The sequence below is a fragment of the Oleidesulfovibrio vietnamensis genome (genome assembly GCF_055388115.1).
The window spans coordinates 1,971,354-2,029,024 of the sequence record NZ_AP042419.1 but is presented as its reverse complement, the minus strand read 5'-3'; the positions used below and the strand labels follow the sequence as shown (position 1 = coordinate 2,029,024).

Below are 57,671 nucleotides of genomic sequence, written 5' to 3'. Positions count from 1 at the left end.
GCTCGTGAGTGCTGTTTTCCCTGTTACGGGCATACCCGATAAACTGTACGCCCAGATCCACATCACGTGTTTCAAAATCGATAAAAGGCGTCTGAGTGCGGCAGAGCAGCCAATATCTGTCCCGTTTGCCCAGTTCAGGTTCCCAGAGATCAAGCAGCAGCATGAAACGTTCGGCAATGGTGAACGTAAGTCCGCATTTTTTAGCCCGCTCGCGGCGGACCTTCAGTCTGGCGCCGCCTGCAGAGATATTAACCAGCTCAATATCAGAGGTTTTATTAGGAATAAATACCAAAGCAGGCTTTCCCCAGTCCTTGATATTCATTTTCATGCTGCCGGTGGTATCCAGCGGTTCAGCCCAAAGAGCCATACCCAGAACATACTGCTCCGGAGGTTCCACCCGCAGAAAAGCTCTTTTCTGCCGCTGTTCCAGCACTTCGGGCAGGCGCACGTTCATCATGCAGATGCCTTCCCCCTCCATGCGTATGCCGGCAATTGTGGTCACAAACGTGTAATAGACAGGATGTGTTCCTGACTTCAGACAAAAAAAGCATTCCACACTTCTGCCTATCCAGCCCGGCGAAAGCTTTTCCAGACCGGAGCATTCAAGCAGCAGAGTGTCATGTTCCAGCGCCACAGGCAGGCAGGTTGTGGCGTGGCGGCGTGCGCCCGGTGTGTGAAACTGCAGCTCGACTTTTCCCCGCTGGTCAATGGCTGTCTGCAGCTGCTGTGCAATTTCTGCGGGACGCAGAATCCAGCCCGCGGGCACATAACTGCCGTGCTTGCGCTTGAGATATGACAGAACGACAATGACACCCAGCAGCACGACAATGACACCGCACAGTACGGCTATGACCGTCAGCGACGCAGTGGATGAAAACGATGTGGCACCGAAGCTGTTACCGATTTCCGTAAAGTAGTTGGTCGTACGGTCCAGTGAAGAAAACCGGACAGCTGCGGAAGACGTCTGGATGTTCATTGCAATCTGATCCATTCTGAAAAGCTGCTCCAAAGGCTGAAAACAGCCTTGTGTATTTCAAGGGCATTGTACCAACGGCAGTATCCGCTGAACAATGCAAAAAAAACACCATAATAATGTTACAGCCAGCCGTTTTTTTTCAGATAGACCTCTATGCACGATAATGCAGCGGGTGTGATTCCGGAAATACGCGCAGCCTGACCAAGGGTCCGTGGACGGACTTTACTCAGTTTTTCAACAGCTTCCCGAGTCAATCCGTGAACAGCGGCATAATCCGCCGCTTCGGGAATGACCACAGATTCATGTCGCGCAGTACGCAGCACCAACTCTTCCTGCCGCTTCAGATACCCGGAATATTTTACAATGGTCTGGGCCTCTTCAAGAACATCCGCGGCAAAACCGGCCGTTTCAAGGCCGAACGCCTGCAGGTCCGTGATGCCCAGTGCCGGTCTGCGCAAAAGGTCTGCCAGACTCACCGATCTGGTGGGCACCGCCTCATTCATATGCACAAAAATATCCCGGGTTGCGGCATCGGGCCTGACCTGTCTTGCGTCAAGCTCCGCAAGCAGTTGCTCCAGCGCCGTTTTTTTGGCGGTGTACAGCTGCCATTGGGCGTCATCAACCAACCCCAGACTGCGACCCGCGGGTGTCAGTCTGCTGTCGGCATTATTTTCCCGCAGCAGAAGCCTGTGCTCTGCGCGCGACGTAAACATGCGGTACGGCTCCAGCGTTCCCTTGGTCACAAGGTCATCCACCAGCACTGCCATATACGCCTCATCACGGCCCGGAATAAAAGCAGGCAGACCGCGCAGACCGCAGAAAATGTTCAGAGCGGCCCACAGCCCCTGAGCGGCGGCTTCCTCATAGCCGGAGGTGCCGTTGACCTGTCCGGCCATCCACAATCCCGGCAGAACTTTTGTTTCAAGTGTGGGCTTAAGCTGCGTGGGATTGGCATAATCATATTCTATGGCATAGCCGGGCCGCACAATCTGGGCCTTTTCCAGACCGGGAATGGTGGCTATCATGGCTTTCTGCACGTCCAGCGGCAGGCTGGTAGGAATTCCACCGGGGTAAACTTCCGGACTGTGCAGGCCTTCCGGCTCGATAAAAATCTGATGCCTGTCCTTGTCGGGAAAACGCGCGATCTTGTCTTCTATGGAAGGGCAGTAGCGCGCTCCGGTACCGGAAATGATGCCGGTGAACATGGGGGAACGATCAAAACCTGCCCGTATAGTCTCATGCGTCGCCTCGTTGGTCCACGTAAGATAGCACGGCACCTGCGGCATGCGTGCATGCCGAGACCGGAAGCTGAAAGGGCGCGGCGGATTATCGCCGGGCTGCTCCACCATGACATCAAAATTGATGCTGTCACGTAGCAGGCGGGGGGTGGTGCCGGTTTTCAGACGGCCCAGTTCCAGTCCGACGGCACGCAGGCTTGCGGAAAGTCCCTGTGCGGCAGGGTCACCCAGCCGGCCACCGGAAAAGTGGGTCAACCCCACGTGGATAAGCCCGCTCATGAATGTTCCGGCGGTGACGCAGACCGCCCGCGACCTGAACTCCTGACCGAGCAGAGTGGACACCCCGGCGGCGCGGCCGTTTTCCACCAGCACGTTTTCCGCGGTATCCTGCCACACCCACAAATTATCCTGCCGGAAAACATCCCGCTGCACGGCTTTCATGTAAGCATCGCGGTCTATCTGGGCCCGTGTGGAATGGACGGCAGGCCCCTTGCTTGTATTCAGCAGACGAAACTGAATGCCGGCTTCGTCGGCCCACAGTCCCAACATGCCGCCCAGGGCGTCAATTTCCTTGACCATATGCCCTTTTGCCAGCCCGCCTATGGCAGGATTGCATGACAAATGGCCGATTCTGTCCGCGTTGATGGTCAGCAGCAGCGTTTTGAGCCCCAGACGGGCAGAAGCCATGGCGGCTTCACATCCGGCATGGCCGGCACCCACCACCACAAGATCGAACAGTTCGGGAAAAAAAGCTTTTTTTACTGACATAGCTAAAAAAGGCGCGTCATTTCGACGCGCCGGGCTGACTTTTATCGGGCCGGAGCAAGGGCGACATGAAGCATCACTTTTGCGTCGCCTATATTGGCCGAAATGAGCGAGCGCTCATTGGGCGTGTGCGCATTGGAGATAATCTTGCTCCAGACAACTGCGGGCAGCCCTTTGCGGCGCAAGGCAGCAGCCACGGTACCGCCACCTATACCCATGGGACGGGCATCTGCTCCGTATACGGACTTTACGGCATGCTGCAAAGCAAGAACCACAGGGGCACCCGTATCCGTAGGCGCTGTGGCCTGCTCGCGCTGCACCGGCTCCAGCGCAATGGTCACTCCGTATTGCGTCTCCACCTCTGCGGCCATGGCCTGCAGCTGCTGCATGACATCATCAAGGGCGTATTCAGGCAGTACACGGCAGTCGATATAAAATACGTCATTACCGGGTACAGTGTTCACGTTGGGCACGTTGGCCTCTTTTTTGGTGGGCACAAACGTGGAAACCGGCGGAACAAAAAGATCATTACGCAGATCAAAACTGGTGTGCAGGTCCTGAACTTTCAGTATCATGGCAGCCGCACCCACCAGCGAATTGATCCCCTCTTCCGGCCGCGAGCCGTGGCACTGCCTGCCGGTAACGGTTACTTTTACCCACAGGACACTCTTCTCGGCCACTTCAAGCATGGTGCCGTCCGCATTGCCGCAGTCAGGAACAAGAATCAGGTCTGCACTGCGGAAAAGTTCCGGACGGACGGCCAGCACATGGTCAAGCCCGAACGTGTTCCCTGTTTCCTCGTCCGCCACAAACAGAAGGCCAATGTTTATTTCCGGCGTGATATCATGACGACACAATGCCCGGGCCATCAGCAGGCTGGAAACAATGGCCTGCTGGTTATCTTCCACACCCCGCCCTATAAGGACATCACCCTCGGTACGCAAGGTATAGGGGTCGGCATCCCACAGATCCAGATCTCCGGGAGGGACCACATCCATGTGCGAAATGATCCAGAAAGTTCTGGAGGTATCGCGTCCGGCGATGCGGGCGATGACGTTGGGACGATATCCGCACGGAACACGGATATCCGGAGCATTGACGGTTTCAATATCCGTCACCCCGAATTCCCGCAGTCTGGCGATGATATATTCAGCCTTGGCTTCTTCGCCGATTCCTTCACTTTGAGGATCCAGCGCAGGAATGGCGGTCAGCTCGCGCTGCAGTTCCACCACGGTGTCGCGCTGGGTGTCGAGATAGGCAAAAAGAGTCTGTAACATTGTTTGCTCCTGACATGCATGGCACGGTTATGCGGTAATGCCGGGGCAGAATGCAGCCTGACACGGTGAAAGTAAAGTAAAAACGCCTGTGCAAAAAAACGAAAGGGCTGCCGAGGGCAGCCCTTTCGAAAGCTCGCGACAAGAGAGCAGTTACCCGCGGGCAGCACGCTTGGATGCTTTAAGGGGGTTAACCTTTTTGCCGCTGGCGGTCACTCTGGCTACGTGGGTAGCAAAGTTGCAGTTGCCCTGTGCCCACTTTTTGGCGGGGAAGGGGTAGCTGCTGCAGAACTTTTCACCTTCAAAAGAGCGTACACGGTCGCAACCGTCACACTGCTCAACAACAGGCGCCATCACCATGCCGTTAAGCTCAACGCCTTCGGCAGTCTTCACCGCGCCTTCGAGCATTCTTTCATCACTCATGATATAAACCTCCCAGTCGCGCAGGCTGCGCGGTATTGTTGTCTTGAAAGCAGGAATCCATGATACGGATTGCGGCAAATGTCAACATAAAAGCGTTTCAACAGGCCAGAAAGCCGGATCATCCCGTGATTTTTTTCTGCACCCACCTGCGGATAGAGGCCACTTCCCGCAGCAAGGCCGGATAATCAAATCTGGTGTGTCGTCCGTTTTCATATACAAATTCGCCGCCGACCATGGTGTGGGTAACTTCGTGCCCTGTGGCGGCATAAACAATATGAGAAACCGCAGAATACAGAGGCTGCAGATTCGGGGCTGACAAATCCAGTGCAATGAGATCTGCCTTGGCTCCCGGCACCAGCGCACCGGTTTCCGGCCAGCCGGCGCACTTCGCCCCCCCCGTGGTTGCCATGTCCAGCACCGTTGCCGCAGGCACGCAGGTCGGATCGGCATAGCGCAACTTGTGCAGCAGGGCGCATGTTTTCATTTCCGTAAACATATTAAGCCCGTTGTTACTGGCCGCACCGTCAGTACCAATGCCTACGCAGATACCTGCGGCAAGCATTTCCGGAACACGTGCGGCACCTGATGCAAGCTTCATATTGCTTACCGGGTTGTGTGCCACGCAAATCCCGGATTCGCGCAGTATCTCCAGCTCGTCATCGGTTACATCCACCGCATGCGCCACAGTGGTACGCGGCGAAAGTACGCCCAGATCACGGCAGTAAGGGATGGGGCGTTTGCCGAAGCTCGCAAGACACTGCGCGGTTTCGGCTGCGGTTTCGGCCAGATGGATATGCAGCCCGCAACCGAGTTCTCCGGCCAGCGCGGCGCAGCGGGCCAGCATTTCAGGGTTGCTGGTGTATACGGCGTGAGGCATGACCGCATGACGTATGCGGCTGTGAGAGGAATACCTGTCATGCTGCCGGCGTACTAGTTCAAAGGCATCTTCAATGCAGGCATATGCCGGCGAAGGAAAGGCGAAAAGGCCTTCTCCGCCCTGCATGCGCAGCCCCGCACGGTCAACGGCCTTGAATGTGGCATCTTCGATAAGGTACATGTCGCACAGGGTGGTAGTGCCCGTGGCAGCCATTTCGGCGCAGCCCAGCAGAGCGCTGACTTCGACTATCTCGGCACTCAGGTGCTTTTCAACCGGAAAAATATGCTCGGTGAGCCACTGCATTAGCGGCAAATCGTCGGCAAGCCCGCGCAGAAAAGTCATCGCCACATGGGTGTGGGCATTGACCAGCCCCGGCATGACGAGCATGCCCGAAAGGTCGCTTACAGCGTCGGTGCTCCATTCCGCGGCTATCACATCAGCATGGTCGACGGCGGTTATGGTGTCTCCGGTCACGGCCACAGCCGCATCACCAAGCACACGGCGCTGCTCGTCCTGAGTGACAAGAACACCGGCTCTGATAATCCGGTCACAATGTTGCTTCATTCAGGTCTCCTTTGCGACAGGCGTAATCACATATGGTATAAAGACATCGTCTGTCAGGCAATAACTAACAACTCAGGAGTGAAAAATGAGATGGGGATGTCTTCTGATTCACGGCTTCGGCGGAGCATCTTTCGAGATGCAACCGCTGGCTGAAGCTGTGAAGAGAGCCGGCGGAACGGCAAAATGCATAACCCTTCCGGGACATGACTCAAGCGTGACCCGCTTCCGCGAAACTTTTTTCAACGACTGGGCATCTTATGCCGAGGAGCAGTTTGTGACTTTTTCTCGCGAGGTTGACCACGCGGCAGTGGCAGGATTGTCCATGGGTGGCACTCTATCATTATATATCGCGGCGCGGCATTCACCTGCGGCTGTTGTCAGCATTGCCGCTCCCATCCATGTTTACCGGATCATCCCGTGGGAAATGAAAGACTGGCGCCTGCCTCTTGTGCGCTTTCTGCGGTTTGTCCGCCCCGTGTGGCCTTCAGCACCGCGTTCGTCCGCCTCACAGGAGATTGCGCCGTGGCGCGGTTATGACGGTGTAAATCTGCTGCCGCAGCTTTGGAGCCTTATAGAAGGTTGCCGAAGTGTCGGGCGCATGCTCGGAAACGTCACCTGTCCGGCGATGGTCCTCCATGCTCCCACAGACAGAACATCCCCTCCCAGCAACGCATGGCGGATCATCACTTCCATCAGCTCTGCGGTAAGGCAGATGCACCTGCTGCCGGTTACTGAGAAGATAACCGCCCATCATCTGCTTACCACACACAGAGAAACCTCCGGCAAAGTAGGGCAGCTTGTCACTGGATTCATCAAAGATAATATTACAAAATTGTAATTATCTTGCAGAAAATCATATGGATGGTTTTTTCTCAAAAATATAAAAAATGGACTAATATACTAAAAATAAAGAGTAAAGAATCAAACTGCCTGATAGCACCGCCCTGTGAATTGACATTTTTTATACTTTTACGTTAATTTCTAACATCAAGAGCGCATCTTCCTGCTGTTTATTTGTGCAATACGCAAAATAAACATTTTTGTCACAGATGCGCCATCCAGCAAAGGAGGCACGCTTTGCCTTTCAAGCCGATAAGTCAAAAATTCACAGACTTTGTCATTGTCCGCGATGATTCGCGCTGTATCAACTGCGAGGTCTGTGTGCGACAGTGCTCCTATGAGGCACATTACTGGGACGACACCAGACAGCGTGTCAGCTTCGACAGTTCAAAATGCACCGGCTGCCACAGATGCGCGGCGCAGTGCCCCACAAGCTGCCTGACCATACGCAGAAATCCTTCGGAATTCCGTGAAAACGCTTTCTGGACACCTGCGTTCATCAAACACATATACAAGCAGAGCGATACAGGCGGCATTCTGCTTTCCGGATCAGGCAGTCCGGCGGACAAACCCGTCTACTGGGACAACCTGCAGCTTGACGCAAGCCAGGTCACCAATCCGTCGATTGATCCGCTGCGTGAACCGATGGAGCTGCGCACCTATCTGGGAGCCAAACCGGATATCGCGGCTTTTGAAGAAACAGCCGGCACATTCAGGCTGAAGGGAGAAATGCCTCCGCAGATCCGGCTGGAGTATCCGCTGATGTTTGCAGCCATGTCGTTCGGATCCATCAATTTCAACCTGCACAAAGCCATGGCTCAGGCCGCCACGGAACTGGGCATAGTCTACAATACGGGAGAGGGCGGGCTCCATCCTTCGCTGTACGGCTACGGGGCCAATACCATTGTACAGGTAGCCTCCGGCCGTTTCGGGGTGCATAAAGACTACCTGAACGCAGGTGCGGCAGTGGAAATAAAGGTTGGTCAGGGGGCAAAGCCGGGTATCGGCGGACACCTGCCGGGTGAAAAGATTGACGAAGAAGTGTCACGCACCCGCATGGTACCTCTCGGTTCGGACGCCATATCTCCGGCTCCGCACCACGACATCTACTCCATTGAAGATCTGCTGCAGCTTATCTATGCCATCAAGGAAGCCACCCGATACCGTGTTCCCGTTTCCGTCAAGATTGCAGCCGTTCACAATGCTCCGGCCATTGCCTCGGGCATAGTCCGGGCCGGTGCCGACATTGTGGTGATTGACGGATTCAGAGGTGGCACAGGTGCTGCGCCCACCATGATCCGCGACAACGTGGGCATACCCATCGAACTGGCCCTTGCCGCGGTAGACAACCGCCTGCGCGATGAGGGTATCCGCAACCATGCCTCGCTTGTGGTTTCGGGAGGAATGCGCTGCAGCGCGGACGTTGTGAAGGCCATAGCGCTGGGTGCGGACGCTGTTTACATAGGAACTGCGGCTCTTGTGGCTGTAGGATGCACCCTGTGCGGCCGCTGTTATACCGGCAAATGTCCGTGGGGTATCGCCACCAATGAAGCACGCCTGAAAAAACGCCAGAATCCCGATGTGGCAGCCAGACGCCTTGCCAACCTTATCCGCGCATGGGGGCACGAAATACAGGAAATGCTGGGCGGCATGGGCCTGAACTCCATTGAAAGCCTGCGGGGCAACCGCGACAAGCTGCGCGGCATCGGCCTCAATCAGGTGGAACTGGACATACTGGGCGTTAAACACGCGGGCAGATAGCCCGAAAATGCTCGGGCGGCTCTTTTTGCCGTCAGGCCGGACTAATCCGGCGACAGGAGAACGACATGAAAGCTCCGGATACATTCTGGCAGTTTGATAAAGACATTTCCGGATGTGGTGTCTTCGGTGTCATTGACAGGAAGAAAAATCTCATTTCCGGTTCCATGCCCATAAGCGCCATGTGCACCATGCATGACAGGGGCAACGGACTGGGCGGTGGTTTTGCCGCTTACGGCATTTATCCTCACCACGCCGACAAGTATGCCTTCCACCTGATGTGTGACGACCAGACATCTCTGGACAAGGCGGAAAAGGTTATCAAAGAATTCTTCGACATTGCGGAGTCTCAGCCCATTCCCACCAGAAAAACTCCGGCCATCAAAAATCCGCCCATTGTATGGCGTTTTTTTGTCACGCCCAGACAGGTGCGCCCCCGATGGGAACATCTGGACGAGGCCGACTATGTGGTCAGCGTGGTCATGCATATCAATAAAACAGTGGCCGGAGCGTTTGTTTTTTCGTCAGGAAAAAATATGGGGGCGTTCAAAGGGGTTGGTTTTCCGGAAGACATAGCCGATTTTTTCAGGCTGGACGAATACAACGCGTATATATGGACGGGACACAACCGTTTTCCGACCAATACGCCCGGATGGTGGGGCGGCGCGCACCCGTTCACCATTCTGGACTGGGCCATTGTGCACAACGGCGAAATATCTTCATACGGCATCAACAAGCGGTATCTGTGTCAGCATGATTATGAGTGCACATTGATGACAGATACTGAAGTTGTTGCGTATCTGCTTGATCTTCTTATCCGCAAGCACGGCCTGAGCAAACGCATGGCAAGCAGAGTTTTCGCCCCGCCTTTCTGGGATGAGATAGACAGAATGCCCGAAGACGAGCGCAGGGCGTGCGAGGCTTTGCGCATGGTGTACGGTTCGGCCATGCTCAACGGTCCGTTTGCCATTCTGGTCACCGACGGCAAAAGCATGATGGGCCTGAATGACCGTGTAAAGCTCCGTCCTCTTATTGTGGCGGAAAAAGATGACATGGTGTTCATGTCCAGCGAAGAAAGCTCCATCCGTGAAGTGTGTCCCGAACTTGACAGAGTATGGGCGCCCAAAGCCGGTGAACCTGTCATTGTTGAAGTGGAGGCGTGACATGGGCAAAAAAGTGGAAATAGATGCCGCCGGAGTATACTACCGGCAACTTAATGAGCAGATTCACACCGCGCTGGAAAACGGTGCCGACACGGTGGAAATATTCAATATCCGTGGACAGCGGTATATCGGTAACGCCGTCGAAGGAGATGTCCGCTTTATTCTGCACGGCGTGCCGGGACAGGATCTGGGCGCTTTTATGCGCGGGCCGGCCATACGGGTGGAAGGCAACGCGCAGGACGGCGTGGGCAACACCATGGATGACGGCACCATTGTTATCAACGGCATGGCAGGAGACGTTCTGGGCTATGCCATGCGCGGCGGCAGAATACTTGTCCGGTCAGACGTGGGATACCGCGTGGGAATTCATATGAAAGCCTATATGGACAAATCCCCTGTGATTGTTGCCGGCGGTAAGGCAGGAGACTTTCTGGGAGAATACATGGCCGGCGGAGCCATCATCCTGCTGGGCATGGATACTTCCAAGCCCGAAGCCCCCATTACCGGCAGAAGTCTGGGAACGGGCATGCACGGCGGCGTAATATACATCCGCGGCACCGTACCCCGATACCAGTTGGGGCCGGGGCTGCATTTTGAACCGCTCACGCCCGAAGACACGGCATTCATAACAAAGCATGTCCGCGACTTCTGCACCGAATTCGGAATGGACGCGGCCATGGTGCTGGACGCTGACTTTGCCAAGGTGAAGCCTTTTTCGCACAGGCCTTACGGTAACATGTACGTGGGTACCAACTAGTCCAGAAAAGCGTTGAAAGTTTCTGTTCAAGCAGGTAGGTAGATTGCGTTTTCCCGCATCTGCGGGCTGCAACGCAAGAAACCTGACTGGCAAGGAGGATATATGTTCTCGACTAGTGTGGCCTATGCCATGGGTGCCGGCGCGGAAGCCGGAGCACAGGGTGGCAACCCGATCATGAGCTTTGTGCCCCTGATTCTGATGTTCGCGATTTTCTACTTCATGCTCATCCGGCCTCAGCAGAAAAAGGCAAAAGAGCATCGCGAAATGCTTGGTAACCTGAAAAAAGGTGACCGTGTGATCACCGGCGGCGGCCTGTATGGACGTATCGTCGAAGTGAGTGATGAATGGCTGTCCGTTGACCTCGGGCAGACTGTCGTCAAAGTCGGCCGCGGCTTCATTTCCGGTCTTGCCGATCCCAAAAACGGCAAAAAAGAAGAACCCGCCAAGGACAGCAAGAAATAACGACGCTCCGGCGTCTTTTTATGCAAGCATACAGAAAAGACCGCCTCCCGCGGTCTTTTCTGCCTGAATGCTTGCTTTTTTGTTGTAAAGAAGCCTGATGCCCCGCATCGGGCGACAAGGCACGCCTGCCTGCAGCAGCAGGTACACAACGGCGTGTTTTTCAGCCCACTGAATAGAGGAGTTGCAATGAAAGAGGGCCTGCGATGGAGAATCGCGCTCACACTCGTTGTGGCAGTGATGGGGCTGGCCTATACACTGCCTAGCATTCCCGCCTTCAAATCCTCCCCGTTGCAGAAAATCCTGCCCGACAACAAAGTCAGCCTCGGCCTTGACCTTATGGGCGGTATTCATCTGACACTGGGTGTAGATGTGGACAAAGCGCTGGAAAACGCATTGTCCCAGACGGGAAATGATCTGCGTGAGATCGCGCGTGACGAAGGAATTTTTCTTATGCGGCCCCGCGTGGTCGCAGGAGACCGGCTGGAGTTCATTCTGCTGAAAAAAGAGCAGCGGGGTGAACTGGATAGCCTGCTGAAAAAACAGTTCGAAAGACTTACTGTTTCGCCCCCTCAGGTGCTGAACGACGGCAGGGTGAAATATTCTCTGGCCTTCAGCTCTGAGTACAAAAAGTATCTTTCTAATCTGGCACTTGATCAGGCCGTTAAAACCATTCGCAACCGTATTGACCAGTTCGGCGTGGCCGAACCCGACATACGCAAGCAGCAGGACAACCGCATTCAGGTGCAGCTGCCCGGCCTTAACGATCCGGAAAGGGCCATCCAGATCATCGGCAAAACCGCCCACCTTGAGTTCAAGATGGTGCGCGACGATGTGGATCCCGCCAATGTGGCCAGAGGCATTGTTCCGCCCGGAACTGAAATCCGCGAGATGCAGGAACGGGGCGCCTCGGGTGCCTCGATACCCGTTGTAGTCAACCGCGAAGCGGTAATGACCGGCGAAAATATTGTGGACGCCCGCGCCAGCTTCGACCAGTTCAACCAGCCCTACGTCATCATGACCTTCAACGACCGCGGGGCACGGATGTTTGAACTGGTGACCGGTGAAAACAAAGGTAAGCGGATGGCCATTGTGCTGGACGGCAAAGTGTACTCCGCGCCTGTTATTCAGGAAAAAATCAGAGGCGGGCGGGCCAGCATCACAGGCCGCTTCAGCGATGCCGAAGCACACGACCTTGCGCTTGTGCTGCGTGCCGGCGCATTGCCCGCACCGGTACATATTCTTGAAGAACGGTCTGTCGGCCCTTCGCTGGGCCAGCAGTCCATTGACCAGGGTGTCACCGCGGCTCTGGCCGGCGGTGTGCTGGTGGTCATATTCATGGTTGTCTACTACGGTTTCGCCGGTCTGGTTGCCAACGTGGCACTCAGTTTCACTCTGGTGCTCATCCTTGCCGGCCTTGCCGGATTCGGGGCAACCCTGACGCTGCCGGGCATTGCCGGCATCATCCTGACACTGGGGATGGCCGTAGACGCCAACGTACTGATCTTCGAACGAATCCGGGAAGAACTGCGTAAGGGGCTAACCCCCCGGGCAGCCATTCAGGAAGGGTACAGCAGGGCCACTCTGACCATTGTGGATGCCAACATCACCACCATCATAGCGGCTGTCATTCTGTATCAGTTCGGAACCGGCCCGATACGCGGTTTTGCCGTCACGCTGAGTCTCGGCATTCTGGCCTCCATGTTCACCGCTATCTTTGTATCGCGCGTGCTTATGGATATCTGGAGCCTGAAACGCCAGGGCCGAAAGCTCAGCATCTAAGGAGAGGAATTCATGGGATTGTCCATAATAAAGCCCGATATCAATATTGATTTTGTCGGTCTGCGCAAAATATCTCTGTGCCTTTCCGGAGTGGTTCTCCTTGTCGGGCTGCTTTCGCTTTTCATCAAAGGCGGCCCGAGCTACGGAATTGACTTTGCCGGCGGGGTGGTGGTGCAGGTGCAGTTTGACCGCTCCGTCGAGCCGGCCGCCATCAAGAGCAGTCTGGAAGACCTTAACCTTCCTGGACTGAGCGTGCAGCGTTTCGGAGACAGCGCAGACAATGAATACCTCGTGCGCGTTTCGCAGGCGGGAGAAAATCCCGAAGATCTGCGCAGTGACATTGCACAGGCTTTTACCGGAAAACTTCCGGGGGCCAGCTATGAAATCAAACGGCTGGAAATGGTAGGCCCGAAAGTAGGGGCCGATCTGCGCTCGAAAGCGGTTGAAGCTCTTTACTTCGCCGTGCTGCTCATTGCCATTTACATCTCAGGCCGTTTTGAACAACGCTGGTTCACCGCGGGTATCATGGCCGCGGCCCTTGCCACCGGCATGTATCTGCTGGGCCAGCTGGGTATAAGCAAAGCAGGTCTGGTGTTTGCCGCCTTGCTGCTTACGCTTGCGCTCTGCTGGAAGCTGAAGCTCAACTTCGCACTGGGGGCGCTTGTGGCGCTCATACACGACGTAACCATTACGGTGGGGCTTTTTTCCTTGCTGGACAAGGAGTTTGACCTGACCATCGTGGCAGCGCTGCTGACCATTATCGGGTACTCGCTGAACGACACCATCATTGTCTACGACCGTATCCGCGAATACCGGCTGTCGCACCAGAACGAATCGCTCGGTTCGGTAATCAACCTGGCCATCAACCAGACGTTGAGCCGGACCATCCTGACATCCGGCACCACGCTGCTTGTCATCATCACGCTGTACTTCCTCGGAGGCGGCGTTATCCACGACTTCGCGCTGGCCATGCTGATAGGTGTGGGCGTAGGTACCTATTCGTCCATCTTCGTCGCAAGCCCCATCCTGCTCATGCTCGGGGTGGATGTGCCTGCAGAAGAACCTGCTCAGGATACCCCCTGAGCCTTTCCGGTCATTCATTGACAAACAAGAGAGCGCCTGCGGGCGCTCTTTTTTTTGGGCATAACAAAATAAATGCATGAAGACGTTGCGTTTATTATACATGCACTGTTAGTATTGTTTGCAATATGGACTGCATGTCCCATGTTCCAATACCCATAAATACGGAGGATGTAATGAAAAAACTGATCGCAATCATGAGCCTGTGCCTTGTTCTCGGAACCGGAGCAGCCATTGCCACGGCAGCTGAAGACGGAGCCTCACTGTACAGAATGTGTGCAGGGTGCCACGGCGCCGACGGCAGCAAACTGGCCATGGGGGTCGGCGAACCAATCAAGGGGCAGAGCGCCGAACAGCTGTATAAAAACATGAAAGGCTACCTCGACGGTTCTTTCGGCGGATCTAAAAAAAGTGTCATGATCAATATCATGAAGCGCCTCAACGACGAGCAGATCAAGACTCTGGCCGACCACATCGCAAAGTTCTAAGCATCCGTCATCTTTCGGAGGGTCCCCATGAAGATGCCTGCCTTGCTGTCAATAGCAGCTGTTGTGATCTTCTGCCTGCTTGCCATTACCGGCATACCCGCTGCAGCCGAAGAGCATACAGCTCATACCATGCAGAATCCGGAAGCCCGGCCGGCAGCAGTGCCACATGCCGAGACAGGGCACGGGCACGAAGATACCGGCCACGAAGCCCATACGGCAGCGGAGGGGATGCCTCAGAAAGAGGACGCCCATGTTCATCCATCCGCTTCTGCCGCCCCCCAGGCGGCAGAAGTGGATGAAAAGCTCGGGCAGTATGTGCCCGAAGGACTTAGCTTCACAGACTCACAGGGGCGCGTGGTCGATATTCGATCCGTTATGGACAAACCGACCATTGTCGCCCCTGTTTATTATTCCTGCCCCACGGTATGCAATATTCTGATGAGTTCCATAGCCAGCGTACTGCCCGGTGTCACCCTTACCCCCGGCAAAGATTATAAGGTGCTCAGCGTCAGTTTTGACGAACTGGATACCCCCGAGCTGGCAGCCCGCAAAAAAGCCAATTACATGCAGGCCCTTGATAACGCTTTTCCACCCGAAGCATGGCTGTTTCTCACCGGTGACAAACATAACATCGATGCATTTATGGACAGCATCGGTTTCCGCTTTCAAAGACAGGGCAGAGACTTCATCCACCCTGTAGTTCTTGTGGCGGTGTCACCTGAGGGGAAAATAGTCCGCTACCTGTATGGCAGCGGTTTCCTGCCTTTTGACATCACCATGGCTGCAACGGAAGCGGCAGAAGGAAAAGTGGGACTGTCTGTAAAACGAGTGCTGGCATATTGTTTTACATACGACCCGGAAGGAAAACGCTATGTATTCGACTTTATGCGTATTGCAGGAATTGTGGTTCTTTCCGGCATAGCTTTGTTCCTCTTTCTTCTTTTGCGCGGCGGAAAAAAAAGAAACTGACTTAGCGGCACAACAATAAGCTAAACGTCCCAAGTGAGAGGTGGTTATGGCTACGGCTGACGCGGTTCAGACTTCCCGGGGCTTCTGGGGACCGTTGCAGGGCACAAAAAACAGCATCGGTTCATGGATTTTTTCAACAGACCACAAACGTATCGGCATACTGTATTTCTATGGTATAATCGGATTTTTCCTCGTGGGGCTGCTTCTTGGCTTTCTTGTACGCCTTGAGCTTATCGCCCCCGGAAAAACCATCATGGACGCGCAGACATACAATGCCATATTCACGCTGCATGGCGTGGTCATGATTTTTCTGGTGGTCATCCCCAGCATTCCGGCCGCATTCGGCAATATCTTTCTTCCCATTCAGATAGGGGCCGAGGATGTCTCCTTTCCCCGCCTGAACAATTTTTCATGGTGGCTTTATGTCACCGGTGCCGTGCTCGCGCTCAGCTCTCTCTTTACGGGTGACGGTCCGCCGGACACGGGCTGGACGTTTTACGTCCCCTTCAGCAACGTGACCACCACAAACGTCAACGTGGCTCTTGCAGCCGTATTTGTTCTGGGTTTTTCTTCCATACTCACCGGCCTCAATTTCATCACCACCATCCACAGATTACGGGCCGAGGGCATGACATGGACCCGGCTGCCTCTTTTTGTCTGGTCGCTGTATGCCACCGGCTGGATTCAGGTACTCGCCACTCCGGTGCTTGGTATCACCGTGCTGCTGGTTGTGGTTGAAAGGGTAATGGGGGTGGGGCTGTTTGACGCCACCAAAGGCGGCGACCCGCTGCTGTATCAGCACCTTTTCTGGATATATTCACACCCGGCCGTGTACATAATGATTCTGCCCGCCATGGGTGTAATTTCCGAAATAATTCCGGTATTTTCCCGCAAGAAAATCTTCGGCTACAAGATGATCGCTTTTTCCAGCCTTGCCATAGCCTTTGCGGGTTCACTGGTATGGGCGCATCATATGTTCACCAGCGGCATGAGCGATACCGCAGTGCTGGTTTTTTCGTTTCTCACATTTGTCGTCGCCATTCCTTCTGCCATCAAGGTGTTCAACTGGGTTTCCACCATGTTCAAGGGGTCCATCTATCTTGAACCGCCCATGTACTACGCCATGGCGTTCATCTTTCTCTTTTCCATAGGTGGGCTTACCGGACTGGTGCTGGGCGGGGCCGGAACTGATATCCATGTGCATGATACATATTTTGTTGTCGCGCACTTCCATTATGTCATTTTCGGCGGGCTCGGGTTTGGTCTGTTCGGAGCCATGCATTACTGGTTCCCCAAAATATACGGAAAGATGTATAACAAAAGAGTGGCCAACATCTCCTGTCTGGTTACTTTCATCGGTTTCAACGTTCTGTACTTTCCGCTTTTCGTCATCGGCCTGCAGGGCATGCCGCGCAGATATTACGACTATCTGCCGCAGTACACCACGGGGCATTTCATTTCCACAGTAGGATCCTGGATTCTGGCCGCAGGGCTTCTGCTCATGCTGTGGAATCTGTTCAAGGGAGCACGCAGCGGCCCCCGGGCCGGTGACAATCCTTGGAACGCCGTGACATTGGAATGGCAGGTTCCTTCTCCTCCCCCGCATCACAACTTTGTTGAAGAACCTGTAGTCACACACGGGCCGTACGACTTCAGGGAGGTGACTTCCGATGAGTAACGTCCATAACGACTATCTGGGCGCCAAAATAGGCATGTGGCTGTTCCTGTTTACAGAAGTCCTTCTCTTCGGCGGATTGTTCCTGCTGTATGCCATCTACCTGCATCAGCACCCTGCAGAGTTCCATAAGGCCAGCAAGGAACTGGACGTATTGCTGGGCACGGTAAACACCGTGGTGCTTATCACTAGCAGCTTTTTTGTGGCTCTTTCCATCAGCGCATTGCAGCAGGGCAAAGTTGTGCTTTGTAAACGTCTGCTCACCGCCACCGTAGGGTGTGCGCTTATCTTTCTGGTTATCAAGTACTTTGAGTGGAGTGCCAAAATTCATCACGGGATATACCCCGATTCAGACCAGCTTTTGCTGCGTCCCGCCGGCGAGATTGTCTATTTCGGCCTTTACTATGTGATGACGGGGCTGCATGGCATACACGTCATCATAGGCGGAGCCGTACTGCTTTATGCATTACGGTTGATCAACGCGGGCAGGGTAACCGCTGACAATTTCATCTTTCTCGAAAACAGCGGCCTGTACTGGCATCTTGTTGATCTGGTATGGATTTACCTTTTTCCGCTTTTTTACCTCATTGTGTAGGAGAGATCATGAGCGCCGAACACCACCATATTGTCAGTTTCAGGCAAAACACCATCATCTGGCTTGTCCTGCTCGTTTTCACTGCCATCACGGTTGCCGCGTCCCGCTTTGATTTCGGATTCCTGAACATCGTCGTTGCCCTTGGCATAGCCACCTGCAAAGCCGGTCTGGTGACGCTTTATTTCATGCACCTGCGGTATGAGGGCAATCTTATCCGCCTGATGGTTTTCATTGCCTTTGCAATTCTTGCCATCGCCATAGGATTCACATTTTTTGACGTAGCCTACAGGTGAGGTGCCTATGTTTCCGCAATCACTCAGCCCTGTGCAACAGGTTGATCTGGCTTTCTATGTCATCTTCGGCATTTCAATAGCAATTCTGGTATGCATAACCGCCTGTATGCTGTGGTTCGCATGGCGCTATCACCACACGCGCAACCCCAAACCGGCGCGCTTCGACGGCAACGTGACAGCAGAAGTGCTGTGGACCGTTATTCCATCCCTGCTTGTGATGGGCATGTTCTATTACGGCTGGATAGGCTTCAAGGCACTTCGCTCTGTTCCTGCCAATGCCATGGAAGTCAAAGTGACTGCACGCATGTGGTCATGGGTTTTTGAATACCCCAACGGCAAACGGGCAAACACCCTCTATGTGCCGGTCAACAAGGCAATACGGCTTGATATGACCTCAGCAGATGTTTTGCACAGCTTTTATGTACCTGCCTTCCGCATCAAGATGGACACAGTTCCGGGTATGGACACCTACGCTTGGTTCAAGGCGGAACGGACAGGAGAATATGACATCCTGTGTGCGGAATACTGCGGGTTAAAGCACGCCAACATGCTTTCTACGGTGGCCGTAATGCCGGAAAAAGACTTCGAAGACTGGCTGAATGCCACCGAACAGACCGATGACGAGGCCAAGGCGCTGGCACTGCTGGAAACTCACGGCTGCATTTCATGCCACTCGCTGGACGGCAGCCCCGGTCTGGGACCGACGCTTAAAGATATCTACGGTGCCGAGCGCCTGATTATTATGCCCGACGGTACAAAGACAACCATGGTGGCCGACGAACAGTACCTGCGCCGCGCACTGCTGCAGCCCAACGCCGAGGTGGTGGAAGGCTATGACCCCATGATGCCCTCGTATCAGGACAGTGTTCCCCCCGGCGAAATAGACTTGATGGTGGGCTGGATGCTTAACCGCAACCAGTCTGCGATAAGTGCAGGCCGCAAGCTGATGCAGGAAGAAGGCTGCATTTCCTGTCACTCTACGGACGGTTCCGAAATTATGGGCCCCAGTGTTAAAAACCTGTACGGCTATCAGCGTCTGGTCATAGAAGATGGTACAGAAAGGACTGTCACGGCAGACGAGAGCTATCTTATTGAAAGCATACTCAATCCTTCTGAAAAGCTGACCAAGGGATATGATCCCGTTATGCCGCCGTACGAGATGGACGAAGAGAGGCTAAACGCTCTTGTGGAATATATGAAGAGCCTGTCCGACAAAAACGGGAAGGCGCAATAGTGCTGCGGGCAGCATCCAGCCTGTTCAGGTTCCGCGTGGCGGGCATGGTGGCACTGTCCTGTGTCTTCGGCTATCTGCTGGCAGCAGGCGCAGCGGGGCCGGACATGGTCACGTCCGCAGCCGGCACCTTTCTGCTGACATGTGCCTGCTCGGTGTTCAACCAGATTCAGGAAAAAGATCTGGATGCCCGTATGCCCCGCACCCGCAACCGGCCTGTTGCCTCCGGCAGGCTGCCAACAGCGGCGGCATGGGCTGTGGGCATGGCGGCACTGCTACCCGCACTGATACTGCTGCATGCGGCGGGCGGCGTCCGTCTGGTGTTGCTGTCCGCGGCCGTGCTGGCATTATACAATGGCGTATACACCCCGATGAAAAAATACACGGCTTTTTCGCTGCTTGCCGGGGCAGTACCGGGTGCTCTGCCTCCTGTGTTCGGCTGGCTGGCGGCAGGTGGTAATCTTTATTCACCCGAGATAGCGCTGCTTTTCATCGTGTATTATCTGTGGCAGGTCCCGCACTTCTGGCTGCGGGCAGAACGCGACCGCCAGTCGTACCTTGGGGCCGGTCTTCCCTTACCTTCTGTCGAGCTGCCGCACAGGTATCATGCACTGCTGCGGCTGTGGTATGCGTCATACATGGTGGCGCTGCTTCTGTTGCCCGTATTCCCCTTCATAGCCGAAACAGCGGTGCGCATTGCCGTGTGCCTTGCCGGTATCACCGGTCTGGCAGCCTCGGGCTATCTGCTGGCGTCGCCTGTAAGGGGATTTCATGCCGTCAATGTCAGCATGCTTTTTGTCATGCTTCTGCTGGTCGCAGACCGGCTTGTCACTTCCGGTATTATTACCTGAAAGGAGGATTACATGCCGAGCATGTGGATTCATCCGGCACTCCAGCTGTTCGCCACCATTGCCGGCGGATATGTTTTTTATCTCGGCATCAGACGATTCATGATGCTGCACATGAAGAAAAAAGTACCCTTCAACTGGAAAGGGCACGTTTTATGGGGGAAAATTGCAATCGCCCTATGGATTGCAGGAATGGGGCTCGGGCTCTTTTTTGCGTGGATGGGATGGGGAGTCATGCTGATAACCGGTTGGCACTACATTGCGGGGTTCATCATAATTCCTCTTGCCGCCGCGGGGTTCGCCACAGGGTATGTGCTCGACAAATACAAAAAAAAGCGGGCCGTGCTCCCGCTGGCCCACGGCATCAACAATCTGGTGCTCATGCTGCTCATACTGTTTCAGTTGTACACGGGCGTTCTCATCATCCGCGATTATCTGCTGTAACAGCAGCACAAAGCATATACGCAAATAAAAACGGGACCCGAAGGTCCCGTTTTTATTTGCGTATCAGTCTATCCGGTAATGGCAGCCAACGCTCTGTTTGTTGCGGCGTGCCGCCATGGTAACCACGTAACCCGCCTGACAGCCGTGGAAAAGATCCACAAGCGGCTTGGAGAGGGGAGTGCGCTTGTAAAAGTCACTCACATGACGCCACAGGTCGCGCATCTCGTCATGAGCACGCTGCAGACGGCTGGATGTTCTGGTAATGCCCACGTAATTCCACATGGTATTGCGCAGGGTTGTCCAGTCCTGAGCAATCAGGGCCGGGTCATCATTTTTTTCATCGCCCAGCGGATTCCAGTCAGGAATGGAATCACGCAGCCTCTTATTCAGCGCTGCCCGGCGTCCCAGTCTGCCATGAATATTCAATGCCGCGTTGCGGCCCCACAGCAGGGCTTCAAGCAGGGAAGTGCTGGCAAGTCTGTTGGCGCCGTGTACCCCGGTGCAGTTGCATTCGCCCACACTGTAAAGGCGTTCCAGCGTAGTCCTGCCGTTCAGGTCGGCCAGCACCCCTCCGCAGAAATAATGTGCTGCGGGCACAACGGGAATGGGCTGTCTGCGGATATCAATACCAAGATTCAGGCATCGCTGGAAAATGGTAGGAAACCGCGTTTCAAGATTGTGCTCGACATAGTTGGCCGCATCCAGAAAAACACAGTCGCTGCCTGTGGAGAGCATTTCTTCCACAATGGCGCGGGCCACAATGTCACGCGGCGCAAGATCGGCCCGGGGATCATAGCGGTGCATGAAAGGTTCGCCGGACGCATTGACAAGCCGGGCTCCCTCACCGCGCATGGCCTCGGTAATCAAAAAACGGCGTTCAGTGCGGTGATACAGCGCTGTGGGATGAAACTGAACAAATTCTGCATTTTCAATTCGCGCACCAGCCCTGTATGCCATGGCCAGACCGGAACCGACACACACAGGAGAGTTGGTTGTGTGCAGGTAAATCTGTCCTATTCCTCCCGTGGCCAGCACGGTAAAATCTGCCAGAATGGTCTCCACACAACGTAACTGTTCGTTAAAAACATATGCTCCGGCGCACTGGTTCACCAGCTGGTATTTGAACTCCAGACTGGTACCGTGGTGATGACTGGTCAACAGGTCGATGGCCGTGCGGTTGGTGAGCACCCGTATATTGGGTGATGCCTGCACCTCGCGCATCAGCCCGTCCATAATGGCCCGGCCGGTGTAATCAGCACAATGCAGAATACGCTGAGCAGCGTGACCGCCCTCCATGGTCATGTCCCACTCGCAGTCGGCGCCGGTCTTGCTGTCGTCCTGCTGACGGGCAAAAGGAATGGACAGCCTGTCCACAAGAACGTCCTGAACGGCCTTAGGTCCTTCAACGCTCACATGGCGTACGGCTTTTGTCGAATTGTACCTGTGACCGGCCACCAGAATATCTTTTTCCAGCTGCTTGGGGTCACCGTCGTGCGCACGGAAAACAATGCCTCCCTGTGCCAGCGCAGTGTTGCCTTTATCAAGCGTATCACCGCTGGTTATCAGGGTGACCTCTATACCCATGTCGGCCAGAGTAAGAGCCGCAGTGCATCCGGCAATACCGGATCCGATGACCAGAACAGGAGTGACGGGACGGAAAGTGGACATAAAAGTGCCTCTTTTTATGCGCAGGCCTGCAGCATGCGCTCCAGGGCAACACGGGCGTTGTCCTGCATTTCTAGGGGAACCATAACCGGCGCACATGTGCCGTTTTCAACTGCGGTCAGCGTTGCCGCCAGCTTTTCTTCAGTGACGCTGTTCATGTGTGAACACGCACTTTCAAGCAGCGGCAGCACGGTCTTGCGGCCGGCATATTGCGCTGCCAGCCTTTCCACCAGATTGATTTCAGTACCCACAACTACAGTGGAACCTTCGGGCGCCTCTTCGGTGTATCTGATTATGAAAGACGTTGACCCTGCGGCATCGGCCTGTCTGACCACATCGGGGCTGCATTCGGGGTGCACCACGATGCGGCATCCGGGATGGGCTTCGCGCATTGTGGCGATCTGCCGCAGATTGAAGCGGGCATGAATGGCACAGCAGCCCGGCCACATCAACAGGTCAGCCCTGTCCGCCGCGTCAAAGTCGATGGCAGCCCCGTTTTGGCGGATATTAAGAATATGGCGTTTTTCAAAAGGAATCTGCAGAGCATCCGCTGTGTTTGCCGCCAGATTCTTGTCAGGAATAAAAAGCACCGCATCGCCCTGTGCAAACGCCCATTCAAGCATTGTACGGGCATTGGCCGACGTGCACACCGAACCGCCATGTCTGCCCACCACGGCTTTCACAGCCACCGATGAATTGACATAAGTAAGAGGTACAATGCGTCTGCCACGACCGGAAAGCGCGGTGAGTACCCGGTCGACCCTTTCTGCGGGAGCCATCTGCGACATGACACAGTTCGCATCCGGCTCGGGCAGATAAATTTTCTGACCGTGGCGGGCCAGCAGGGCAGACGATTCTCCCATGAAATACACCCCGCAGAAAACAATATGTTCCGCATCAACCTGAGATGTCTTGCGGGCCAGTTCCAGCGAGTCGCCCCGCAGCTCAGTGTGCCGGATTACGGTTTCGTGCTGGTAGTGGTGTCCCATAATGGTCAGGCGGCTGCCCATACGGGACCTGATCTCCTGAATGGTGTCATAGCTGTTTTGTGTATTCATTTGCTACTCGCTTATACGCATGCTGAAATCTGCGGAAGGGGCGGAATGAGTCAGCCTGCCCACGGAAATAAAATCAAGCCGTCGAGAGGAGGCCTGCGCCAGAACGCGGATGGTTTCCAGAGTCACTCCGCCGCTTGCTTCAGTCTCAATATGATCCGGAATAAGCGGTAAAGCGGCTGCAAGCCCGTCTGCATCCATGTTGTCCAGCATAATTCTGTCAACGTTACAGGCCACGGCTTCACACACGTCATCCGGCGTGCGGCACTCCACCTCCACGGGGGGGCAGGGGGAATACGTGTCCCTGAGCCTCTGCACTGCGGCGGTGATGCTGCCGGCAAGATCAATATGGTTGTCTTTGAGCATCAGCATTTCTTGCAGGTTCCGCCGGTGGTTGAGCCCGCCGCCGATAACAACCGCGTACTTTTCCGGATATCTCAATCCGGGCAATGTCTTGCGGGTATCAAGAAGGCGGGTGCCCGTACCGGAAAGTGCGTCAACATAACGGGCAGTCAGATTGGCTATTCCGGAAAGATGGGTCATGAAATTCAGAATAATTCTTTCCGCCTTGAGCAGGCGGCGGGCGGAAGCCCGAAGCCGGACGACGGTGGTTCCCGCAGTGACATGCGCACCGTCAGCATACGGAGTGTCGACGGTGTAGTCGTCCCATCCCTGCGGCTGCGGGTCGCAGGCAATGACGCGGTCCATGATGTATGGTATGTATGCCAGCCCGCACACAAGGGAGTCTTCCTTTGCGATTATCTGCGCGGCAAGCTGGTGAGAAGGGGCGAAAACCGCGTTGCTGGTCAGGTCGGGACCATCTTCGGTGATCGCCAGATCAATGGCGGCAACAGTGTGCCGCAGTGCCTCGCCTGCGAAAAAAAAGTGGGTAGTGCTCGTTGTCATGGGATTGTTAAGGTACATGCTACATGATAGAGGCACAATGCCTTCGGAGACTGATCTTTGGGGTGTTACGACTCTGAGATTTTTTCGTCAAGCGGATCTCCGACATTCAAGCGGAACATAGCGCTGCCAATATACAGCTTTCATAGGATAAATTCATATGACTGATGAAAAAAGAGAACAAGTGCACGAGCAGCGCACAAAAACAGATTCCGTGCAGGACAGCATGGAACGGCGTGAAATAGCCCTGCATTTCTGCCGCGAAGAAAAAGCCGAAGCCGAATTCGCACACCCTGCGGACGTGGCAGAGCATATGGAAAATCTGTCGCTGGAAAAGCAGGTCTGCCTTATGCAGCACCTGTCCCCTGAAGACGCGGCGGAAGCTCTGGCGGAAATGGATGAATACGCACGTGCGGACATTCTGCGGAATCTGGACTGGGACGAAGCAGCCAGCATTCTGGCGGAAATGTCACCGGACGACGCCGCAGACGTGCTGGACGAACTGGACGAAGATCACCGCGACGCGCTGCTGCGCTATTTTGAAGCGGATGACGCAGAAGAACTGAGAACGCTCATGGCGTTTGACCCCGACACCGCCGGCGGGGTCATGAACACCGAAATCATCATCATCGATCACAATGTAACCGCCGATCAGGCCATCATGCAGATCAGGCGGGAGATCGAAGACAAGGAAATCCCGTACTACGCATATATCGTTGATGAGCAGGAGCGCCTTGTGGGCGTGCTTTCGCTGCGTAACCTGCTGCTCTGCCGCCCCCGGACGCTTCTCAAGGACGAGGTGAGCTCCCAGAGCCTCATTTCCGTTGTCTTTGATGCGGACAAAGAGGAGGTAGCGCACCAGCTTGCGCACTACAACTTCATGGCCATGCCCGTTGTGGACTATGAAGGCCGCCTGCTTGGCGTGGTAACCTATGACGACATCATCGACATCATTCACGATGAGGCCAGCGAAGACATGCTGGGCATGGTGGGTGCAGGGCAGGACGAAACCGTCGACACCCCCTGGATGGAGTCGGTTAAAAAAAGGTTGCCGTGGCTCATCATCAACATGGTCAACTCTGCGTTCAGCGCATGGGTTGTCAGCCTGTTCGAAGGTTCCATCGCCACCATGGCCATTCTGGCGGTACTTATGCCCATTGTGGCCAATCAGGCCGGAAACACAGGCCAGCAGGCACTGGCAGTCATGATCCGCCAGCTGGCCACCGAACGCTTTGACCGGAAAAAGTCGTGGATCGCCGTGTGGCGCGAAGCAAAAATCGGCCTGCTGAGCGGACTTATTGTGGCATTTCTCGTGCTGGTGGCGGTCTTTCTGCTTACGCACAATCTGCTGCTGGCGCAGGTCATGGCCGTGGCACTGCTGCTCGACATGCTTCTCGGGGCACTGGCAGGGGCATCCATCCCGCTTATTCTCAAGGAACTGGGCAGAGACCCCGCGCAGGCATCCAGCATTTTTCTGACAGCCATTACCGACGGTGCAGGTTTCTTTATCTTTCTGGGTATGGCCACAACTCTGCTGCTTTAAAAACAAACAAAAAGGCCGGTGCGGACACCGGCCTTTTATTATGCGGAAAACCGGCTGCGCCGTTACCAGCGTGAGTCGGGGTTCCCCGCATGCACTTTGCGGGCAATATACATGAAAGGCGTGTCCAGCAACGCCACAACACCCTTGAAAAGGTATGTGGTAAACATGATCTCAAGCAGTACCGGAACAGGAAACACGCCCCAGAAAGCAATAAGGCAGAAAACGGCGGAATCAAGAAGCTGACTTACAAGAGTACTTGCATTGTTTCTCAGCCACAGAAAACGGCCCTGAGTTTTCTTTTTCCAGAATTCAAAGGCCCACACATCGTGCATCTGTGAAATCAGATACGCGCAGATGCTGGCTATGGCCAGCCGCGGAAGAAGCCCGAAAATGGCTGAAAGATGGGGCTGGGCAAAATCGCCCTCGGCGGGCGAGAAAAGTAACGCTATCTGCATATACAGCGTGGCCAGCACAACAACAGTGAATCCCAGCAGAACCCCCCGCTGTGCTTCCTTGCGGCCGTAAAACTCGCTCAGCATGTCTGTTGCCAGAAAAACACCGGCATACAGAATGTTGCCCAGCGTGGTTGTCAGCCCGAAAAGCGTAACGGTCTTCAGCACCTGAATATTGCAGAGCAGCAGGTTAAAAACAATGACGCCGTAGATGCCGGCTCTGCCGAAAAAACGGTAGAGCAGCAGCGTCAGCGTAAGATCAAGAAAAGCAAACCCGATCCAAAGTAATTCGTTCAAAACATGACCTCCGGCAAATGAAAAGACAGAGCGCAAAAGCTCTGTCTGATATGATCCGGAGAAATGCCGGATTCCCGGCAGACGGTCAAGTGCGGCTTACTGGGCCTTTTTTACCTTTTCATTGCAGCTGCCTGCAAAAGTACACACAACATTTCTGCCGTTGGCCTTGGCCAGATACAACGCCGCGTCGGCTTCGCGCACCAGTTCGTCACGCGGAGTAAGCGCACCCGGCTTGAAGCCTGTCAGCCCTATGCTCACTGTCGCCTGTATTGTTTTTCCATGGTGACGGAACACTCTGCTTTCTATATTTTTTCTCAACCGTTCCGCCAGCACGCGTGCCTGCTGTTCATCGGTATGAGGCAATATGGCCACAAACTCTTCACCGCCATACCGTGCGCAGTAATCCGTGGTTCTGATGGTTTCACGCAGCACACTGGCAAGTTCCCGCAAAACGGCATCGCCAGCCTGATGGCCAAAACGGTCATTGATCTGCTTAAAATAGTCGATATCCAGCATCATCAGGGTAAGCGGCATGCTGTAGCGACCGTGCCTGTCCAGTTCCTCACGCAGCCGTGTATCGAAATGACGTCTGTTGTGCAGCTGGGTCAGCCCGTCGTGGTCAGCCTGCAAACGCATTTCACGGAAAAGCAGGGCGTTTTTTACCGCCAGTGCCAGATGGCGCATGGCAGAATGCAGCACCTGAACCTGATCTTTGCCAAGCTGGCAGTCATCCTCTGTAAGCAGAGCAAGACAGCCCAGCGTCTCATCCCTCATTTTCAAAGGCAGCAGAATGACTTTTCCCGGTGCGGGAGCATCTTCCGCCCCTCCCTGTCCAAGCTGCTCCACCGTGTAGCCCGAAACAGGCACGCCGCTCAGCTTTGCCGCCGCCTTAAGCAGCATCTGACTCCACTCAAGACCGGCCTGCGTGTGCTCGCCCACCCCCAGAAACACTTCCGCTTCAAGGGAGTCTTTCTGCTGCGGATGCCACAAAGCGGCATGCAGCGCGCGCAGCGGCAGCAGCATGCTCAAATCTTCCCGGGCGTTGCTCAGAATTTCCACAGGATCAAGACTTTCTGTGGCACGGGACAAAAAGGTGACGATAAACTCCAGAGTATCATTCTTTCGTGCGAGCACCTCACGTTCAAGGCATATCTCGCGGGTCATACGGATGATATCGTCGTACAGGTTCTGCATTTCCGCCGCACGCAGAAAAACTTCGCGTACTCTGGGTTCAGAAAAAGGAGCCTTCAGAATGTCGGTGAAACCGGCATCAAGCGCCCGTTCCACATACTCCGGCGAAACATCCTGCTGCAACAACAGAACTCTGGGAACAAGATGCAGAAACTGCATTTCTTCGTCCGGCAGAGCAGACACAGCATCCCATCCCCGCTGTGAAACCCAGACCAGAACCGGTTCATCGGATTCCAGCGCACTGTTATCAGGCATACGCCCATCCCAGTTATGCAGCACGCATCCGCTACAGGCTGCCTGTTCCAGAAAGGCTGCCGCTTCTGTTTCAAGAGCTATGCCCCACATGACAAGCGGATTCTTACGCTTCACGTATATATCCTCCCCCCGATATCATCGGGTGATTCTTCTTGCCATCTTGCATGCAACCTTTGCGCCGTGAAAATAAAAATATCGCAAATCAGTATGTTGAGTAACGAACTCATTTTCCCACAAGGGTACCGTCAAAATACTGTCTCTGTTTGACAACCGGCCTGTTCTGTGTCTTTTCAAAAGCATGCACAGTACACCTTGCCGCAAGCGCATATGGGGCAGCCTGCACCCCTTCGTCGAGCATGGCGATATCATGGGACGCAGTGTGGCCAACACGCAGTTTCTCAAAGAACTTTTTCAGCAGAATCCATATGATGAGTATCATTTCTTTCTGCAGAACGAATCCCAGTGCCGTCAGCTTGTCCGGTGGATACAGCTTGCGCTGCCCGATTTTTCCGCGGAGGACCGCGTGCGCGTCACCACCAGACCTCAGCTGCCGGACGCGTTAAAAACAACGGTTTATCACTGTTTTCATCTTTCAGACTGCATAGAAGACACGGCAAGTCTTGCCAGAGTCCGCAACCTGCACGGCTGCAATATTTTCCCCATAACCGGCCCCACCCATTCACTGAGCTATGCATGGTATCCTTCGGCATTTCTCGGTCACATGTGGCAGGGCACCTGTGCGCGTGATGCGGTTATTGCCACATCACGCGCGGCTAAATGCGCGGTGGAAAATATATATGCCTCGCTGCGGCAGGCATACGGTCTTGATGAACGCTACAGGGCGCCTGCGGTGGCACTCATTCCGCTTGGCGCACATCTGCCGGAAAAAAAAGACAGCTGCGGGACACGTGACACAGCAAGAAAAGAGCTGGGGCTTCATGGTGAATCGCGGGTAGTTCTGATCACAGGCAGGGTGTCACACTATTCAAAAATGGACCTGCTGCCGGTATTGCGCGCTTTTCAGAGGCTGTTTGCCGCGGGGCACGCCCCCGGCTCGATCACGCTTATCGTTGCAGGCTGGACAGAGCAGGGCGACACCACACCGGATGTACTGTCCGGACTGGCAAGTGCCATGAGGCTGCAGCTCCGCTTTTTCCACCGCCCGGATGATCAGGTGCGCGATGCGCTGTATCGCGCGGCTGACATTTTTCTGTCTCCATCAGACAATGTGCAGGAGTCGTTCGGACTGACGGTACTGGAAGCCGCTGCAGCCGGACTGCCCGTTATCGCTTCGGACTGGAACGGCTACCGCGACCTGGTGGAACACGAAAAGACAGGGCTGCTTGTTCCCACCCTTGGACCGGCAGACACCCGTGCCGCTGATACCGCAGCCCGTGTGGTGTACGACAATCACTACCACCTGCAGCTGGCTCAGCAGACAGCGGTGGATGTCCCTGCGCTGACCGCGGCTCTCGACCTGCTGCTCACGTTTCCGGAAAAAGCAAAAACCATGGGCGCTGCAGGACGCAAGCGTGTGCTTGAACAGTTCACATGGCACAGCGTGGTACGGCGTCACATAGCCCTGTGGGATTCGCTGGCCGCCACCGCGGTTGATGAACAGGCGCTCCGCGCAATCCGTCATCCGCAACAGATGGATTACGCCGCCATTTTTGCGGGTCACCCCACAGACCGCCTGCACGGCGGGCTGATGCTGCAGTGGAGCAGGGCGGGGCAGGCCGTATACAGAGGTGCGGACCATCCCGTCATATATGCCGGGGTGGACGACAGAATCCCGCGCAATGCTCTGCACCGGATGCTTTTTGCCGCCCGCAGTCCTGTCTGTGCGGCCAATATTGAAGCCGTGCTGGTGCAGCATTGCGGCATGACTGCCGAAGATGCCTGTTTCCTGCTTCTCTGGGCCCTGAAACAGGATTTGCTGGAGCGGGTATGACAGCCTCGTCCGGCATTCTGATGCACAGCATGCTGTGCAGGCGCGGCGGTGCGGCACGGGTGGCCACCCTGCTGCACAACGAACTTTGTGCACCGGAAATGCCATACCGCGTTGTCCGCAGCACAGAATACGACGACAGTGACCCGCTCCTGCCTGAAGAGGGGCAATGTCAGTGCATAACAACAGCACCTGCCCGGAGCTTATTCTCTGAGCCCTGTGACGTTCTGCACCTGCACAGCACCTGCGACTGGCAGCGTCTGCTGAGCGATGCCCAGCGCTTCCCGCAGGTGGTCATCACGCTGCACGACGCATCGCTTCTCACCGGCGGCTGTCCTTTTCCGCTGGCGTGCAGTGGCTGGAAGGACGGGTGTTCTGACCCTTGCCCGCGCGGCTACCCGTATGCCGCAGCACGGCAGGCCGCTCTCAGGGACGCGCTGGAAAAGCTCTGTGCCGTGTCAGCCGTTCAGATGGTATCTCCCAGCCTGTGGCTGAAAAAAATGGCCGGACAGGCAGTTTCGGGCATACCCTGCCATGTGATACCCAACGGTGTTGAAGATACATTTTTTACGGAAGGAAAGAATGCAGCCCGGAAACGTCTGGGCATTGCTGCAGCAGCCAGAGTCATACTCATGCTTGCCCACGGAGGGCAGCAGGCGGCATACAAGGCGGGTGAACAATGGGAAGGATTATGGCGGAGCGTGCGCGGCAGGCGCGACATCATATGCATAATGGCGGGCGGTGACAGCTGCCGGACAGAAGAACGTCTGCTGGTACTGCCGTATCTTGACCGCCGGCACCTGTCGCTGGTGCTCACGGCCGCCGACCTGCTGGTGTACCCCACACTGGCGGACAATCATCCTCTGGTGGTTCTTGAAGCTTTTTCAGCAGGTACCCCTGTTGTGGCCTTTGCCGAGGGGGGCGTACCGGAACAGATCGACCGCCAGACAGGCAGGCTTGTTCAGCCCGGAAACTGGCCCGCCATGACAGAACAGATTATGCACCTGACGGCAGACCGGACCGGACTGAAAAAAATGGGAGAGGCTGCAAGAACTTGCTGGCTGAACCGCTTTACTGCGCGGCGTATGGCACAGGACTATGTCAGACTGTATCACCGGCACGGCCAGTCTGCGGAGTAACCGGACAGCCCCCCGCAAGAGTCTCTTTCAGCCTGCAGTGAAATTCATCGAACGTTTTTTTACTGTAGAGCATGAAAATGTGGCTCACCGGATGCACCTCATGCAGGCGCCATCCCGTCGCGCGCGGTTTCAGCCCCTCTACGGGCAGCACCATGTTGTCGATTCCGGAATACAGTGCCACAGCCGGAACTCTTACAGCAGGTTCGTCCTTTTCCAGAGCGCGTACAAGGGGGCCTCTGAACGCCAGACTGCGGCACAGACGCCCGAACCCCAGACGGGCGAGTTTGCTGCCCTGATGGGGAGTGCCCAATGTCAGCACAGCCCGCACCCTGCGGCACCCGCCGAACCGCTTAATCCACCCTCTGATGATCAGCCCGCCCAGCGAATGCCCCACAAGCACCGGTGCCGTGCCGGGAAAAGCCTTTTCAAGCTTTGCAATGCGGTCATCAAGTTCGAGCACAAGCGTATCAAAGTCAGTACGCCAGCTTGAGTAGGAAAAAGCATAAACGTTGGTGAACCCTGCCTCGCGCAACCATTTGCGGTAGGCCATCCAGGCTGAAGCATTGTGGTACAGACCATGCACAAGCAGCAGGGGAGGATTGTCATCTGTCACGGAATGTCCGCCGGCAGGAGAAAACCACAACCGTTCCCACAATCCCAGCGGATAGGTAAGTGTCACCAGAATCTGTCCGGTCATGCTCATGGCAATGCCGCGGACTATGGCCCGGGGAATGGGGGGGCGGCGCGCGGAAGCCCCGCGCGAGGTACTGGCCACCTCGTAAGAATACAACAGATACGAGGCCATGCCTACCAGCAGAGCCAGTCCGGCCAGCAGGCCGAGTAACAGTAGCAACAGAGAAAACATGAAGCTATGATGAGGTGGAAAGCAGCCTGCCGGCCACTGATTCCGGCACCCTCTGCGCGACAGGACGCTCTGGCGCAGGTGATGTACCCAACCCCAGAGCATCCATCTCCAGATGTTTTTTACCCAGCGTACGCTGGATGGAACTGGAAACAGAAGCCGAAATACCGGAAAGATCCAGTATGGATTGCCATATCTGTGTCTGAGTGAGGCTCATTGTTTTACAGGAGGCTATTTATTTTTAATGCTAATATGCTGTTTTTACATGCACAAGGCGCAACGCACGACTTGACCGGCAGACGATAGCCCATTATCGTCCGGACAACAAGCACACCTTCGGGTGAGCAGGCACATACTTTCAAGCTTTAGCAGGAACCTTACATGAACACTGGACAGAATCTCAGGCGTTGCCGCTTTTTGTGCAGCGCATTTTTTGTATTACTGCTGTCATGCTGCATTGTTACAGTGCAGCATGCGGCAGCAAAAACTGATGACCAGACACCACGCACCAGTCAGGAGGTCAACAGCGCCCTTGATACGCTGCTTGCGGCAGTCACTGACAAAACGATCCCTCTGACAGCGGAAAACCTTGAACCGCTGCTTGAACTTGTAGTCGGAAAAAACGCAACGCCGGACTCGCTGCCCCAGCCTTCCAAGAATGAGGCGGGGAGCGGTATTTTTCTGAGAGATACCATCAATGTCCCGCTGACGACCTTTTTGGAATACTGCTACGATCCTGCCATTTCACCGGCAGCCCTGTTTCCTGCCAGCGTCCGTCTGGGCCACTGGAAGCCCGGCAGTGATATCTTTGCCGCTGCCCCGCTGTGGAAGCAGGCGGAAAATCTGAACGACATGCATATACTGCGCGGCACGGAGTACGAAGAAATCACCCCCGACCACTTCAGCGGGTGCTACTACGGATACGACCTGCACAGGCTGCTTATACTCATGCCGTGGAACGGAAAACGCGTGTTTATCAGTGTGTCGCGTCAGGCCGGACCTTCCGGCGTAGGGCTGAAAGGAGCCATTGTGGGCGACGACAGTGACTGGGAGTATGTTTACACAGGTGTCGAAGGCGGTACAGCTCGCGCCATAGGCTGGATGGATACCTACATGTACGACTCCGCCAGCGTGACTTTTTTCTTTGATGACGAGACAGCTTCGCGCACCCGCTACGCCATGTTCAAATGGCTGAAGGCCGGCTGGGCAGGGCTCAACGTTGTCAAAAAAAGCCATATCCTGTCGGGTACGGAACGTTTTCTGAAAGGCTTCAAGGCGGTAATAGAATCACCGCGTCTTCCGCCTGCCGGCGAGATCGCAACCTATGCCGAAAAGCTGAAAATGCAACCGGAAGAAGAACAGATTGCAAGCCTTGCCCGGTACAGCGCCAGACTTGAAGAGATTTCCGCCGAAGACAGCATTCTGAAACGTGATGACTTTCAGCAGGTACTCAGAAACGGCGGATACGGTGCATCGCTGACGGCAGAACAACGCGCAGGGGTTCTGGTAAAACAGTACATCAAGCACCAGATTGGCAAGTCGCCCCTTGCGGGGCTGGAACAACACACACAGCCTGAAGGGTGATCTCCTTACGCCGGGAAAGCTTTGCCAAGGCTGTCACGTCGGGCTATTGTTGCTGATATTCTGATCCACAAGCATTTCATACGAATTACTGGAGTCGCCCATGAGAAGAACCGCCCTGCTTATGCTCATACTTTTGCTTTCCGGATGTGCTGCGGGAGGCTCTGTCCCCGCAGAAGAAGCTGAGTTGTACCGTGAAAAAGCACTGGCAGCCTCTGTCCGTGTGTACGAAAACGTTACACCGGATCAGGCGCTGCAGGCAGCCGAAACTGTGCTTACGCTTGCCGACCCGCAGGACATGATCATTACCCGCAAAAAGCATGGCATTGCAGGAACACGTGAGTTTTTCCGGTATCTTGTAGTTACCGCCGCAGCCGGTACTGATTACTGGACTGTCAATGCCGTGCCCGCAGAAAACGGCACCCGCGTTCAGGTCATTGCCACCGGTAAAGAAGCGTATGTCCTCGGCCCGCAGACAGGAGCAGAACCCGTGGCCGACAACAGCATTCTGCAGGAAGACATGGTTCTCAGTCAGGCGCTGTACACGCTGTTCTTCGAACGTCTTGACTACCTGCTGGGCCGGTCTGCCACGTGGCCCGACTGCAAGACAGCAGCGAAAACAACCGCAGAACGCGGCCTGCTGGGCGATATTGATATGCTGTGCGGACGAGGTACGGCAGATAAGCTTCCCTCAGACCAGTAGCCCTCTTATCATCGGACAGACAACAAGGCCCGCCGGCAATCCGGCGGGCCTTTCTGTTTGCAGACTATGCCGGTTGACACCGAAGCTCTACATAAGAAAATTCCGTACCCCGGTAAAAATTATCTGGGCGGAAAGAGCAGAGAGGATCAGTCCGGTTATTTTGGTCATGATGGAAAGTCCGGTGCGCCCGAGAATGCGTTCAAGAGCCGGAGCCATAAAAAAAAGAATGCCCAGTGCCAGAATGGCCGTAACCAGCGCAAAACTGCCTATAAGACGCGTTGTGGTGCCGTGCATGGTTGCTCCCATCACCAGCAGGGTACCTATGGTCGCCGGACCGACCACTATGGGCATGGCAAGGGGCACAACGCTGATATCACCTTCTGCACTGGCTCCCACAGTCCCGCTGGGACCACGGATAAGATTGACCGCGGAAAGAAAAAGCAGGGCTCCGGCGCCGATTCTGAAAGCATCAAGCGTGATGCCGAACAGAGAAAAAATGATATCGCCGAAATGAAAAAGAACCATTGAAATGATTACTACGGAAACAATGCACCGCACGGCAATTTTCCGTTGCTGTTTCCTGTCCATGTGTTCCGTCATGGCCAGAAACATGGTCAGCCCGAAAAAAGGAGTGAGCAGAAAGAAAAACTTGATGGCAGTGGACACAAACAGGTTCACGGCATCCGGCATAAAGACTCCATAACGCAAAAAGCTGCGGTAACCCGCAGCTTTTGTGCCTAGTTAAGCTTTGAAAGGTTACTCTTTGTGAACGGAAAGAGCAGACCATGACTGACAGGTCGGCATAATTTCCAGCGCATTGATATTAACATGTGCAGGCAACGAAGCAACCCACCATATGCTTTCGGCAATGTCATGAGGCGTCAGAGGGGTTGTTCCTTCATAAACCTTGGCTGCCTTCTGCGCATCTCCGCCGAAACGGACCACGGAAAATTCGCTTTCTGCCAGCCCCGGCTCAATGTTGGTGACGCGGACTCCGGTACCGTGCAGGTCGCAGCGCAGGTTTCTGGAAAACTGCTGTACAAATGCTTTGGTAGCCCCGTACACATTGCCGCCGGGGTAAGGCCAGTTGCCGGCAATGGACCCCAGATTGATAACATGGCCGCTTTTACGGGCGACCATACCGGGCAGAACGGCTCTGGTGCAGTGCAGAATACCTTTGATATTGGTGTCTACCATGGTGTCCCAGTCTGCATCATCGCACCTGTGTGCAGGCTCAAGCCCCAGAGCCAGACCGGCATTGTTTACCAGCACATCGACTTCGCGGAAATCATCGGGCAGCTGTTCCACTGCCGAAAAAACAGCCTCACGGTCCCGCACATCAAAGCATGCGGTATGCACCCTGCGGCTTCCCAGTTCTTCAGCCAGCGCTGAAAGCCTGTCCTCTCTGCGGCCGGTCAAAACCACATTCCAACCTGCACCATGAAACTTTCTGGCGCAGGCCGTGCCGAATCCTGACGTCGCTCCGGTAATAAACGCTATCTTCCTCATGCGGCCTCCGTAAGTGCGCACTTGTCGTTTAACTGAGCTATCCTCAAGCGGATTTTCTTACTATGGGTTAGTATACGGGGCAACCCCTCCGGAAAAGAAGGATAAATTTTCATCAAGTCGACACGCTGCCGGGGCTGTGCTACACTGAACATTCTGTTACTCCTCTGTGACATGTTTGCCATGTCCCGGGGGCAATCTATAGTAATACAACGTAAAGAGAGCGCTATGAGTTTATACCCCGACAAGCTTGATACTGTGTATTATTTCGGCACCTGCCTTGTGGACATGGCCTATCCCGATGCAGGCATGGCGGGCATAAAGCTGCTTCAGCAGCAGGGGGTGCAGGTTATCTTTCCGCAGGAGCAGTCCTGTTGCGGACAGCCAGCCTACAATTCCGGTTTTCCCAGAGAAGCCATGGCGGTGGCCCTCAAGCAGGTACAGGCTTTTTCTGCCCGGGACTGTCCAGTCGTGGTTCCTTCCGGTTCCTGCGCCGGCATGATGAAAACCCACTATCCCGAACTTTTTGCCGGCCATCCTGATTACTATGATATCAAGGCTTTTTCTGACAGAATTTATGAGCTGGGAGACTTTCTGCTCAACGCATTGGGGGCCCGCTACAAAGACAAAGGGGAGCCTGTAAAAGTTACGTGGCATTCATCATGCCACGCCAGAACGGAAATGCGCGTCACAGAGCATGCAAAAGCGCTGTTGCGCCAGCTGGACAATGTGGAACTGGTGGAACTTGAACATGAGCATGAGTGCTGCGGATTCGGCGGAACCTTTTCCATAAAGCAACCCGAACTGTCCGGTGCCATGGTGCAGGATAAAATCAACGATATCGTGGCAACAGGAGCATCACGGGTTATAACCGGCGACTGCGGCTGTATGATGAACATTGCCGGTGCCATGGAAAAACAGGGGATCGGCGTCAGAGCACAGCACCTTGCAGAATTCATATGGGAGCGTATCCATGGCTAGCAAAAAAAAGTTTGATTTTGCCGCGCATATTCAGGAAGCGCTCAACGACAGTCAGCTCAGAAGCAACTTTAAGTTTGCCATGGGCACCATGATACAGAAACGCAAGGCCGTGTTTGCGGATCCGGAAGAAACCGCCGCACTGCGCAGGACAGGCAATGCAATCAAGCGGCGCTGTCTTTCACGGCTGCCTGCGCTGCTGGAAAAGCTGGAAAAAAAGTGTACTGAAAACGGCATAGTGGTGCATTGGGCCGAAACAACCGCGGAAGCCAATAATATTGTGCTGGAGATCATGAAACGGCATGACGCGACCCGCCTTGTCAAAGGCAAGTCCATGGTTTCCGAAGAGATGCACCTCAATCGCTTTCTGGAAGAAAGAAACATCGAAGCGCTGGAAACAGATCTGGGTGAATTCATCATCCAGCTCAACAATGAGCCGCCTTCGCACATCATTGTGCCCGCCATCCACAAAAACAGAAAACAGGTTGCCCAGATTTTCCACGAAAAGCTGAAAGACACGCCCTATGTCGAAGAAGTGGAAAAGCTGAATGCCATTGCCCGCAAGACGCTGCGGGAAAAGTTCCGGATGGGACAGGTGGGACTTTCCGGTGTCAACTTTGCCGTAGCGGAAACCGGCACACTGGTGCTGGTTGAAAACGAAGGCAACGGCCGCATGTGCACAACGGTGCCGCCTGTGCATATCGCCCTCATGGGGCTGGAAAAGGTGGTGGAAAAACTTGATGACGTGCCGCCGCTGCTGCGCCTGCTGACCGGCTCTGCAACAGGGCAGATAATCACCACGTATGTCAATATGATCACCTCGCCGCGCAAAAAAGGAGAAAAAGACGGTCCCACGGAAGTCCATCTTGTCATTCTGGATAACGGGCGTTCAAAAATGCTTGCAGACAGACAACTGAGACAGACGCTGCAATGCATTCGCTGCGGCACATGCCTGAACCACTGCCCCGTGTACACCCGCATCGGCGGACACGCGTACGGTTCTGTTTATCCCGGCCCCATAGGTAAAATTCTGACTCCGCAAATTGACGGGCTGGACCTGAAAGGCAGTCTGGCAACAGCCTCTAGCCTGTGCAATGCATGTCAGGAAGTCTGCCCCGTCATGATACCCATTCCCGCTATCATCCGGCGCATGCGCGACGAAAGTTACGGGAATTGTGCCGACAGCCACGCCGAAACAATAATCAAGGGACATGGATTCAAGAAAAACATCATTGAGTCCATTGTCTGGAAAGGATGGGCCGCCGTCTACCGGTTGCCGTACCTCAATCGTCTGACAACCCGCATGCTGGGGCGCTTCGGCCACAGGCTGCCCAAAGTCGGCCCCCTGAAGGCGTGGACAAGCGTACGCACCACCCCGAAATTCGCACCCAAAAGTCTGCATGACCTAGCAAAAGAGGAGGGCATACGCGATGAGTAGTCAGGCTCGTGAGCACATTCTGGAACGGCTGTACAAATCTGCCGGCAGCTTTGCGGCGCCCGCTCCGTCAACAGACTGGGAGCCGCCTGTATTCACTGAAAAAGAGAAGGAAGAACGCTTCGTCAGATTGCTTGAAACCATGAAGGCCGAGGTTGTTTCCGTCAAAAAGAAAGAACTCTTCACGACACTGCGGCGCCTGCTGGCCGAAAAAAACATCACCAGACTGGCATACGGTGCCGGCTCAAAGCTGGCAAAACAGCTGGAAGCATCATGGAAGCAGAGTAAAAGCACCACCGGACTCGTAGCGGTTTCCGGCAGTGCCGAGGCCTTCAGGGATGAACTGTTCTCTATAGAGGCGGGCATCACATCTTCTCTGGGCGGCATTGCGGATACCGGAGCCATCATACTCTGGCCGGACAAGCATGAGCCTCGTATGCTTTCGCTTGTGCCGCCGCTGCATATTGTGATTGTCGATAAAAATCAGCTTTTTTCATCCTTTTCCGAGGCCATGGCCGCACAGAACTGGGCAGGGCAGATGCCTACCAACGCGCTGCTGGTCTCCGGCCCTTCCAAAACAGCTGACATAGAGCTGATCCTTCAGTTCGGTGTCCACGGTCCCAAGGAACTGCTTGTTCTGCTGACCGACTGACCGTGTTCCCGCTTTCAAGAGCAGCCATACGACAGGCGGCATGACAACCGCCTGTCGTACGGCTGGTATCACGACGCAGGCTCCGGCCTCTTTGCCACACGCTTCCTATCATGCCTCCATTCCCGCATTTTTCATAAAAACGCCATTTTGCATAATTGACAAATCTGCAGCTGCAAATGGTGTTTTTTTCTGTTTTTCATAACGATACCTCAATCATAGCTTGCAAAAACGTCATCATTGGTGCATGACCCATAAAGTAACACGGCATTTTAGTTATCGCTTACTGCCGGTTACTGCACTGCGCCCTGTCGGGGGGTGCACTGCGGGCCTGTGTACTATGAAATGGAGGAGAACACCGGTATGCAAGATTTTCTCAATTTGCTCAGCGGGTATGTATGGGGCTGGCCCCTGATGCTGCTTCTGGTCGGCACAGGGGTGTGGCTGACCATACTGCTGAAAGGAGTGCAGTTTTCCAAACTGGCCTACGCGCTCCATCTGGCCTTCATCAAACGTAAAGAACACGGCGCAGAAGGGGACATATCCCACTTTCAGGCTCTGATGACGGCTCTCTCAGCCACGGTGGGTACGGGCAACATTGCAGGGGTTGCCACGGCTATTTTCATCGGTGGCCCCGGAGCTCTTTTCTGGATGTGGATGACAGGTCTTGTGGGCATGGCCACAAAGTACGGCGAAGCCGTGCTGGCTGTAAAATACCGCATTCAGGATGAAGACGGCACCATGAGCGGCGGCCCCATGTATTATATTTCCAACGGGCTGGGCTGGAAATGGCTGGGCTCGCTCTTTGCTTTTTTTGCCGCCGTCGCGGCTTTCGGTATCGGCAGCATGGTGCAGTCCAACTCCGTAGCCGACGCCATCAACCACAGCTTCAACATCGCCCCTGAAATCACGGGGATCACGCTCATGGTTTTCACCGCCTTCGTTATCATCGGCGGCATTAAAAGCATCGGGCGCGTCACTTCCATCCTCGTGCCTTTCATGATTGTACTGTACATGGCCGGGTCGCTGGTCATTCTGGTCATTCATGCAGACAAAATTCCCGGTGCTCTGTCACTGGTATTTGAATACGCATTTTCGCCTGTTGCAGCCAGCGGCGGCTTTGCCGGTGCCGCGGTCATGCTTGCCATCCGCATGGGTGTGGCGCGCGGGCTGTTCTCCAACGAATCAGGTCTGGGATCGGCCCCCATCGCAGCAGCCGCAGCGCAGACCAATTCGCCTGTCATGCAGGCCCTTGTATCCATGACGCAGACTTTTATCGATACCATCATCGTCTGCTCAATGACCGGCCTTGTCATACTGGTCACCGGTGCATGGACTTCGGGTGAAAACGGCGCCTCACTGACTTCCTATGCCTATTCGCTGGGATTGCCCGGAAGCATGGGCGGCCTCATCGTTACTGTGGGTATTATTCTTTTCGCATACTCCACCATTCTGGGCTGGAGCTATTACGGCGAAAAATCCATCGGATACCTGCTGGGCACCTGGGCCGTAAAGCCCTACCGCTGGCTTTTTGTGGCATCCGTGGGATTGGGTGCCGTGCTCAAGCTTGATGTGGTATGGACCGTATCGGACATCTTTAACGGGCTGATGGCGTTCCCCAACCTCATCGGTCTGATCATGCTTTCGCCGGTTATCGCTTCTGAAACGAAAAAGTTTTTCAACGGCGGCAAGCCGCGCTAAGCCACAACCACCCCCAAAATAAAAAAGAGCGCTTCCGGCGCTCTTTTTTATTTGTCTTTCCGGATATAAAGCACATACTGTCTTTTTTTCACGCTGGTCACACTCACATGGGGTATTATATCCTGTTTGATCTTGCTTTATGATTTGAGTTTTCAATCGTAGAAGAGTAGAGAGTCTCCACAGCGCCTCGCAGAAGCCGACCCGTCAACAGGTTGGTTACGCGGCAATAATTCCATACCGGGCTCCGGCCCGCGCCAAGGAGGAATGAATGCAAGAGAACGCAGCCGATAAGGGAGCTGAAAAAAAGCGTTCCATGGTCGGCGCCCTGTTAAGCGACAGGGAAAAAAAATCGCTGCTTGCCTACATTGCCATAGGAATCATTCTGGTGGAATTTGTGGTGACGGTAGTAGCCATACTTCATGGAATCACCAATATCCAGAAATTGCCTGACGGAACCGTCACGTATGAATTCCCTTGGAAAGCCTATATAATCGGTTTGTTCATTGCTCCCGTGGCCGTCATGTTTGTTACCCAGATGGTGGGGGTCTGTTTTTCCCGGCTTATCGGCGGTGAATCTTCTTCCGACGCAGTCAAGGAACATCTCCCCGAACGTCTCAGGCGCTGGCTGAGCATGGCGCAGGGCCTTCCCAGCCTTATCCTGCTGGGCGGCCTTATTCTGCTGGGGGGGCTGATATACAAACTGGACGTAATTATGGCGGCCTTAGTCAGTTTTGGCGCAGCAGCCATGAAGATTGCCGTCTGGGTGGGAGTTGCTGTATTTGTCGCGTGGCTGGCAAGCTACTTTGCCAAACTGTTTCTTATGTATAAGACACGAAAGCTGCAGGAAGAATACGCATTCAGACGTGAAGTGCTGGAACGCACAGGCATTGCCATCATTGACGGCAAGACAGCCCTGACAGCGGACGGCAAACTGATCAAGGCTTTGGAAAGCGGCAGCCAGGCAACGGAAATAACCCCAGTCACGGCTCTGGGGGCCTCCCGCAAAAGCCTGCCCCAAGGCTCTGCCGGTACAAAAGGGGAGCAGGGAAAAACATCCGATCCGATAGATGTCTATCCGGATTCAGAAAAGAATTAAGACAAACGCCTCTTCGGAGGCGTTTTTTTTATCTCAGCAATAACGTCGTTCAACAACGTTACATAAAGGTATACTGTTCAGACAGGCTTTAATTTTTTCTGAACATTATTTTTTTTGTCCGACGATTGATAAAGAACACCTGCATGCGTAATGTACTTACTATTAGCAGTATGCGGAAGTCACTCAACGCAAATTTTGCGCAGGAGGTGTATCATGGAAGAAAGAAGGCAATATCAACGGGTGTATCTTGATGAGTATGACTATGAATATCCATGTTATATCCAGTACGGAGATGCACAATATTCAGTCAAACTGCTGGACATAAGCCAGGGCGGTGCAAGATTCGGCATGGAGTACGGCCAGTTGCCTTCCTATGAATACAGCAGCGGAAGCATCATGCGCCTGATCGAAAACTCTCCGGAATACATGAAAAACATTCAGTACCACGTTGTCTGGCAACAGGGAAACGAAGTGGGAGTAAGCTTCGGCGAGCCACTCTCAACGGGATACACAGCGCTCCAGCAGGATTTTGCACCTCAATACTATTATCGCTGATTAACCGGCCGTTGCAGTACAACGTCTGTTGCAAAAGCTCATTGTCACCTCCCGCGAACACGACTTTTACCTGAAGTATCACCATGTTGCTTCCAGAAAGAAAAAACAAAGGGTTTCATGGCTGCAAACACACCATGAAACCCTGAGTATTTACTTTCTGCTCATTGAGCTTCGCTTTTCAACCTTCTATCAGCATCCGCTCTTCAACATGTCCTGCTTGCCATTGCTTGCCACACTCATCAACCAGCACAGCAGTGAATACTGACCGGCCAATTGAGGCGCTGTTACCATCTTTAAGATAGTTCTCAATGCCGAAGCGGGCGGAAACAGTTGCCGAAACCACCTCAGCAGGCGGCGCCAGTCTTGTAACGTTACGCTGAAGCGCCTGCTGGCACATGCCAGCTAAAATCCGGTTTCTCTCTATGTCAAACAAGCTGGGTTCAATACGCTGTGACCATATATCGATCGTCACAGACGGAGCCTGATATCTATAGGCCAGCCATGCATAATGTTCCGCCGAATAGGCGAACATATGGGCAATGCCGCTTGCAAAGCTCTTGATATATTTTCGACCGAGCTTGCTCTGCTCGAAGGCCGTTCCGTTGTTTGTCATCACCGACAACCTCAACCCATTGCGTTGTCAATCTGCATCAAAATGCAATAGTCAGCATCATGGTGAAACGCACAATCCATGTCAACATTATGATAACACACATTTTTGCTTAAAAAGCACGAGAATCCCGCGCAGCAATGCGGGCTAAAGATCAAAAATAAAAGGGTTTCATGGAGTTTTGAGACTTCATGAAACCCACCGAAATAGGGGTCTGGTGGAGGGAACGCCGACCTACCGCAAAACAGTCTCAAAGCCCACGCTCCTCGTAACTCCTTGATAATAAACGCTGAAAGCATCTCGCACAACCACTTCCCGCCAACCCGACCAGAGAAACGATTTTCTCCCCTGATTTCCCAGCACCGGACGAGGGTGACGGGTTTGCAGTAAAACCGGTGTCAACGGCAGTTGAAAACTGACCCACTTTTCGTTTCGGTCGGCAACTGAATTTTGACCCACCTGCCTCAGTTGTTTTTTCCGAACACGCCGGATTTGATTTTGTCTTTCAGCCGGTAGCTGTCTCCCTTGATCTGGATGACATGGGAGTGGTGCAGCAGCCGGTCGAGCATGGCTGAGGTCAGGGCCGTATTTCCGGAAAAGACGGTCTCCCATTCGCCGAAGCTTAAGTTGGAAGTCAGTATGATTGAACCTGACTCGTACCGCTTGGCCACCACCTGAAAGAAGAGGTTTGCCTGGTCGCCTGTCATCGGGAGATAGCCGACCTCATCCACAATGAGTAGGCTCGGCCCGCTGACGGAGCGTTTCATGGTCTGTGCGTAGCGGCCTTGCCGGATCGCGGTCTCCAACTGGAGAATGAGGTCTGCCGCCGTCGTGAAGCGAACCTTGAGACCGGCCTCAGCCGCACGCAGGCCAAGAGCAATTGCCAGATGCGTTTTGCCGACCCCGCTGGGGCCAAGCAGCAGAACGTTTTCCCTGCGCTTCAGGAAGGTCAGTCCGGCAAGCTCCTGGATCAGTCTCTTCGGAGCCCCTGCGGCAAAGGAAAAGTCATATCCCTCAATGGTCTTTGGTGCCGGGAATTTCGCCATACGCGTCATTACTTCACGGCTCCGCTCTTTGCGGAAGGCCTCTTCCGCCCGCAAGACCTCTTCGAGAAACTGTATGTAACTCTTCTCCTGCCTGACGGCCGCTTCCGCAAGCTGGTCATAGCAGTTCGGCACAGCGCATAGCTTGAGCTTTTCACAGACCGAAACCATTCGTTCGTGCTGGAGGCTATCCACTACGCACCTCCCTGAAGGAAGCGGTCATAAAACGCTGGGGAACGCTGAAGCATCTCGACAGGCCATGTTCCCAATTTGCCGGTGCCATCCAGAAGGCAGGCAGAGTCCTGCCGAATTGTTTTCGGCAACGGCAGAAGCGACTCTCGCTCCTCGAGGAACCGCCTGTCAGGGCGCTGCCCGGTTGTCTTGTGCTTTCTGCAGTTTGCCACCTCCCGGAGCCACTTGCCGACTTCAAGGTTGGCAGTCAGCGCGTCCAGCTTCAGACCGGAGTTGGCGAGCTTTGTCACCAGGGGCACATAAAAGCTGTTTCGCAGATAGTGGTTGAAACGCTCGACTTTGCCTTTTGTCCGAGCCCTGTACGGCCTGCAAAGCCGGGGCGTGAAGCCGTAGTCCGTCGCCAACTGCCGGAATGCGGAGTGAAAGCGATGTTTTCCGGAGCCATAGGCATCCCGCTCAACAACTACCGTTTTCATGTTGTCGTACAGCACTTCCTGGGGAATACCCTGAAAAAAGGCAAACGCATTCTCATGGCACTTGCGAAGGCTGGCAAAGGTCTCGTCCGTGACGAACTCCACATACGTAAGGCGGCTGAAGCCCAAAGTAGCCACAAAGGCAGAAAGCGGTTCCTTCCCTCTCCGAAATACGCACCAGTCAACCTGCATCTGTATGCCGGGGGCCGTCTCGAACCGATTGTCCGGCTCGGGAGCCGGAACAGGATACAGACCGCTGACATAATATCGGACAAGACGCTCGGATCCCGCATATCCCTGCTCGACAATCTCACGAAAGATAACCGTCGCAGGCAGCCTGTGTGGAGAAGCCTGCCGCACCCGTTCGTCGATGTAATCCTTGAAAGGATCGAGCTTTCCGGGCTGTTTCGTCTGACGCTCGTAAATCGGCTCGCTTGAATCGCGCAGGTATTTACGAACCGTATTGCGTGAAATTTCAAGTTCTCTGGCGATCCACCTGATCGACTTTCCCTGCCGCCGCAAAATTCGAATTTCCATGACTCCTTCCTTGGTAAGCATCGCGCCTCCTGACGGAGGGCATCAGTTCTTCCAAGGCGGGTCAATTTTCAGTTGCCGAGGTGGGTCATTTTTACATTGCCGCTGACACCGGATACCTGGCATCGAACCGCAACAACTTCGAATCCGCTTTTCGGACGCCGGTTCGGTTCCCAAAACGGGAATCGAATTCATCACCCCTTCGGCGGATACGGATCATTCCCGTGGCTGTCCTTGTTCTGGATCTTCCCGTCTTTGCCATGGATGTAGAACTCGGTGCCTTGGTTCTGGCTGATCTTACGCCCGGCATCGACGGCTTCCTGCTTCTTGTCGAAGTGGCCGCTGCTACGGGTCGCGCCGTCTTTTTTGACATCCCAGCCGCCGTCGGCGTTGGGCACGACATGATGTGATCCTGGTTTCTTTGGCATGGTCGCCTCCTGGGTTACATGGTTTCGCTTGAAATGAGTTGTTCCACTACCTGCAAAGCATCCACCGGCAAGAAGCACTCCGGTCGTGGGCGGTGGACGCCGGGATGTCCGGCCTTGGGGTGGCAGTTCAGGACCCGCTCGACCCATTGGGCGGGTATGGCGTTCAGTCCGAGCATTAGCTCTCCCCATCCATGAGCGAATCTAAATTTCTCAAAAGAGTCTCTTCAACTGCCTTCTTTGATACTGACCAAAGTTCACTTAGAGCAGATGCAACATCCATAGCTTCCCAAGGCATAACGGGGTTCCCCTTGCGGGATGCAAAAGGACCATCAGACTCTGGCAATACTAATCTTGACGGTATTCTTGAAATTAAGTCTTTTCCTTTTTTCGTTGAAGTCATCACGGGATTGACACTGAAAAAGCATTCCATTTTTACCGCATCTTTCAGCTCCGCGACAGATCCGGAAAACCAATGAAGAACAGGCTTTCCGCAGCCAGGGTATTTCTTCAAAATTGATAGGACTTTTGAGACCGCATTTCGAGAATGAATGCTGATAATTCGTCCACCAGCCTTTTCGCACTCTCGGATAGTGCTATCAAATATCAACTCCTGCTTGTCCAGAGTCTTTAAATACCTTGTGGAACCATCGATTCCAACCTCCCCAACAAAATAGGATTTCGGAATTGAACTCAATAACAGGTCAAGTTCATTGTACTTTTCAACAGCAATTTCAGGGTGTAAGCCAAGGGCAACCTTGATGTTCCCATATTCTTTGAAGACCTGTGAGGTTGCCACCCATGCCCTTGGGCTTGTTGTAACAGCCAGTGTAAAGCGGTTCTCACTATTGACCCGGGCAAGGATATCGAGCGCGTTAGGGTATAAATCAAGGTGTGTATGCAGATCTATCATATCACCCCTTTCCCCAATAAAAGTTCTTTAACCTCGTTAAGTCCTCGCGAAAAGACTCCTTCGAATTCACTTCGATTCTGGTGGTCGGCGAAAGACAAGTTCCCAGAAACCAAACGCTGAATTCCTGATTGCTCGGCAACTAAACATGCGTTGGCAGCGGCACCTACATCATCGGGATTCCCATGATTTATTCGTTCAAGTTGCTCTGAATAATAGCCACCTGACGTTTGGTCGACTTCTCCCCAGTGTTGAAATGCAGCCCTCCGAACCAAACAAGGAACACATCTGCCGCAATGTTGCATCTTATAAACCCGATATTTTCCACAACTCACAGATTGAAAAACCAACTCCTTCAAAAGCTGTTGATTTTTGCATTCTGCCAGCACTTCTCCTTTGGTCTTGAACTGATAGGGCATTATGAGATTCAGGCTGATTCCAACTTCATTCCAAATATTCTGAATACCTTTAAGGTAAACAGGATGAGTAGTCTTTGTACTGAAGCTGCCCATGCGGCCTGAATTTAGCGGAATGTTTAGACTGATGAATCCGTTTTCAGGAACGTATATTTTAGCTGGAGAGCTGGGTTGACCTTGGAGCGCAGACGCTGCCAATGCTGCAAAAGCAAAGAAAATGATCGACCGGCCTCTCGTTGAACCTTCAGATTCCCCTTGCGGGGGATGAATCTTGTGGCTCCATTGGAAATGTGCGCTATCAGGTCTGATTCTTTTAGCATAGTCTCTTTGTGTTTTTGCATCTCCCCTCACAACTTGTGATATGAAAATCGGCTTGTGATTGTCAGCTACCAAATCGATTGCCCCGGCTAAACTATCAACACCTCCGGACAACAGAGAAACACAGTCGCAATCGAATCGTTTCAGTCTTTTTGCACTTGGCGGAGTGACACCATTATCTTTAAAAGTAAAAGACCAAAAATCTCCTGTAAGAAATCTAAGAGTTTTTTCAAGCTCCTGCTTTGCAGGCTCCCAAACACCCGGATCATTGAGGTGAACGGTTAAATCTATTTGCCGAGTCCACCCATCCGCACTGTTTTTCCTTGTCAGCGAATTATCGGCGGCCGCAACAGCCAAGGCAATTGTATTGAAATCCCAAATTTTTTCCGAAGGACGCAGTCCAGCTCTTTGAACGTCTCTTATCAAGGTTGAGCCGAAATAGCCGACATTTTCTCTTCGAGGATTCGAGTATATCGAGAAATATTTTGTATCTTCCTCAAGCTGCTGTGGAATGAGGTTTTCCGGAGCACAAACGATCTTCCTCATGCTTCCTCCTCGAACACTTCGAAAGTGGTCTTTATTGCTGATTGAAGCAGGGCGTTCATCTCTGCCTTTGTCGGGTTGTACGTATCCGTTCTCAGCTCCTGTATTTGTGCAGAGATTTCTGACTTCAGATAATCTCGCATATCATTCATTCTGGAAACGGCTTCCCGTGGGGAATATCTGTCACTTTCAAATAGTTGACCTATATCCAGATTGAGTCGATTGAATGCCTCGTTGGCCATGAACAGTTCCATCACGGTCCAAATGCTGTCGTTATCCATGTTGAGAAAGTCAACATCTGGGGCTATCGTCAAAAGATCTGACATGGCTTGAGCCATGGAGTCCCTGCAAGACTCCTCTTCAAGGCTACCTCCAGTTGATATCACTTGATCTATGATTTCATCGGCAACTTCATATGCCGAAAGGTTCTTTGCGGTAAGCTGGTTTACCCAGTCCCTGACTCTGATGTCAGCACTGTCACGAACTCCTTGAAGAAAATTGAAAAGCCCTGCACCGGCAGACGTTGACGTCAGCATTCGGCTGGCAACCCTGGAGGCTCCTCCCATACCTTTTCGGGAGTAGTTCCCTAGAGCTTTCTTTAAAGAACCCCTGTCACCACTGCTTGCATATTCACCCAAATGCCGTCGTGCGTTGCCAAATCGCCTTGGGGGAGCGATCTCCACAGGCTGTGCTGCAGGTCCGGTTTGCTGAAGATTTTGCTCTGCCTGCGCAGGCTCACCGGAAATCTGCTCCAATGGCGAACCGATTTCAGACGCAACAGAACTTAGCCAAGGAGGATCAAATGGAACCCCACTTCCGGGGCCTGAACTTGACGAAGAGGTTCCCATTACCTTTTCCTCCCATCTGTATTGATAGCTTTCCTTACAGGAGCAGGCGAGCTGTCATCCTTTTCCCAGCGTGCCAATAATTCTTTTGCCCATGTCTCGTTGCGTAATTGGGGTATCAACGGTGCGGGTCTTTTGCCAGCCGGGATTTCATCAAGCATGGCAATGAAAGAAGTTGCCAATTCTGGAAACGCCTTAGGTAGATGCAATGCTTGAAAGATAACAGTGGATTCCCATTGCTGGTTTCTGGCTCGCCGTTTCATTCGAGTTAGGATTTTTTCTGACTCAATCACTCCAATTTGCTTGATATTGGCGATAAGCGGCTGCAAGAGCCCCTTGGCTTCACAAAGAGCTGACAATAGCTCTCTACCATCAGGGGAAAGTTCATCGAAACTGGCAAGGGATATAGCCTTGTCCCGGCTCAAATAGAGCAGAGGACGCAAGTCGATTTCAGACAGCGGCGGGCTCAACTTCAACCAGTCTAAAATAAATGGAGCTTTCCACGACTCATGTGAAAATGTGAGTTCTTCAGCTTTGGCGACCTTTTCTTCAAGATCCTGAAGAAATTTCGGTTTGCCGTCCTCGCTGTCACCGACCTGTTTGGCAAGATACTCAAACGCGGCGGCAGGGGCGCATCTTTCAAATAGCTGTAGTTTAACGAGCTCTTCAAAGGAAACGCTCATCTCTTGAGCTTTGGCAACCGTTTCCCGAATAATGAGGTTATTCAGAAACCTCTTGATGAGCCTCGGATTGCCTGCGATGTGATCTGAGGTAGCCATGATATTGGCAAGTTGGTCCGCCAAATCTATTTGAATGGCAAGTTTTGAAGCTGCATTGCCATAGGCATCTTCGATAACCTTTTTGGTTAGGCCACCAGCCCACGATTTTTTGATAGCACTGACGATTGCATCGTGACCTTGATCTTTCTCTTCTTGCGTGATTTGACCACGCCGTTGAGCGAGGTCGGCCAAAAGTAAAATCAGATACCCCTTGACCTCATTGGCACCAAGACGCGGAACCCTGAGCGGAATCTGAATCAGTTTGTCGAAGTAACTTGTTACGAGTTCATCGCTGAGGTCGATATTGCCAAAGTGGGATCTCACCGCATTTCGGATCATCTGTTCGTCAGCTGCAATGATGAATGCCGTTTGAGGAACCAGAAGCAATAACCGCATGGCTTCAAGTGTCGAGATCGCCGTATTGGGTAAACACCGATCGAGATCATCGACCAGAACGATCAACGTCAATTCGAGTTTCTTGAGCAACTCTTGGAACAGTGCTCTAAGAGCCTCTATTTCCTTCGGAACCGACTTTTCTTCTTTCTCATTCAAGAGTTTCAGCAGATCAGGCGCAACCTGATTATAGGATTCCTTGATCTTACTCAGATCCTCTTGGCTCGGCATTCCACTTTGACCTAACAAACCACTGACCGCACCAATGAAAGAGCCGACAGGTCCAGCGACAGCCCCGCCAGTAATGATTCCAGTGGCAACCGGAGCCATGAATTTCGCAGTTCTCAACCAATTGATGCGCTTGATAAACTCTTTGGCCTTGTCGACACAGGTTTTACGCGCTTCGGACTCCTCCATTATTTTGTCGGCAACTTTTTGGAGAAGCGCCATGCGTGCGTCATCGTAGCCTTGATACAGCCAAGCATTGAAATTGATGAAGATGTAGTTTTTTCCACCATCAAGACTTTTGAGAGACTCGCCGATCATCTGAACAAGAGAGGACTTGCCGACGCCCCAGCTTCCTGAAACACCAATAGAGACAGGCTGACCATTTCCATCCTTGATCATTTGCGCTGCTGTGTCTGCGACAACCTTGAAGTTCAATAGGTCTTGAGTTGTTTCTACATCATTCCACATGGCTATTCCTTCACTGCATTCAGGGTGATGACGGCAAACTCTTCATCGATCTCGAACAGATCCGGTGTGGAGCGATGGACGCCGATGCCGTGTTCCATCAACAGCATCACGAGTTGTTCACCGTTCATCAGGGCGATGGGAGTCTTGTCGGGCTGAGCTGCTTCCTTGATGGCTCCGGCACTGAAGTCGCTGGTGGTTATAATCAGCCCTTGCTCGTGCGCTCCGAGGCTGCCGCGTACCTGCTGAACCACCGGGGCCAGGATGTTGTTCTTGAGCTTCCACTTCTTGACCTGGACGGCCATCTTGATGCGGACCACGTCACCAACCACCAAGGTGTCCCGGACATCGATACCGCCGTCGCCGCTGAGTTTGGTCACCTCGACCATCTCGAAGCCCATCTCCGCCAGCAACTGCGAGATGAGTTCTTCGAACTCTCCGGGCTTCATGGCCAGCAGGCGCTCTCGCAAGACCTCCCGAACCTGGTGGTTGTGCTGCTCGATTTGGAATGCGAGACCGCGTCCCATCCATTGGCTCAGACCGATATAGCCACGGCCGTGCTGAACGAAGCGGGGCCGCTCACCGCGTTTCTGCTGGCGCTTGATCTCGGTGATCACTTGGGCGTACATGGAGGCTTCTGGCGTTTTTCCGCTCGTCACCAACCATCCTTTTTCCAACGCCTTCTCGGTGATTTCCTTGTAGTGCATCGGCATTTTACTGCCGAACTCCTCAAGCACCTTCTGAGCACAATCGATGAAGGAAAAAACCGCGTTTGTGGGATGAGGTTTTGAGGGCTTTTCGACAGGTGCAAGAACCGACGCCGTGTCACCCTCTATTTCTGTGGAATCCCGAAGTGCGAAGGTCTGAGGGCCTACTTTTACAAAGGACGACTTATCCCCTTTGCTCTTGATGTCGGTGTAGAGCCGGGCGCTAACGGTGGCCTCCGGTGTCTTACCATCAGACTTCCAGAGCCCAGCTTCGATGATCAGCTTGGCAATTTCAGTGGCATGGAGTGGCTTGCCTGCCTCCTTCAGTATCTGGATAGCTGCGCTCTGGACACTCATACTCGTTACTCCACCATGGCCTTCAAAAGGGCATCCCTGGTATCGGAATAAAACTGGATGTCGATCTTGGTCGCCATATCGTCAGATAGATCGAAAAGTTGCCGACGGCAGGAAACCGGCATCAAGAGAGCCGAGGCACCTTTTTCAACTGCAATCTCGGCAATGGTGACAGGGTTGTGAATAGGCTCGAGAGATCCGCCCAGGTTAATCTCTCCCACGATGATGAGGCCGCCGCGAACACTCTTCTTCAAGAGAGCCGTGCAAAGCGCAATGAGTGATGCCATGCCGAGTTTCGCGCCGGACTTGGATGCGTCAAAGGCTCGGAGTTGGGCGGTGAATTCATGGTGACGAGGGTCTTTGTCCCCGACCAGTTGCATCGCCCGGGCGTAGAGGTTTTGCTCTGCGTAGCCCATGCTTTCCTTGAATGCTGGCGGCACGGGTTTGTTGAGGATCTTGACGCCGGAACCTGGGCCTTCATTGATCTCGATACGGTAAAGTCCCGGATGCTCTTCACCGCCACCTGGCGAGATGGTCCAGACCTGGCCTGGCTCAAGAGGGTCGCCACCAATGCTGTTTTCGCTTTGCAGTTCTGGAGTCGAGACAAACTTTTCTACGCCATCAGCCCCCATCACGTAGCTGAAGTGAGTATTACGGAATTCCGCCGCGCCGATGCGCTTCTGCTGTTCCTTGACGCGACGCCTTGCCTCCATGGCGATATGGACGGCCCACTCGATGTCCTCATCGGCCGTCTCGCCTTCACCGGGATAGAGGAGCTTGAGCAATCCGCTCACCGTTTTATTGACCGCGTTGGTATCGCGCCCTGACAGAGCGCCACCGAAGAACACCCGGTTTTGCAGTACGCTCACTCGGCTTTGATTGCGAAGCTGGCTCCAACACTCGGACAAGAAATCACTCACCAGACCAAAGTGATTCGTCAACAGCTCCTTGCTGATTTTTGGAACATCCCAGCCGGGCAGAAAGGCGTGGATTCGGTCCATGAAAGCGGTGTCGTCTTTCATCTCGGGTGGCATGGGGCCAAACAGGTGTCCGATGCGCTGCTGATGTTCAACATCAACATCGAAGTTGCCAACCAGGACGATACTGCCATCGGCTCGGATGCTTTCCTTGCCACGACTGAATTCGCCGGACTCCATGTATCCCTTCATGATGTTCACGCCATCCTTCTGGTCGAAAGAGACGCCGGACACCTCATCGAAGCAGACCACATCGTATTGGCAGACCAATCCGCGCTGGCCGGTTGCGTTGTTGACGAACATCCGGGCAACCGTGGCCTTACCCCCGGAAATCAGATGCGCATACGGAGAAACCTGCTGGAAGAGATGGCTCTTGCCCGTTCCTCTGGGACCGAGTTCCACCAGGTTGTAGTTGCGCTCGACAAAAGGAACCATTCGCAGCATCAAGGCATCGCGTTGCCGCCGGGACAATCCGTTTGGCTCTATGCCGATGGATCGAAGCAGGAACTCCTTCCACTCGTCCGTCGTGAAGGACTTACGAGCCTCGGCCAGGATGTCGAGCACATCTCGTTTGGAGAGTTGGATTTCCCGGAGCGACTCGACACCGAATGGTCTACCTTTACTCTCCTGGGCGATAGCCGCATCGTAGTTCAGACTGATTTCGGCATAAAAGCCACCTGTCAGCATTCGCTCATGTTCATTCACCAGTTCCGGGCTAATGCGGACATCGGTCAGACGCAGACTGGGGAGTGTAGCGATGTAGGAGTCGGTCTTCGCATCCAGGCGAGCGGTGATGAGGTCGATGATTTTGACCTCGCCATTTTCCCTGGCCCGAGCCTTGAAGAGCTCTTCTTCCCCGGCTTTGACCGTTCGCGATTTGAGTTGCCGTTGGACGATCTCGAGACCCTCATCAATCTCGTCCTGCTCGGTGCTGGCGCAGTACCGGCCGAGCAAAAACTCGACCACATAGGTCGGCACTGGAAACTGGCGGCTAAACGTCCGGACCAGATCCTTCCGGACCAGGTACCCCTCTAGCGAGGAGGCCGCTTTTTTGTCGATCTGGTCCATTTCAATCATGTATTACCTCCACCAATTACTGTGGCGATTTGCGCAACCAGCGATCCATTGGCATCGATCAAGACCACTGTTGCTTCACGCCCCTCCATGTCCTCGTCCTCGACGACTACAGAGGCTGTTCCGTTGTCTTTAAGCGGTTTGCTGCCGACGACCACACTGGACAATGAATTGCCTGCTTGGCTACGAACATCAAGTGATAAACCCGAGAAGTTGCCATCCACGGCAACGGTACAGCGCAGCCCCTTCCACACCACGTCGGTAAATTCGACAGATGCCGCAGCCTGAGCAGATTCGCCTCGAGTTACCGTCAATTGCAGCGTCAGGCACTCTTGCAGGCTCAGGCCGCCATGGGTGTACTCCTCGCCCTTTTTGAAGCAGCTCACACCATCAGCGAGGGCAAAATACTGGTTTGGATTCCAGTACCAAGGGTAAAGCCGCTCCTCGGAAGTGGCCCCTGGTTTTAATGAGGCGCATCGGCCCCACTTGTTATCGGCCAGGGCGCTGGGAAGATCGATTTTTGGCAATCCCCCGGGCAGCAGCAACCAGCCATGGTCTGTCACAACCCGAACACGCTTCCATCCTGCTGCCAGAAGCTCCGTGATACGGTCTGTGATCTCCAGAATCAGGGCATCGATGTGTTTGGCAAGTTTCCACCCACGGTCGTGGCCTTCGTGGTCGATGTCTCCAAACTCGCACCAAGCCATACCCTGGCCATCGCCATCAGCAGAGCGCTCAAGGATCGACCATCCCGCGTCGGCCAGTAACTTCTTCAGGTGATAGCCGCCTTTTAATGACTGACCGGTATCTGCTACAGACGGCTCAAAATCAGGGCTGCCATCCTCACCGCGAATCCTGTCTCGTACCGGGGTTACCGCCGCCTTGCCGGTTGCCGTTACACTCGGCAGGGCTGTCCAAGTAGGTTCCTCGGAAATTTCAAATCCGCATGCCTCTAAAGAGCCAACCAAACGCTTTCCAGTATCAAAACGGAGTCCGTCGACGAAGAGAACGCAGTCCCCGGGACTGAAAGGTGCTGCCTTTGCTGTCAGGCAGGTGCCTCCCGGGTACGATGCACCATCTACCAATTTCTGGAGATAGCGGGCTGATTCTTCCACCCACGGCAGGTAAACAGATCGAATAGCGGTCGTTACGGCATCAAAGTCGGCAGAGCTTTCGACCTGGCCCAAAGCCCGGATCACTCCGTCATCGACCCGCCATCCGTGACTGCGATATCCCGCTGCGAGGTCGTCCACCGAACCTGCGGCAAGGCCGCTTTTGGTGATCTCGGAAATGGTCGCCAAATGTTCCACTGCGCAGGCCAGGGGCGCATCACCCAGTTCGGCCCAGACCAGAGAGCGCCTGCGCCCGTGCTGTTTTTCCAGCTCCTTAATCTTCGCCCTCGCTTCGTGCGCGGGCGCTTTGGCAAGGGCCATCAAATCACGGTGAAGGTTTTTCTCCTGGTCATCATTCCACTGAGGCCAGCCGTCGAAAGAACCGTCTCCCATGTGCCAGAAAATGGTGTCACTCGGCGGACGACATTTTCTGATTTGTGCCGGAATGTTGGGGTAGCGCTTAGGTGCCTCGCAGTAGCGCTCCCAAACGGCATGCCACGGACCTTCATGGTTTGCGAGCTTGGTGCTCCCGGCCAAAACGCCTTCGTTCTGGGGGTTGAAGGCCAGTTGAGACTTGCAGACCTCGACAAAGGCTTTCCACTCGTTCTCGCCACGACTTGCCTGGAAGGCGTCCCCCTGATCGAGCCATTGCAGGAGGTCGCGAATCGGGTCGCCACCGGTCAACAGGGTGTTGAAGTAGTCCTTGTCCAGACGCTTGCCTTTCAGCAAGGAGACATCCTCGTCGAGGAGCCGATACAACGCGAGCTGCATGGCGTTCTTGGCATCGTTGTCTTGGGCGACATCCAGCCCAAGCCCTCCCTGATCGGATTTCAGATAGGCCAGGATCGTCCAGTCTTTCGCATTGATTTGTGACCAGATCACGCCCCGGTATTGCAGTTCAGCAAGCGGCTTCAGGTGATCCGGGCAACTTTCGACAGCCCGCAGGTCTTGGCGGCTGACGCCCGGCAGATAAAAAATCGGTGTCCGATCCTTGGGCAGCGAAAGATCTTCGGCACGACCGGCAATCACGCAACGCAACCAGATGGCAGGCCCAATACGCTTGTCTGGCGCATAGTCGCCCAGAATCATGAGTTCAGGCAGTTCGGCCTGAAGAACGGGTATGACGGCTTCCCACTGATGGTCACGATCCGGCCACAGAATACAGGCCGGAGCGACCTGAACCTCCGGGTTGAAGACAGCGGCATCACGAACCGTTTTCAGGAGATGATCAAGCACTCTCATGCTTCACCTCCTTGTAGCTTGAAGAGTTGAGTTACTTGCTGAACGAGCTTGTCTGTCCGCGAATCGATCTGAACTACGCTCCAGCCCGCCGAAGCGGCCAAGTCCTCATTGAGCTTGAGCCCGTTTTTATAGCCAACAGCACGACCTTGCCGGTCTACACGGTCTCGCTTGTCCTCAAAGCTCTTGTTGCCTAGCGCACTGTTAAATCCAGAAATTGTCAGGTTGCCCAATTTGTGAACATGCGTCTGTTGAATTTCCTTCGCTTTTATCTCATCGCCATCGGCAATCATGGTTATCCAAGACTGTGGGATGTTTTCCCCTTGCGGGAAAATATGCTCGATGGTCCACACGAATTGCTTGTTTTCAAAACGCCACAGATCGACCCAGCTCTCTTTGGTCATGGCTTGTTCGGCGAGTGCGCAAAGAATGAACCGGGTTACTCCTGAATTTTCCTCATAAATCGGCCCATCCAGCTTGTGTTGGAATGCCTCATCCGTTGCGGAGACGGCCACCAGTTGCTGCTCAATTGACTGGGGAATCGCATCAGCACGCAGCCCACTGATTTTGTCGATCACAGTCATGAACAGTCGAGTAAGGTCTCGGGTTGGAGGTGTATCGGTCAAATTACGACGAACGAAGAAGCGGACGAGTAGTTCGACTATGGAGCTCAGGTGAGCATTCGTAAGCTCGAGCTCATCCTTTCGCACAAGCAAATACAACATCAGCAAATACGATGGGGCACCCTGAATCCGCTCCAAATCCTTGATCGGTTTTTCGAGACCATTGAGCGCGTCATCCTGGTTGCGAGAAAGTATCAGCGAATAGAGTCGACCAGCGGCACTGATCTTCTGCAGGCAATCCTTCGCGTCATGGTTGATGAGCTTTTCATAGATCTGAATCAGGTTGGACCGGGTGGCGACCGGAACTTGGTGGACCGCTTTGAGCTGATCCTTGAACGCGTTGTAATACTGACGGAAGAAACGCTCCTGTATGGCGTAGTCGTCACCGAGGTAACCCAAGAGACGATTCCAGTGCCCAAAGTAGTGATCTACCTTGCCCGGCTCGATGGATTCCAGACGAGCCAGCAGCTTGTTCTTGATGAGGTCGATGGCCGTTAGCGGCATGCCTCGATTGTTTAACGACTCGAACAGGGTATAAGCGTCAGCGTGACTCGCCACCTCAATCTTGACTAGGCACGCATGGCTGACCTTGTCCAGAAATTCCATGATGGTTCCCAGCCGGTTGCTTCGGCCGTTTGCCATTTCATCTATGCGATCCTGGAAATACCGATAGGCCCGAAAGATCTTGCGGTTGCCAGCGTAGGCGGGGACATCACATTCACTGATGACCCCGATTTCGGCGAGAACAGCGCGGTAATCGGGGTTGTTATTGTTCTGAATCTGCGGGATCAGACGAATCTGATCGTCCCCTTTCTTGAGGACCAACTTTCGCTTTAAATTGATTAGCTCAACGCGCTGTTCATCATCCAAATCGGTTTCATGGCTTTTTAGGGCATGGTAGACCGAGGCAAAAAGCAATGAGAGCGTCGTCAGGCGTTGTTGTCCGTCAACCAGTTCAAGTTTCTGAACTGAAAGCGCATCGGTCGATTGGTTGATGCAGATGATTGAGCCAAGGAAATAGCCCGGATCGTTCTCAAGCACATCGTCGAACAGGTTTTCCCACTGATTTTTGCCCCAGGTGTATTCACGCTGGTAACGTGGAATGGCATAGACCACGCCCGCTTCGATATCGAAGAGCTGTGAGACTGGGTAGTTATTTACGGATTTAATCATCTAACGCCTCAAAAATGGTATTTCTCACGTCTACGGCGGAATGCTTCTTCCGTCCCTTCCATGATGTCGAGAACAGCCTTGGTTACAGACGCCTGATCAAGCCCCCCGCAAGCAAGGGCTTCACCTTTGCCGTCTCGGGCTTCGAAGGCGTAGACCAGCTCGGCATCTCCGTTTACCGGCAGATTGGCGTTGTGCGTAGCCATGATGAGTTGACGCTTCGATTTC

Annotated in this window: 53 protein-coding genes (2 of these 53 cut by a window edge); 26 read left to right on the top strand and 27 right to left on the bottom strand. The window is 54.0% G+C overall.

Annotated elements, in window-relative coordinates:
- The 5 genes from ACZ5D1_RS09160 to ACZ5D1_RS09140 form a co-directional block, all read right to left on the bottom strand.
- On the bottom strand, window positions 1–991 hold the 5' portion of the coding sequence (locus ACZ5D1_RS09160; protein ID WP_027181976.1) for a PilZ domain-containing protein. It extends 104 nt beyond the left edge of the window; the window shows 991 of its 1,095 coding nt (coding positions 1–991); it begins with the start codon at window positions 989–991; the stop codon falls past the left edge of the window.
- A 104-nt stretch (window positions 992–1,095) separates the two neighbouring features.
- Window positions 1,096–2,982, bottom strand: a complete 1,887-nt coding sequence (mnmG, locus tag ACZ5D1_RS09155) for a tRNA uridine-5-carboxymethylaminomethyl(34) synthesis enzyme MnmG (protein WP_464554675.1) — start codon at window positions 2,980–2,982, stop codon at window positions 1,096–1,098.
- Window positions 2,983–3,023: 41 nt separating this feature from the next.
- A complete protein-coding gene (locus tag ACZ5D1_RS09150; protein ID WP_011367735.1) occupies window positions 3,024–4,256 on the bottom strand; it encodes a M20 family metallo-hydrolase in 1,233 nt (410 codons plus the stop codon).
- Between the two features lie 150 nt (window positions 4,257–4,406).
- Window positions 4,407–4,676 (bottom strand): PxxKW family cysteine-rich protein, encoded by a 270-nt coding sequence (locus ACZ5D1_RS09145; protein ID WP_011367736.1) that lies wholly within the window; start codon window positions 4,674–4,676, stop codon window positions 4,407–4,409.
- A 118-nt stretch (window positions 4,677–4,794) separates the two neighbouring features.
- Window positions 4,795–6,117 carry an amidohydrolase gene (locus tag ACZ5D1_RS09140; protein ID WP_455696998.1) on the bottom strand — a complete coding sequence of 441 codons (1,323 nt, stop codon included), beginning with the start codon at window positions 6,115–6,117 and terminating at the stop codon, window positions 4,795–4,797.
- An 85-nt stretch (window positions 6,118–6,202) separates the two neighbouring features.
- On the opposite strand from ACZ5D1_RS09140, the gene ACZ5D1_RS09135 reads away from it, so the two are divergent.
- From ACZ5D1_RS09135 to ACZ5D1_RS09065, 15 genes are all read left to right on the top strand, one after another.
- Entirely contained in the window at window positions 6,203–6,955 is a 753-nt protein-coding gene (locus ACZ5D1_RS09135) for an alpha/beta hydrolase (protein ID WP_464554673.1), read from the top strand.
- 239 nt (window positions 6,956–7,194) lie between these two features.
- Entirely contained in the window at window positions 7,195–8,718 is a 1,524-nt protein-coding gene (locus ACZ5D1_RS09130; protein ID WP_011367739.1) for a glutamate synthase-related protein, read from the top strand.
- A gap of 65 nt (window positions 8,719–8,783) precedes the next feature.
- Entirely contained in the window at window positions 8,784–9,878 is a 1,095-nt protein-coding gene (locus ACZ5D1_RS09125; protein ID WP_011367740.1) for a class II glutamine amidotransferase, read from the top strand.
- A gap of 1 nt (window position 9,879) precedes the next feature.
- Entirely contained in the window at window positions 9,880–10,635 is a 756-nt protein-coding gene (locus ACZ5D1_RS09120) for a GltB/FmdC/FwdC-like GXGXG domain-containing protein (protein ID WP_011367741.1), read from the top strand.
- Between the two features lie 102 nt (window positions 10,636–10,737).
- Window positions 10,738–11,097 (top strand): preprotein translocase subunit YajC, encoded by a 360-nt coding sequence (gene yajC, locus ACZ5D1_RS09115; protein ID WP_027181972.1) that lies wholly within the window; start codon window positions 10,738–10,740, stop codon window positions 11,095–11,097.
- Between the two features lie 186 nt (window positions 11,098–11,283).
- Window positions 11,284–12,876 carry a protein translocase subunit SecD gene (gene secD / locus ACZ5D1_RS09110; protein WP_011367743.1) on the top strand — a complete coding sequence of 531 codons (1,593 nt, stop codon included), beginning with the start codon at window positions 11,284–11,286 and terminating at the stop codon, window positions 12,874–12,876.
- Window positions 12,877–12,888: 12 nt separating this feature from the next.
- A complete protein-coding gene (gene secF, locus ACZ5D1_RS09105) occupies window positions 12,889–13,959 on the top strand; it encodes a protein translocase subunit SecF (RefSeq protein WP_011367744.1) in 1,071 nt (356 codons plus the stop codon).
- Between the two features lie 173 nt (window positions 13,960–14,132).
- Window positions 14,133–14,444 carry a c-type cytochrome gene (locus tag ACZ5D1_RS09100; RefSeq protein WP_011367745.1) on the top strand — a complete coding sequence of 104 codons (312 nt, stop codon included), beginning with the start codon at window positions 14,133–14,135 and terminating at the stop codon, window positions 14,442–14,444.
- Between the two features lie 27 nt (window positions 14,445–14,471).
- Complete coding sequence (locus ACZ5D1_RS09095) at window positions 14,472–15,413, top strand: SCO family protein (protein WP_464554671.1); 942 nt, start codon at window positions 14,472–14,474, stop codon at window positions 15,411–15,413.
- 46 nt (window positions 15,414–15,459) lie between these two features.
- The gene (ctaD, locus tag ACZ5D1_RS09090) at window positions 15,460–17,091 is read left to right on the top strand and encodes a cytochrome c oxidase subunit I (protein ID WP_011367747.1); all 1,632 of its coding nucleotides are present in this window, start codon (window positions 15,460–15,462) and stop codon (window positions 17,089–17,091) included.
- A complete protein-coding gene (locus ACZ5D1_RS09085) occupies window positions 17,084–17,683 on the top strand; it encodes a cytochrome c oxidase subunit 3 family protein (protein WP_011367748.1) in 600 nt (199 codons plus the stop codon). Before ctaD ends, ACZ5D1_RS09085 begins: the two co-directional genes overlap by 8 nt.
- 8 nt (window positions 17,684–17,691) lie before the next feature.
- Window positions 17,692–17,976, top strand: coding sequence for a cytochrome C oxidase subunit IV family protein (locus ACZ5D1_RS09080; RefSeq protein ID WP_011367749.1), 285 nt, complete (start codon window positions 17,692–17,694; stop codon window positions 17,974–17,976).
- A 7-nt stretch (window positions 17,977–17,983) separates the two neighbouring features.
- On the top strand, window positions 17,984–19,210 hold the full coding sequence (gene coxB / locus ACZ5D1_RS09075) for a cytochrome c oxidase subunit II (RefSeq protein WP_464554670.1): 1,227 nt from the start codon (window positions 17,984–17,986) through the stop codon (window positions 19,208–19,210).
- On the top strand, window positions 19,210–20,058 hold the full coding sequence (locus ACZ5D1_RS09070; protein WP_464554668.1) for a UbiA family prenyltransferase: 849 nt from the start codon (window positions 19,210–19,212) through the stop codon (window positions 20,056–20,058). Before coxB ends, ACZ5D1_RS09070 begins: the two co-directional genes overlap by 1 nt.
- A gap of 12 nt (window positions 20,059–20,070) precedes the next feature.
- Entirely contained in the window at window positions 20,071–20,499 is a 429-nt protein-coding gene (locus tag ACZ5D1_RS09065) for a DUF4079 family protein (RefSeq protein ID WP_011367752.1), read from the top strand.
- 63 nt (window positions 20,500–20,562) lie between these two features.
- Here ACZ5D1_RS09065 and nadB read toward each other — a convergent pair whose 3' ends face one another.
- Genes nadB through nadC form a run of 3 tightly spaced genes read right to left on the bottom strand, consistent with a single transcriptional unit; the run spans window position 20,563 to window position 24,125 of the window.
- Complete coding sequence (gene nadB, locus ACZ5D1_RS09060; protein ID WP_027181968.1) at window positions 20,563–22,167, bottom strand: L-aspartate oxidase; 1,605 nt, start codon at window positions 22,165–22,167, stop codon at window positions 20,563–20,565.
- A gap of 14 nt (window positions 22,168–22,181) precedes the next feature.
- Entirely contained in the window at window positions 22,182–23,222 is a 1,041-nt protein-coding gene (nadA, locus tag ACZ5D1_RS09055) for a quinolinate synthase NadA (RefSeq protein ID WP_011367754.1), read from the bottom strand.
- A 3-nt stretch (window positions 23,223–23,225) separates the two neighbouring features.
- Entirely contained in the window at window positions 23,226–24,125 is a 900-nt protein-coding gene (gene nadC, locus ACZ5D1_RS09050) for a carboxylating nicotinate-nucleotide diphosphorylase (protein WP_041277190.1), read from the bottom strand.
- Window positions 24,126–24,282: 157 nt separating this feature from the next.
- Here nadC and mgtE point away from each other — a divergent pair, with 157 nt between their 5' ends.
- Window positions 24,283–25,665, top strand: coding sequence for a magnesium transporter (gene mgtE / locus ACZ5D1_RS09045; protein WP_011367756.1), 1,383 nt, complete (start codon window positions 24,283–24,285; stop codon window positions 25,663–25,665).
- Window positions 25,666–25,727: 62 nt separating this feature from the next.
- On the opposite strand, the gene ACZ5D1_RS09040 is transcribed toward mgtE, so the two are convergent.
- Window positions 25,728–26,414 carry a queuosine precursor transporter gene (locus ACZ5D1_RS09040; RefSeq protein ID WP_011367757.1) on the bottom strand — a complete coding sequence of 229 codons (687 nt, stop codon included), beginning with the start codon at window positions 26,412–26,414 and terminating at the stop codon, window positions 25,728–25,730.
- Window positions 26,415–26,510: 96 nt separating this feature from the next.
- Complete coding sequence (locus ACZ5D1_RS09035; protein WP_464554666.1) at window positions 26,511–27,974, bottom strand: sensor domain-containing diguanylate cyclase; 1,464 nt, start codon at window positions 27,972–27,974, stop codon at window positions 26,511–26,513.
- 184 nt (window positions 27,975–28,158) lie between these two features.
- On the opposite strand from ACZ5D1_RS09035, the gene ACZ5D1_RS09030 reads away from it, so the two are divergent.
- Window positions 28,159–29,811, top strand: coding sequence for a glycosyltransferase family 4 protein (locus tag ACZ5D1_RS09030; protein WP_027181966.1), 1,653 nt, complete (start codon window positions 28,159–28,161; stop codon window positions 29,809–29,811).
- Window positions 29,808–30,947, top strand: a complete 1,140-nt coding sequence (locus tag ACZ5D1_RS09025; RefSeq protein ID WP_464554665.1) for a glycosyltransferase — start codon at window positions 29,808–29,810, stop codon at window positions 30,945–30,947. Before ACZ5D1_RS09030 ends, ACZ5D1_RS09025 begins: the two co-directional genes overlap by 4 nt.
- Here ACZ5D1_RS09025 and ACZ5D1_RS09020 read toward each other — a convergent pair.
- Both ACZ5D1_RS09020 and ACZ5D1_RS09015 read right to left on the bottom strand, forming a co-directional pair.
- Window positions 30,910–31,812 (bottom strand): esterase/lipase family protein, encoded by a 903-nt coding sequence (locus ACZ5D1_RS09020; protein WP_011367761.1) that lies wholly within the window; start codon window positions 31,810–31,812, stop codon window positions 30,910–30,912. The two genes, ACZ5D1_RS09025 and ACZ5D1_RS09020, sit on opposite strands and share 38 nt — an antisense overlap.
- Window positions 31,813–31,816: 4 nt before the next feature.
- Complete coding sequence (locus ACZ5D1_RS09015) at window positions 31,817–32,026, bottom strand: hypothetical protein (RefSeq protein WP_027181964.1); 210 nt, start codon at window positions 32,024–32,026, stop codon at window positions 31,817–31,819.
- Between the two features lie 164 nt (window positions 32,027–32,190).
- Here ACZ5D1_RS09015 and ACZ5D1_RS09010 point away from each other — a divergent pair, with 164 nt between their 5' ends.
- Together ACZ5D1_RS09010 and ACZ5D1_RS09005 are read left to right on the top strand one after the other, a co-directional pair.
- Window positions 32,191–33,393: a hypothetical protein gene (locus ACZ5D1_RS09010; RefSeq protein WP_464554663.1), complete on the top strand. Its 1,203-nt coding sequence runs from the start codon at window positions 32,191–32,193 to the stop codon at window positions 33,391–33,393.
- Window positions 33,394–33,493: 100 nt separating this feature from the next.
- Window positions 33,494–34,093, top strand: a complete 600-nt coding sequence (locus tag ACZ5D1_RS09005; RefSeq protein ID WP_464554662.1) for a hypothetical protein — start codon at window positions 33,494–33,496, stop codon at window positions 34,091–34,093.
- A gap of 87 nt (window positions 34,094–34,180) precedes the next feature.
- Here ACZ5D1_RS09005 and ACZ5D1_RS09000 read toward each other — a convergent pair whose 3' ends face one another.
- Both ACZ5D1_RS09000 and ACZ5D1_RS08995 read right to left on the bottom strand, forming a co-directional pair.
- Window positions 34,181–34,783 carry a MarC family protein gene (locus tag ACZ5D1_RS09000; RefSeq protein ID WP_011367764.1) on the bottom strand — a complete coding sequence of 201 codons (603 nt, stop codon included), beginning with the start codon at window positions 34,781–34,783 and terminating at the stop codon, window positions 34,181–34,183.
- 66 nt (window positions 34,784–34,849) lie between these two features.
- On the bottom strand, window positions 34,850–35,602 hold the full coding sequence (locus ACZ5D1_RS08995) for an SDR family oxidoreductase (RefSeq protein WP_011367765.1): 753 nt from the start codon (window positions 35,600–35,602) through the stop codon (window positions 34,850–34,852).
- A 225-nt stretch (window positions 35,603–35,827) separates the two neighbouring features.
- On the opposite strand from ACZ5D1_RS08995, the gene ACZ5D1_RS08990 reads away from it, so the two are divergent.
- From ACZ5D1_RS08990 to ACZ5D1_RS08965, 6 genes are all read left to right on the top strand, one after another.
- Window positions 35,828–36,580 (top strand): (Fe-S)-binding protein, encoded by a 753-nt coding sequence (locus ACZ5D1_RS08990; RefSeq protein ID WP_011367766.1) that lies wholly within the window; start codon window positions 35,828–35,830, stop codon window positions 36,578–36,580.
- Window positions 36,573–38,015: a LutB/LldF family L-lactate oxidation iron-sulfur protein gene (locus ACZ5D1_RS08985; protein ID WP_464554660.1), complete on the top strand. Its 1,443-nt coding sequence runs from the start codon at window positions 36,573–36,575 to the stop codon at window positions 38,013–38,015. Before ACZ5D1_RS08990 ends, ACZ5D1_RS08985 begins: the two co-directional genes overlap by 8 nt.
- Window positions 38,008–38,664 carry a LutC/YkgG family protein gene (locus ACZ5D1_RS08980; RefSeq protein WP_464554659.1) on the top strand — a complete coding sequence of 219 codons (657 nt, stop codon included), beginning with the start codon at window positions 38,008–38,010 and terminating at the stop codon, window positions 38,662–38,664. The genes ACZ5D1_RS08985 and ACZ5D1_RS08980 overlap by 8 nt, the downstream gene beginning before the upstream one ends.
- Window positions 38,665–39,024: 360 nt before the next feature.
- The gene (locus ACZ5D1_RS08975) at window positions 39,025–40,362 is read left to right on the top strand and encodes an alanine/glycine:cation symporter family protein (RefSeq protein ID WP_011367769.1); all 1,338 of its coding nucleotides are present in this window, start codon (window positions 39,025–39,027) and stop codon (window positions 40,360–40,362) included.
- A 268-nt stretch (window positions 40,363–40,630) separates the two neighbouring features.
- Complete coding sequence (locus ACZ5D1_RS08970; protein WP_464554656.1) at window positions 40,631–41,458, top strand: hypothetical protein; 828 nt, start codon at window positions 40,631–40,633, stop codon at window positions 41,456–41,458.
- A gap of 213 nt (window positions 41,459–41,671) precedes the next feature.
- Complete coding sequence (locus ACZ5D1_RS08965; protein WP_011367771.1) at window positions 41,672–42,013, top strand: PilZ domain-containing protein; 342 nt, start codon at window positions 41,672–41,674, stop codon at window positions 42,011–42,013.
- Between the two features lie 178 nt (window positions 42,014–42,191).
- Here the strand turns inward: ACZ5D1_RS08965 and ACZ5D1_RS08960 are convergent, their stop codons facing one another.
- The 13 genes from ACZ5D1_RS08960 to ACZ5D1_RS08900 form a co-directional block, all read right to left on the bottom strand.
- On the bottom strand, window positions 42,192–42,626 hold the full coding sequence (locus tag ACZ5D1_RS08960; protein ID WP_464554655.1) for a hypothetical protein: 435 nt from the start codon (window positions 42,624–42,626) through the stop codon (window positions 42,192–42,194).
- Between the two features lie 461 nt (window positions 42,627–43,087).
- Window positions 43,088–43,861 carry an IS21-like element helper ATPase IstB gene (istB, locus tag ACZ5D1_RS08955; protein WP_011368689.1) on the bottom strand — a complete coding sequence of 258 codons (774 nt, stop codon included), beginning with the start codon at window positions 43,859–43,861 and terminating at the stop codon, window positions 43,088–43,090.
- Entirely contained in the window at window positions 43,861–44,889 is a 1,029-nt protein-coding gene (istA, locus tag ACZ5D1_RS08950) for an IS21 family transposase (protein ID WP_011368690.1), read from the bottom strand. Before istA ends, istB begins: the two co-directional genes overlap by 1 nt.
- A gap of 170 nt (window positions 44,890–45,059) precedes the next feature.
- Window positions 45,060–45,293, bottom strand: coding sequence for a DUF2188 domain-containing protein (locus ACZ5D1_RS08945; RefSeq protein ID WP_015721203.1), 234 nt, complete (start codon window positions 45,291–45,293; stop codon window positions 45,060–45,062).
- A gap of 175 nt (window positions 45,294–45,468) precedes the next feature.
- Window positions 45,469–46,203, bottom strand: a complete 735-nt coding sequence (qatD, locus tag ACZ5D1_RS08940) for a Qat anti-phage system TatD family nuclease QatD (protein ID WP_464554653.1) — start codon at window positions 46,201–46,203, stop codon at window positions 45,469–45,471.
- Window positions 46,200–47,480 carry a Qat anti-phage system QueC-like protein QatC gene (gene qatC / locus ACZ5D1_RS08935; protein WP_464554651.1) on the bottom strand — a complete coding sequence of 427 codons (1,281 nt, stop codon included), beginning with the start codon at window positions 47,478–47,480 and terminating at the stop codon, window positions 46,200–46,202. Before qatC ends, qatD begins: the two co-directional genes overlap by 4 nt.
- Complete coding sequence (gene qatB, locus ACZ5D1_RS08930; RefSeq protein WP_464554649.1) at window positions 47,477–48,325, bottom strand: Qat anti-phage system associated protein QatB; 849 nt, start codon at window positions 48,323–48,325, stop codon at window positions 47,477–47,479. The genes qatC and qatB overlap by 4 nt, the downstream gene beginning before the upstream one ends.
- Window positions 48,325–50,190 (bottom strand): KAP family P-loop NTPase fold protein, encoded by a 1,866-nt coding sequence (locus tag ACZ5D1_RS08925; protein WP_464554648.1) that lies wholly within the window; start codon window positions 50,188–50,190, stop codon window positions 48,325–48,327. The genes qatB and ACZ5D1_RS08925 overlap by 1 nt, the downstream gene beginning before the upstream one ends.
- A gap of 2 nt (window positions 50,191–50,192) precedes the next feature.
- Window positions 50,193–51,251 (bottom strand): HTH domain-containing protein, encoded by a 1,059-nt coding sequence (locus ACZ5D1_RS08920; RefSeq protein ID WP_464554646.1) that lies wholly within the window; start codon window positions 51,249–51,251, stop codon window positions 50,193–50,195.
- A gap of 5 nt (window positions 51,252–51,256) precedes the next feature.
- Window positions 51,257–53,302 carry a protease Lon-related BREX system protein BrxL gene (gene brxL / locus ACZ5D1_RS08915; protein ID WP_464554645.1) on the bottom strand — a complete coding sequence of 682 codons (2,046 nt, stop codon included), beginning with the start codon at window positions 53,300–53,302 and terminating at the stop codon, window positions 51,257–51,259.
- Window positions 53,299–55,653 (bottom strand): BREX-1 system phosphatase PglZ type B, encoded by a 2,355-nt coding sequence (pglZ, locus tag ACZ5D1_RS08910; RefSeq protein ID WP_320361784.1) that lies wholly within the window; start codon window positions 55,651–55,653, stop codon window positions 53,299–53,301. The genes brxL and pglZ overlap by 4 nt, the downstream gene beginning before the upstream one ends.
- The gene (locus ACZ5D1_RS08905; protein ID WP_320361785.1) at window positions 55,650–57,446 is read right to left on the bottom strand and encodes a DUF262 domain-containing protein; all 1,797 of its coding nucleotides are present in this window, start codon (window positions 57,444–57,446) and stop codon (window positions 55,650–55,652) included. Before ACZ5D1_RS08905 ends, pglZ begins: the two co-directional genes overlap by 4 nt.
- An 8-nt stretch (window positions 57,447–57,454) precedes the next feature.
- A protein-coding gene (locus ACZ5D1_RS08900) for a TrlF family AAA-like ATPase (protein ID WP_320361787.1) crosses the window boundary here: on the bottom strand, window positions 57,455–57,671 show its 3' end. The gene runs 2,606 nt beyond the window's last position; 217 of the gene's 2,823 nt are visible here — the last part of the coding sequence; its start codon lies off the right edge, out of view; it ends in the stop codon at window positions 57,455–57,457.

Bases quoted from the DNA above. Each gene is read 5' to 3' on its own strand.
- mnmG (WP_464554675.1), bottom strand. From the start codon at position 2,982: ATGTCAGTAAAAAAAGCTTTTTTTCCCGAACTGTTCGATCTTGTGGTG.
- ACZ5D1_RS09150 (WP_011367735.1), bottom strand. From the start codon at position 4,256: ATGTTACAGACTCTTTTTGCCTATCTCGACACCCAGCGCGACACCGTG.
- ACZ5D1_RS09145 (WP_011367736.1), bottom strand. From the start codon at position 4,676: ATGAGTGATGAAAGAATGCTCGAAGGCGCGGTGAAGACTGCCGAAGGC.
- ACZ5D1_RS09140 (WP_455696998.1), bottom strand. From the start codon at position 6,117: ATGAAGCAACATTGTGACCGGATTATCAGAGCCGGTGTTCTTGTCACT.
- ACZ5D1_RS09135 (WP_464554673.1), top strand. From the start codon at position 6,203: ATGAGATGGGGATGTCTTCTGATTCACGGCTTCGGCGGAGCATCTTTC.
- ACZ5D1_RS09125 (WP_011367740.1), top strand. From the start codon at position 8,784: ATGAAAGCTCCGGATACATTCTGGCAGTTTGATAAAGACATTTCCGGA.
- ACZ5D1_RS09120 (WP_011367741.1), top strand. From the start codon at position 9,880: ATGGGCAAAAAAGTGGAAATAGATGCCGCCGGAGTATACTACCGGCAA.
- yajC (WP_027181972.1), top strand. From the start codon at position 10,738: ATGTTCTCGACTAGTGTGGCCTATGCCATGGGTGCCGGCGCGGAAGCC.
- secD (WP_011367743.1), top strand. From the start codon at position 11,284: ATGAAAGAGGGCCTGCGATGGAGAATCGCGCTCACACTCGTTGTGGCA.
- secF (WP_011367744.1), top strand. From the start codon at position 12,889: ATGGGATTGTCCATAATAAAGCCCGATATCAATATTGATTTTGTCGGT.
- ACZ5D1_RS09100 (WP_011367745.1), top strand. From the start codon at position 14,133: ATGAAAAAACTGATCGCAATCATGAGCCTGTGCCTTGTTCTCGGAACC.
- ACZ5D1_RS09095 (WP_464554671.1), top strand. From the start codon at position 14,472: ATGAAGATGCCTGCCTTGCTGTCAATAGCAGCTGTTGTGATCTTCTGC.
- ctaD (WP_011367747.1), top strand. From the start codon at position 15,460: ATGGCTACGGCTGACGCGGTTCAGACTTCCCGGGGCTTCTGGGGACCG.
- ACZ5D1_RS09085 (WP_011367748.1), top strand. From the start codon at position 17,084: ATGAGTAACGTCCATAACGACTATCTGGGCGCCAAAATAGGCATGTGG.
- ACZ5D1_RS09080 (WP_011367749.1), top strand. From the start codon at position 17,692: ATGAGCGCCGAACACCACCATATTGTCAGTTTCAGGCAAAACACCATC.
- coxB (WP_464554670.1), top strand. From the start codon at position 17,984: ATGTTTCCGCAATCACTCAGCCCTGTGCAACAGGTTGATCTGGCTTTC.
- ACZ5D1_RS09065 (WP_011367752.1), top strand. From the start codon at position 20,071: ATGCCGAGCATGTGGATTCATCCGGCACTCCAGCTGTTCGCCACCATT.
- nadB (WP_027181968.1), bottom strand. From the start codon at position 22,167: ATGTCCACTTTCCGTCCCGTCACTCCTGTTCTGGTCATCGGATCCGGT.
- nadA (WP_011367754.1), bottom strand. From the start codon at position 23,222: ATGAATACACAAAACAGCTATGACACCATTCAGGAGATCAGGTCCCGT.
- nadC (WP_041277190.1), bottom strand. From the start codon at position 24,125: ATGACAACGAGCACTACCCACTTTTTTTTCGCAGGCGAGGCACTGCGG.
- mgtE (WP_011367756.1), top strand. From the start codon at position 24,283: ATGACTGATGAAAAAAGAGAACAAGTGCACGAGCAGCGCACAAAAACA.
- ACZ5D1_RS09030 (WP_027181966.1), top strand. From the start codon at position 28,159: ATGCACAGTACACCTTGCCGCAAGCGCATATGGGGCAGCCTGCACCCC.
- ACZ5D1_RS09025 (WP_464554665.1), top strand. From the start codon at position 29,808: ATGACAGCCTCGTCCGGCATTCTGATGCACAGCATGCTGTGCAGGCGC.
- ACZ5D1_RS09020 (WP_011367761.1), bottom strand. From the start codon at position 31,812: ATGTTTTCTCTGTTGCTACTGTTACTCGGCCTGCTGGCCGGACTGGCT.
- ACZ5D1_RS09015 (WP_027181964.1), bottom strand. From the start codon at position 32,026: ATGAGCCTCACTCAGACACAGATATGGCAATCCATACTGGATCTTTCC.
- ACZ5D1_RS09010 (WP_464554663.1), top strand. From the start codon at position 32,191: ATGAACACTGGACAGAATCTCAGGCGTTGCCGCTTTTTGTGCAGCGCA.
- ACZ5D1_RS09005 (WP_464554662.1), top strand. From the start codon at position 33,494: ATGAGAAGAACCGCCCTGCTTATGCTCATACTTTTGCTTTCCGGATGT.
- ACZ5D1_RS09000 (WP_011367764.1), bottom strand. From the start codon at position 34,783: ATGCCGGATGCCGTGAACCTGTTTGTGTCCACTGCCATCAAGTTTTTC.
- ACZ5D1_RS08995 (WP_011367765.1), bottom strand. From the start codon at position 35,602: ATGAGGAAGATAGCGTTTATTACCGGAGCGACGTCAGGATTCGGCACG.
- ACZ5D1_RS08990 (WP_011367766.1), top strand. From the start codon at position 35,828: ATGAGTTTATACCCCGACAAGCTTGATACTGTGTATTATTTCGGCACC.
- ACZ5D1_RS08985 (WP_464554660.1), top strand. From the start codon at position 36,573: ATGGCTAGCAAAAAAAAGTTTGATTTTGCCGCGCATATTCAGGAAGCG.
- ACZ5D1_RS08980 (WP_464554659.1), top strand. From the start codon at position 38,008: ATGAGTAGTCAGGCTCGTGAGCACATTCTGGAACGGCTGTACAAATCT.
- ACZ5D1_RS08975 (WP_011367769.1), top strand. From the start codon at position 39,025: ATGCAAGATTTTCTCAATTTGCTCAGCGGGTATGTATGGGGCTGGCCC.
- ACZ5D1_RS08970 (WP_464554656.1), top strand. From the start codon at position 40,631: ATGCAAGAGAACGCAGCCGATAAGGGAGCTGAAAAAAAGCGTTCCATG.
- ACZ5D1_RS08965 (WP_011367771.1), top strand. From the start codon at position 41,672: ATGGAAGAAAGAAGGCAATATCAACGGGTGTATCTTGATGAGTATGAC.
- ACZ5D1_RS08960 (WP_464554655.1), bottom strand. From the start codon at position 42,626: ATGACAAACAACGGAACGGCCTTCGAGCAGAGCAAGCTCGGTCGAAAA.
- istA (WP_011368690.1), bottom strand. From the start codon at position 44,889: ATGCTTACCAAGGAAGGAGTCATGGAAATTCGAATTTTGCGGCGGCAG.
- ACZ5D1_RS08945 (WP_015721203.1), bottom strand. From the start codon at position 45,293: ATGCCAAAGAAACCAGGATCACATCATGTCGTGCCCAACGCCGACGGC.
- qatD (WP_464554653.1), bottom strand. From the start codon at position 46,203: ATGATAGATCTGCATACACACCTTGATTTATACCCTAACGCGCTCGAT.
- qatC (WP_464554651.1), bottom strand. From the start codon at position 47,480: ATGAGGAAGATCGTTTGTGCTCCGGAAAACCTCATTCCACAGCAGCTT.
- qatB (WP_464554649.1), bottom strand. From the start codon at position 48,325: ATGGGAACCTCTTCGTCAAGTTCAGGCCCCGGAAGTGGGGTTCCATTT.
- ACZ5D1_RS08925 (WP_464554648.1), bottom strand. From the start codon at position 50,190: ATGTGGAATGATGTAGAAACAACTCAAGACCTATTGAACTTCAAGGTT.
- ACZ5D1_RS08920 (WP_464554646.1), bottom strand. From the start codon at position 51,251: ATGAGTGTCCAGAGCGCAGCTATCCAGATACTGAAGGAGGCAGGCAAG.
- brxL (WP_464554645.1), bottom strand. From the start codon at position 53,302: ATGATTGAAATGGACCAGATCGACAAAAAAGCGGCCTCCTCGCTAGAG.
- pglZ (WP_320361784.1), bottom strand. From the start codon at position 55,653: ATGAGAGTGCTTGATCATCTCCTGAAAACGGTTCGTGATGCCGCTGTC.
- ACZ5D1_RS08905 (WP_320361785.1), bottom strand. From the start codon at position 57,446: ATGATTAAATCCGTAAATAACTACCCAGTCTCACAGCTCTTCGATATC.